At 71.8% G+C, this 57671-nt stretch carries 43 protein-coding genes and 3 rRNA genes (2 of these 46 cut by a window edge); 34 read left to right on the top strand and 12 right to left on the bottom strand.

All coding sequences use genetic code 11. The annotated features are described in order from the left end of the window. The 22 genes from argH to ABRQ22_RS10140 form a co-directional block, all read left to right on the top strand. Window positions 1-217 carry the 3' end of an argininosuccinate lyase gene (gene argH, locus ABRQ22_RS10245; protein ID WP_353709539.1) on the top strand. It extends 1211 nt beyond the left edge of the window, so the window shows 217 of its 1428 coding nt (coding positions 1212-1428); its start codon lies beyond the left edge, outside the window; the stop codon is at window positions 215-217. Window positions 218-242: 25 nt separating this feature from the next. Next, window positions 243-866, top strand: a complete 624-nt coding sequence (locus ABRQ22_RS10240; RefSeq protein WP_353709435.1) for an AAA family ATPase — start codon at window positions 243-245, stop codon at window positions 864-866. Then, window positions 863-1612 (top strand): hypothetical protein, encoded by a 750-nt coding sequence (locus ABRQ22_RS10235; protein WP_353709434.1) that lies wholly within the window; start codon window positions 863-865, stop codon window positions 1610-1612. Before ABRQ22_RS10240 ends, ABRQ22_RS10235 begins: the two co-directional genes overlap by 4 nt. A 40-nt stretch (window positions 1613-1652) precedes the next feature. After that, complete coding sequence (locus ABRQ22_RS10230) at window positions 1653-2333, top strand: DNA-3-methyladenine glycosylase (protein WP_353709538.1); 681 nt, start codon at window positions 1653-1655, stop codon at window positions 2331-2333. A 117-nt stretch (window positions 2334-2450) separates the two neighbouring features. Continuing rightward, the gene (gene tyrS / locus ABRQ22_RS10225; RefSeq protein ID WP_353709433.1) at window positions 2451-3722 is read left to right on the top strand and encodes a tyrosine--tRNA ligase; all 1272 of its coding nucleotides are present in this window, start codon (window positions 2451-2453) and stop codon (window positions 3720-3722) included. A 683-nt stretch (window positions 3723-4405) separates the two neighbouring features. Then, window positions 4406-5927, top strand: a 16S ribosomal RNA gene (locus ABRQ22_RS10220). A 485-nt stretch (window positions 5928-6412) separates the two neighbouring features. Further along, window positions 6413-9520 (top strand): 23S ribosomal RNA (locus ABRQ22_RS10215). A 95-nt stretch (window positions 9521-9615) separates the two neighbouring features. Next, a 5S ribosomal RNA gene (rrf, locus tag ABRQ22_RS10210) occupies window positions 9616-9732 on the top strand. Together the 16S, 23S and 5S rRNA genes form the textbook arrangement of a ribosomal RNA operon. Before the next feature lie 797 nt (window positions 9733-10529). Beyond that, a complete protein-coding gene (locus tag ABRQ22_RS10205; RefSeq protein ID WP_353709432.1) occupies window positions 10530-11255 on the top strand; it encodes a hypothetical protein in 726 nt (241 codons plus the stop codon). Next, window positions 11252-12274: an HAD-IIA family hydrolase gene (locus ABRQ22_RS10200; RefSeq protein ID WP_253048963.1), complete on the top strand. Its 1023-nt coding sequence runs from the start codon at window positions 11252-11254 to the stop codon at window positions 12272-12274. Before ABRQ22_RS10205 ends, ABRQ22_RS10200 begins: the two co-directional genes overlap by 4 nt. Window positions 12275-12417: 143 nt before the next feature. Beyond that, on the top strand, window positions 12418-12645 hold the full coding sequence (locus tag ABRQ22_RS10195; RefSeq protein ID WP_253048966.1) for a hypothetical protein: 228 nt from the start codon (window positions 12418-12420) through the stop codon (window positions 12643-12645). A 2-nt stretch (window positions 12646-12647) separates the two neighbouring features. Beyond that, entirely contained in the window at window positions 12648-13625 is a 978-nt protein-coding gene (locus tag ABRQ22_RS10190) for a TlyA family RNA methyltransferase (RefSeq protein ID WP_353709431.1), read from the top strand. Then, window positions 13622-14605, top strand: coding sequence for an NAD kinase (locus ABRQ22_RS10185; protein WP_353709430.1), 984 nt, complete (start codon window positions 13622-13624; stop codon window positions 14603-14605). Before ABRQ22_RS10190 ends, ABRQ22_RS10185 begins: the two co-directional genes overlap by 4 nt. 2 nt (window positions 14606-14607) lie before the next feature. After that, window positions 14608-16356: a DNA repair protein RecN gene (recN, locus tag ABRQ22_RS10180; protein ID WP_353709429.1), complete on the top strand. Its 1749-nt coding sequence runs from the start codon at window positions 14608-14610 to the stop codon at window positions 16354-16356. A gap of 6 nt (window positions 16357-16362) precedes the next feature. Continuing rightward, window positions 16363-17550 (top strand): putative cytokinetic ring protein SteA, encoded by a 1188-nt coding sequence (steA, locus tag ABRQ22_RS10175; protein ID WP_253048979.1) that lies wholly within the window; start codon window positions 16363-16365, stop codon window positions 17548-17550. Between the two features lie 120 nt (window positions 17551-17670). Continuing rightward, window positions 17671-18780: a copper transporter gene (locus ABRQ22_RS10170; protein WP_353709428.1), complete on the top strand. Its 1110-nt coding sequence runs from the start codon at window positions 17671-17673 to the stop codon at window positions 18778-18780. 1 nt (window position 18781) lies between these two features. Then, the gene (locus ABRQ22_RS10165) at window positions 18782-19621 is read left to right on the top strand and encodes a hypothetical protein (protein WP_353709427.1); all 840 of its coding nucleotides are present in this window, start codon (window positions 18782-18784) and stop codon (window positions 19619-19621) included. Then, window positions 19618-21267: a lipid II flippase MurJ gene (locus ABRQ22_RS10160; RefSeq protein ID WP_353709426.1), complete on the top strand. Its 1650-nt coding sequence runs from the start codon at window positions 19618-19620 to the stop codon at window positions 21265-21267. The genes ABRQ22_RS10165 and ABRQ22_RS10160 overlap by 4 nt, the downstream gene beginning before the upstream one ends. Window positions 21268-21349: 82 nt before the next feature. Continuing rightward, window positions 21350-23023, top strand: coding sequence for a CTP synthase (locus ABRQ22_RS10155; protein WP_353709537.1), 1674 nt, complete (start codon window positions 21350-21352; stop codon window positions 23021-23023). Between the two features lie 21 nt (window positions 23024-23044). Continuing rightward, on the top strand, window positions 23045-23692 hold the full coding sequence (locus ABRQ22_RS10150; protein ID WP_308202262.1) for an NUDIX hydrolase: 648 nt from the start codon (window positions 23045-23047) through the stop codon (window positions 23690-23692). 57 nt (window positions 23693-23749) lie between these two features. Next, window positions 23750-24628 (top strand): SUMF1/EgtB/PvdO family nonheme iron enzyme, encoded by an 879-nt coding sequence (locus ABRQ22_RS10145; RefSeq protein ID WP_353709425.1) that lies wholly within the window; start codon window positions 23750-23752, stop codon window positions 24626-24628. 11 nt (window positions 24629-24639) lie between these two features. Beyond that, window positions 24640-28032, top strand: coding sequence for a BTAD domain-containing putative transcriptional regulator (locus tag ABRQ22_RS10140; protein ID WP_353709424.1), 3393 nt, complete (start codon window positions 24640-24642; stop codon window positions 28030-28032). Window positions 28033-28101: 69 nt separating this feature from the next. On the opposite strand, the gene ABRQ22_RS10135 is transcribed toward ABRQ22_RS10140, so the two are convergent. Both ABRQ22_RS10135 and ABRQ22_RS10130 read right to left on the bottom strand, forming a co-directional pair. Next, entirely contained in the window at window positions 28102-28962 is an 861-nt protein-coding gene (locus ABRQ22_RS10135; RefSeq protein WP_353709423.1) for an ABC transporter permease, read from the bottom strand. After that, window positions 28959-30002: an ATP-binding cassette domain-containing protein gene (locus tag ABRQ22_RS10130; protein WP_353709422.1), complete on the bottom strand. Its 1044-nt coding sequence runs from the start codon at window positions 30000-30002 to the stop codon at window positions 28959-28961. The genes ABRQ22_RS10135 and ABRQ22_RS10130 overlap by 4 nt, the downstream gene beginning before the upstream one ends. A 741-nt stretch (window positions 30003-30743) precedes the next feature. Between ABRQ22_RS10130 and ABRQ22_RS10125 the strand changes: the two genes are divergently transcribed. After that, window positions 30744-31718: a patatin-like phospholipase family protein gene (locus ABRQ22_RS10125; RefSeq protein WP_353709421.1), complete on the top strand. Its 975-nt coding sequence runs from the start codon at window positions 30744-30746 to the stop codon at window positions 31716-31718. An 84-nt stretch (window positions 31719-31802) separates the two neighbouring features. On the opposite strand, the gene ABRQ22_RS10120 is transcribed toward ABRQ22_RS10125, so the two are convergent. The 3 genes from ABRQ22_RS10120 to ABRQ22_RS10110 form a co-directional block, all read right to left on the bottom strand. Further along, window positions 31803-32768: a COX15/CtaA family protein gene (locus ABRQ22_RS10120; RefSeq protein ID WP_353709420.1), complete on the bottom strand. Its 966-nt coding sequence runs from the start codon at window positions 32766-32768 to the stop codon at window positions 31803-31805. 65 nt (window positions 32769-32833) lie between these two features. Continuing rightward, window positions 32834-33523 carry an ABC transporter permease gene (locus ABRQ22_RS10115; protein ID WP_353709536.1) on the bottom strand — a complete coding sequence of 230 codons (690 nt, stop codon included), beginning with the start codon at window positions 33521-33523 and terminating at the stop codon, window positions 32834-32836. Window positions 33524-33636: 113 nt separating this feature from the next. Beyond that, window positions 33637-34602: an ABC transporter ATP-binding protein gene (locus tag ABRQ22_RS10110; RefSeq protein ID WP_353709419.1), complete on the bottom strand. Its 966-nt coding sequence runs from the start codon at window positions 34600-34602 to the stop codon at window positions 33637-33639. Between the two features lie 232 nt (window positions 34603-34834). Between ABRQ22_RS10110 and ABRQ22_RS10105 the strand changes: the two genes are divergently transcribed. From ABRQ22_RS10105 to ABRQ22_RS10070, 8 genes are all read left to right on the top strand, one after another. Next, a complete protein-coding gene (locus tag ABRQ22_RS10105) occupies window positions 34835-35581 on the top strand; it encodes a crosslink repair DNA glycosylase YcaQ family protein (RefSeq protein ID WP_353709418.1) in 747 nt (248 codons plus the stop codon). Between the two features lie 103 nt (window positions 35582-35684). Continuing rightward, window positions 35685-37145: a Fe-S cluster assembly protein SufB gene (sufB, locus tag ABRQ22_RS10100; RefSeq protein WP_047234318.1), complete on the top strand. Its 1461-nt coding sequence runs from the start codon at window positions 35685-35687 to the stop codon at window positions 37143-37145. A 1-nt stretch (window position 37146) separates the two neighbouring features. Further along, window positions 37147-38400 carry a Fe-S cluster assembly protein SufD gene (gene sufD, locus ABRQ22_RS10095; protein ID WP_253049013.1) on the top strand — a complete coding sequence of 418 codons (1254 nt, stop codon included), beginning with the start codon at window positions 37147-37149 and terminating at the stop codon, window positions 38398-38400. Continuing rightward, the gene (locus ABRQ22_RS10090) at window positions 38397-38741 is read left to right on the top strand and encodes a non-heme iron oxygenase ferredoxin subunit (protein ID WP_047234320.1); all 345 of its coding nucleotides are present in this window, start codon (window positions 38397-38399) and stop codon (window positions 38739-38741) included. Before sufD ends, ABRQ22_RS10090 begins: the two co-directional genes overlap by 4 nt. Window positions 38742-38808: 67 nt before the next feature. Then, the gene (gene sufC, locus ABRQ22_RS10085; RefSeq protein ID WP_047234341.1) at window positions 38809-39591 is read left to right on the top strand and encodes a Fe-S cluster assembly ATPase SufC; all 783 of its coding nucleotides are present in this window, start codon (window positions 38809-38811) and stop codon (window positions 39589-39591) included. 29 nt (window positions 39592-39620) lie between these two features. Beyond that, the gene (locus ABRQ22_RS10080) at window positions 39621-40952 is read left to right on the top strand and encodes a cysteine desulfurase (RefSeq protein WP_353709417.1); all 1332 of its coding nucleotides are present in this window, start codon (window positions 39621-39623) and stop codon (window positions 40950-40952) included. 11 nt (window positions 40953-40963) lie between these two features. Beyond that, complete coding sequence (sufU, locus tag ABRQ22_RS10075; protein ID WP_353709416.1) at window positions 40964-41500, top strand: Fe-S cluster assembly sulfur transfer protein SufU; 537 nt, start codon at window positions 40964-40966, stop codon at window positions 41498-41500. Further along, window positions 41497-41850: a metal-sulfur cluster assembly factor gene (locus ABRQ22_RS10070; protein WP_253049023.1), complete on the top strand. Its 354-nt coding sequence runs from the start codon at window positions 41497-41499 to the stop codon at window positions 41848-41850. The genes sufU and ABRQ22_RS10070 overlap by 4 nt, the downstream gene beginning before the upstream one ends. Before the next feature lie 265 nt (window positions 41851-42115). On the opposite strand, the gene ABRQ22_RS10065 is transcribed toward ABRQ22_RS10070, so the two are convergent. Then, entirely contained in the window at window positions 42116-42688 is a 573-nt protein-coding gene (locus tag ABRQ22_RS10065) for a KH domain-containing protein (RefSeq protein ID WP_353709415.1), read from the bottom strand. 29 nt (window positions 42689-42717) lie between these two features. Then, on the bottom strand, window positions 42718-43209 hold the full coding sequence (locus ABRQ22_RS10060; protein ID WP_353709414.1) for a hypothetical protein: 492 nt from the start codon (window positions 43207-43209) through the stop codon (window positions 42718-42720). 110 nt (window positions 43210-43319) lie between these two features. On the opposite strand from ABRQ22_RS10060, the gene ABRQ22_RS10055 reads away from it, so the two are divergent. Beyond that, on the top strand, window positions 43320-45596 hold the full coding sequence (locus ABRQ22_RS10055) for a hypothetical protein (protein ID WP_353709413.1): 2277 nt from the start codon (window positions 43320-43322) through the stop codon (window positions 45594-45596). A 129-nt stretch (window positions 45597-45725) separates the two neighbouring features. Here ABRQ22_RS10055 and ABRQ22_RS10050 read toward each other — a convergent pair whose 3' ends face one another. From ABRQ22_RS10050 to ABRQ22_RS10030, 5 genes are all read right to left on the bottom strand, one after another. After that, window positions 45726-47555 (bottom strand): Hsp70 family protein, encoded by a 1830-nt coding sequence (locus tag ABRQ22_RS10050; protein WP_353709412.1) that lies wholly within the window; start codon window positions 47553-47555, stop codon window positions 45726-45728. Continuing rightward, a complete protein-coding gene (locus ABRQ22_RS10045) occupies window positions 47552-48664 on the bottom strand; it encodes a hypothetical protein (protein WP_353709411.1) in 1113 nt (370 codons plus the stop codon). The genes ABRQ22_RS10050 and ABRQ22_RS10045 overlap by 4 nt, the downstream gene beginning before the upstream one ends. 5 nt (window positions 48665-48669) lie before the next feature. Further along, window positions 48670-49827, bottom strand: coding sequence for a hypothetical protein (locus ABRQ22_RS10040; RefSeq protein WP_353709410.1), 1158 nt, complete (start codon window positions 49825-49827; stop codon window positions 48670-48672). A gap of 46 nt (window positions 49828-49873) precedes the next feature. Then, window positions 49874-52813 carry a 3'-5' exonuclease gene (locus ABRQ22_RS10035; RefSeq protein ID WP_353709409.1) on the bottom strand — a complete coding sequence of 980 codons (2940 nt, stop codon included), beginning with the start codon at window positions 52811-52813 and terminating at the stop codon, window positions 49874-49876. A gap of 74 nt (window positions 52814-52887) precedes the next feature. After that, complete coding sequence (locus tag ABRQ22_RS10030; protein ID WP_353709408.1) at window positions 52888-53541, bottom strand: response regulator transcription factor; 654 nt, start codon at window positions 53539-53541, stop codon at window positions 52888-52890. Window positions 53542-53717: 176 nt separating this feature from the next. On the opposite strand from ABRQ22_RS10030, the gene ABRQ22_RS10025 reads away from it, so the two are divergent. Both ABRQ22_RS10025 and ABRQ22_RS10020 read left to right on the top strand, forming a co-directional pair. Next, on the top strand, window positions 53718-54725 hold the full coding sequence (locus tag ABRQ22_RS10025; RefSeq protein ID WP_353709407.1) for a DUF4190 domain-containing protein: 1008 nt from the start codon (window positions 53718-53720) through the stop codon (window positions 54723-54725). A 140-nt stretch (window positions 54726-54865) separates the two neighbouring features. Further along, window positions 54866-57671: the 5' portion of a DUF1156 domain-containing protein gene (locus ABRQ22_RS10020; protein WP_353709406.1), read on the top strand. 29 nt of this gene lie beyond the right edge of the window; only the first 2806 of its 2835 coding nucleotides appear in the window; its start codon is at window positions 54866-54868; its stop codon lies beyond the right edge, outside the window.

Here is a 57671-nt window from a genome sequence, read left to right as displayed (position 1 = left end):
GTGCGAGGAGCGCGGCATCGAGCTGTGGGACCTCTCGGACGACGACCTCGCGTCGATCTCCGAGCACCTCACGCCGGGCGTGCGCGACGTGCTGAGCGTCGAGGGCTCGCTCGCGTCGCGCGACGCCGTGGGCGGCACCGCCCCGGTGCGGGTCGCCGAGCAGCTCGAGGCCGCGAAGGAGCGCTCGGCCGAGTACCGCTTCTGGGCCCAGGACTGACGGCGCCCGTGCCGAGGGTGCGCGCGTGAGCGTCGACCAGGACGTCCTCGCGGACCTCGTGCGTCGCGTGCGCGACGCCGACCCGCGACTCGGCCCGTCGCACGGCCCGGGCAACGGGCCGGCCGGAGAACGCGCGTCGGGCACCCGGCTCGTGGTGATTGACGGGCCCGCCGGCTCGGGCAAGACCACGCTCGCCGCCCAGCTGGGCGAGGCACTGCCCGCACAGGTGCTCCACATGGACGACCTGTACGAGGGCTGGCGCGGGCTCGAGCCCGCGTGGAGCCGCCTGGACGAGTGGGTCCTCGCGCCTCTCGCCGCGGGTCGTCCGGGTCGGTACCGCCGGTTCGACTGGACGCTCGACCGCTTCGCCGAGTGGCACGACGTCGCCCCGGCGCCGTACCTGGTCGTCGAGGGGTGCGGGGCGGGTCGCCGCGAGGCGGACGGCGTGGCCGCGCTGCGCCTGTGGGTCGAGGCCCCGGACGACGTGCGCCTGCGCCGGGGGCTCGACCGGGACGGCGAGGACCAGCGCGCGCACTGGCTCGCGTGGATGCTCGACGAGCGTGAGCACTACGCCCGCAACGCCTCGCGCGAGCGCGCGGACGTCGTGCTCGACGGGTGGGGGAACGTCGTGCGCGCGGCGGACCGATGAGCGCCGGCCGCGACGGCGCGTCCGACGCGCAGGTCGAGGCCGCCCGGTCCGCCTGGGACCGCGCCGTCCGGGCGACCGACGGCCTCGCGGCCGGGGTGACGACGTTCGCCGTCGCGGGCTCGGCGACGGCCGTCGTCCTCGCCGCGACCGCCCGCTCGGCGACGCTCTCGACCTGGTTCCTGCTCCCGAGCCGGAGCAGCACCAGGTCGGGAACGTGGTGGGTGTGGGACGTCCCGACCGCCGACGTGTGGTGGATCACCGTGGCCGTCCTGCTGCCGCCCGCGGTCGCGGCGCTCGTCGGTGCGCGGCGGACGCGCCGTCGGCGTGCCGAGATCGAGACGGGGCTGGCCCGCGAGGGCGGACGTCCGCCCGTGGCGGGCTCGCCGGCGTCTCGACCACGACGCGGCGCGCGGAGCGCACCCAGCGCGGCGCAGCGCCGTGCTCGGGAGGCCGCGGCGGCCCGTCGGCGGGTCGTCCGGCAAGGGCGCTGGGTGGAGCGTCGGCGTGCCTACCCGGCACCGCTCGCGCTCGTGAGCGCCGTCGTGGCCGCGACCGCGGGGACGTGGTGGGTCCTCGCCCTCGTCGTCGCCTGGTCCGGCGACGCCGTCCCCGGCCGTCTGCGGAGCCTCGCGGCCGGCTGCTGGGTTCCTGCCACGTGGGTGAGCCTCGCCCTGGTCGCCGTGCTGGCCTGGTACGTGGGTCCCCGCCCGCCGCGGCGGAGCCCGCGCGAGCGCGACGGGGCGTAGATTGCCCACGACGGAAGGTGGTGCGAAGGTGACGGACGCCGTGGCGCAGACGACGGGGACCGGGGAGTCCCGCGCCGTCGGACCGTGGGACGTCCCTGCCCGGGGGTGGTACGCGCGCGACGTCCACGAGGTCGCGCGCGACCTGCTCGGGTCGTTCCTCACCCGCCGCAGCGACGCGGGCGACGTCACCCTGCGGATCACCGAGGTCGAGGCGTACGACGGCGAGCGCGACCCGGGGTCGCACGCCTTCCGTGGCCGCACCGAGCGCAACCGCGCGATGTTCGGCGAGCCCGGCCGGCTGTACGTGTACCGGCACCTCGGGCTGCACCACTGCGTCAACGTCGTGTGCGGGCCGGTCGGCAGTGCGTCCGCCGTCCTGCTGCGCGCGGGCGAGGTGACCGACGGCGTCGACCTCGCCCGGTCGCGGCGGCTCGTCGCCGGGAGGTGCGACTCCGACCGCCAGATCGCGCGGGGTCCTGCGCGCCTCGCCGTCGCGCTCGACCTCGACCTGCGCCAGTACGGCGCGGAGCTCACGGACCCCGACGGGGAGCTCGTGCTGCACCGCGCGTCCGGGGGGCCGCTGCGTCCCGCGATCGCGACCGGTCCGAGGGTCGGGGTCTCGGGCGACGGGGGAGACGGCGACCTCTACCCGTGGCGCTCCTGGCTCGCGGGCGACCCCACGGTCTCGGCCTACCGCCGCGTGAGCGCCCGCGCGCGGTGAGCGCCCGCCCGGTGGGCGGTGGACGTCGGACGCCGCGCGGCACGGCAGACTAGGACACGCTGCCGCACGGCAGCACCGGACGTGCCCGGTCCACGGGTACTCGACGAAGGAGCAGAAGTGAGCGACGTTCTCGACGAGCTGCAATGGCGGGGCCTGGTGGCGCAGTCCACCGACGAGGCCGCGCTGCGCGCCGCGCTGGCCGAGGGCCCGATCACGTACTACTGCGGCTTCGACCCGACGGCACCGAGCCTCCACCACGGCCACCTCGTGCAGCTCGTCGTGCTGCGTCACCTCCAGCTCGCGGGCCACCGCGCCGTGGCGCTCGTGGGCGGGGCGACGGGCATGATCGGCGACCCGCGCCAGTCGGGGGAGCGGGTGCTCAACACTAAGGAGACCGTCGCGGAGTGGACCGAGCGGCTGAAGTCGCAGGTGTCACGCTTCCTCGACTTCGAGGGGGATAACCCCGCCCTCCTCGTGAACAACCTCGACTGGATTTCCGAGCTGTCGGCGATCGACTTCCTGCGCGACGTGGGCAAGCACTACCGCCTCGGCACGATGCTCGCGAAGGACACCGTCGCGCGCCGCCTGCGCTCGGAGGAGGGGATCAGCTTCACCGAGTTCAGCTACCAGATCCTCCAGGGGATCGACTTCCTCGAGCTGTACCGCCGGCACGGCGTGTCCCTCCAGACGGGGGGCAACGACCAGTGGGGCAACCTGCTCTCGGGCGTCGAGCTCATCCGCAAGACCGAGGGGGCGGCCGTGCACGTCCTCACGACGCCGCTCATCACCAAGGCCGACGGGACCAAGTTCGGCAAGACGGAGGGCGGGGCGGTCTGGCTCGCGCCCGACATGATGAGCCCGTACGCCTTCTACCAGTACTGGCTCAACGCCGCGGACGAGGACGTGGTGGGCTGGCTGAAGATCTTCACGTTCCGCACGCGCGAGGAGATCGCCGAGCTCGAGACCGCGGTGCGCGAGCGGCCCGGGGCGCGCGAGGCACAGCGCGCGCTCGCGTCGGACGTGACGACGCTCGTGCACGGGGCGGAGGCGACGGCGTCGGTGATCGCCGCGAGCCAGGCCCTCTTCGGCCGGGGTGAGCTCGCCGGCCTGGACGCGGGAACCCTGGGCGCGGCCGTCGCCGAGCTGCCGCGCACGGCGGCGCAGGTGGGCGACGCGGTCGTCGACCTCTTCGCAGCGTCGGGCCTCGTCGCCTCCAAGGCGGCCGCGCGTCGAGCGGTGGCCGAGGGCGGGGCGTACGTCAACAACGTCAAGGTGACGAGCGAGGACGCCGTCCTCGCGGCGGAGGACCTGCTGCACGGGCAGTTCGCCCTCCTGCGCCGGGGGAAGAAGACGCTCGGTGTCGCCGTCGCGGACTGCGCCGCCGGCTGAGCAGCCGAGTCGGCGTGACGACGAAGGGGCCGGACCGCGTCGAGCGGGACCGGCCCCTTCGTCGTCCCGTCGTGGTGGGAGGACCGCGCGACCCGGCCGTCCCGCGCCGCGAGGGGGCGACCGCGAACCGAGCGTGGCGGGGGAGAAGGGAGCGCACCACACGGATTTGGCACCCGGTCGGAGCGCGTGTAGTGTTCTCGACGTTCGCCCGGCAGGGAGGAACGGACACCGGTTCTCGATCGCACGAGACGGTGGCTGGTCCCCCGGGCGGTCCCCCTCGAGAAGGACACGGAGCCTCGCGCGCCGTGACATGATCGGGGATGCCGGTTCCCCCGGCTCCCTCCGCTCGGATCACCGAGTTGGAGAGGGCGCTGAGGCTCTGGTAGATTAGAGAAGTTGCCCCAAGCGAGGTTCTGCCCGGTCGGGTGGTGCTGAGTTGGTGTGTGTCGGTTGTTTGAGAACTCAACAGTGTGCTTGTTAGTCAATGCCAATTTTTTGTCCCTGTGGCATGGCTGATCGTCTTCGCCCGTCGGGTGGGGTGGTTGGTTGTGTCTGGGATTCCTTTGGTTGATTTCGGAAGATGATGTCATCTTTCGTGTTGATGCCAGTTTTGTGAACCCTGGTGGGTTCGCTTCGTATGGATTGTTCACTGCTGGGTTTGTCCTGGTGGTGGGCGTTGTTCATTTACGGAGAGTTTGATCCTGGCTCAGGACGAACGCTGGCGGCGTGCTTAACACATGCAAGTCGAACGATGATGCCCAGCTTGCTGGGTGGATTAGTGGCGAACGGGTGAGTAACACGTGAGTAACCTGCCCTTGACTTCGGGATAACTCCGGGAAACCGGGGCTAATACCGGATATGAGCCGTCCTCGCATGGGGGTGGTTGGAAAGTTTTTCGGTCAGGGATGGGCTCGCGGCCTATCAGCTTGTTGGTGGGGTGATGGCCTACCAAGGCGACGACGGGTAGCCGGCCTGAGAGGGCGACCGGCCACACTGGGACTGAGACACGGCCCAGACTCCTACGGGAGGCAGCAGTGGGGAATATTGCACAATGGGCGCAAGCCTGATGCAGCGACGCCGCGTGAGGGATGAAGGCCTTCGGGTTGTAAACCTCTTTCAGCAGGGAAGAAGCGCAAGTGACGGTACCTGCAGAAGAAGCGCCGGCTAACTACGTGCCAGCAGCCGCGGTAATACGTAGGGCGCAAGCGTTGTCCGGAATTATTGGGCGTAAAGAGCTCGTAGGCGGTCTGTCGCGTCTGGTGTGAAAACTCGAGGCTCAACCTCGAGCTTGCATCGGGTACGGGCAGACTAGAGTGCGGTAGGGGAGACTGGAATTCCTGGTGTAGCGGTGGAATGCGCAGATATCAGGAGGAACACCGATGGCGAAGGCAGGTCTCTGGGCCGCAACTGACGCTGAGGAGCGAAAGCATGGGGAGCGAACAGGATTAGATACCCTGGTAGTCCATGCCGTAAACGTTGGGCACTAGGTGTGGGGCTCATTCCACGAGTTCCGTGCCGCAGCAAACGCATTAAGTGCCCCGCCTGGGGAGTACGGCCGCAAGGCTAAAACTCAAAGGAATTGACGGGGGCCCGCACAAGCGGCGGAGCATGCGGATTAATTCGATGCAACGCGAAGAACCTTACCAAGGCTTGACATGCACGGGAAGCCACCAGAGATGGTGGTCTCTTTGGACACTCGTGCACAGGTGGTGCATGGTTGTCGTCAGCTCGTGTCGTGAGATGTTGGGTTAAGTCCCGCAACGAGCGCAACCCTCGTCCCATGTTGCCAGCGGGTTATGCCGGGGACTCATGGGAGACTGCCGGGGTCAACTCGGAGGAAGGTGGGGATGACGTCAAATCATCATGCCCCTTATGTCTTGGGCTTCACGCATGCTACAATGGCCGGTACAAAGGGCTGCGATACCGTAAGGTGGAGCGAATCCCAAAAAGCCGGTCTCAGTTCGGATTGGGGTCTGCAACTCGACCCCATGAAGTCGGAGTCGCTAGTAATCGCAGATCAGCAACGCTGCGGTGAATACGTTCCCGGGCCTTGTACACACCGCCCGTCAAGTCACGAAAGTCGGTAACACCCGAAGCCCATGGCCCAACCGTTCGCGGGGGGAGTGGTCGAAGGTGGGACTGGCGATTGGGACTAAGTCGTAACAAGGTAGCCGTACCGGAAGGTGCGGCTGGATCACCTCCTTTCTAAGGAGCTACCAACGCTCGCCCGGCCGGCTTCGCTGGTGGGTGGGTTGAACAGGTGCCACGCCATCGCCGCACGTGTGGTGGGTGGTTGCTCATGGGTGGAACATTGACGAAAGAGCGTCCTGGTCTTCGCTGGTGTCAGTACCTGCCGGCCCGCCAGGCTCTGGTCGTCCCTTCGGGGGTGTCGGGGTCGGGTGTGGTGGTGGTGGAACATCGCTGGTGGGGGGTGGGGGCTTGTCGAGCACACTGTTGGGTCCTCAGGTCACCGGCCACCGGTTGGTGGGGTGCCTGGTACGGGCCGGTCCTCGGGCCACGAACCGCTGTCCTTGGTCCTCCTTCGTGGAGGGGTGGGGGTGGTAGGCGGGTCTGGTGGGGGTCGGGGTCGTTGGTTGTTTGAGAACTGCACAGTGGACGCGAGCATCTTTGTAAAGATCAAGACACGCCTTCGGGTGTGGTTCTTGGTTCTCTGCAGTTTTGTTGTTTTTGTTGAAGTTTTTAAGGGCACAGGGTGGATGCCTTGGCACTAGGAGCCGAAGAAGGACGTGGTAGCCTGCGATAAGCCTCGGGGAGCTGGCAAACGAGCTGTGATCCGAGGGTTTCCGAATGGGGGAACCCCGCACGAGTCATGTCGTGTGACCTGCACCTGAATATATAGGGTGTGTGGAGGGAACGTCGGGAAGTGAAACATCTCAGTACCGACAGGAAGAGATATTCCGTGAGTAGTGGCGAGCGAAAGCGGATGAGGCCAAACCGGGCGCGTGGTAAAGCTGTCAGGCGTTGCGTGTTCGGGGTTGTGGGACCCTTCTGGTGGATCTGACAGTCCGCCGGGGAGTGAGAAAGTCGTGTCATAGTCGAACCGCATTGAAAGGCGGACCATAGACGGTGCGAGTCCGGTAGACGAAATGGCGTGGCCTCCCGAAGGGGATCCCAAGTAGCACGGGGCCCGAGAAATCTCGTGTGAATCTGGCAAGACCACTTGCTAAGCCTAAATACTACCTAGTGACCGATAGCGGACCAGTACCGTGAGGGAAAGGTGAAAAGTACCCCGGGAGGGGAGTGAAATAGTACCTGAAACCGTGTGCCTACAATCCGTTGGAGCCTCCTTGGTTGGGGTGACAGCGTGCCTTTTGAAGAATGAGCCTGCGAGTTAGTGCTCAGTGGCGAGGTTAACCCGTGTGGGGAAGCCGTAGCGAAAGCGAGTCCGAACAGGGCGCCCATAGTCGCTGGGTCTAGACCCGAAGCGAAGTGATCTAGCCATGGGCAGGTTGAAGCGCGGGTAAGACCGCGTGGAGGACCGAACCCACCAGGGTTGAAAACCTGGGGGATGACCTGTGGTTAGGGGTGAAAGGCCAATCAAACTTCGTGATAGCTGGTTCTCCCCGAAATGCATTTAGGTGCAGCGTCACGTGTTTCTTGCCGGAGGTAGAGCTACTGGATGGCCGATGGGCCCTACAAGGTTACTGACGTCAGCCAAACTCCGAATGCCGGTAAGTGGAAGCGTGGCAGTGAGACTGCGGGGGATAAGCTCCGTAGTCGAGAGGGAAACAGCCCAGACCACCGGCTAAGGCCCCTAAGCGTGTGCTAAGTGGGAAAGGATGTGGAGTTGCACAGACAACCAGGAGGTTGGCTTAGAAGCAGCCACCCTTGAAAGAGTGCGTAATAGCTCACTGGTCAAGTGATTCCGCGCCGACAATGTAGCGGGGCTCAAGTACACCGCCGAAGCCGTGGCATCTGCGCTCAACTCAGGCCTTCGTGGTCCAGAGGCGCAGGTGGGTAGGGGAGCGTCGTGTGGGCAGTGAAGCCGCGGGGGAACCCAGTGGTGGAGCCCACACGAGTGAGAATGCAGGCATGAGTAGCGAAAGACGGGTGAGAAACCCGTCCGCCGAATGACCAAGGGTTCCAGGGCCAGGTTAATCCGCCCTGGGTAAGTCGGGACCTAAGGCGAGGCCGACAGGCGTAGTCGATGGACAAGGAGTTGATATTCTCCTACCGGCGAAGAACCGCCCATACCGAGCCCGGTGATGCTAACCGCCCAAACCTGTCCACCGGCCCTTCGGGGCCACCGGGCAGGGGCGCGCGGGACCCGAACCGGTAGTAGGTAAGCGTATTAACAGGGGTGACGCAGGAAGGTAGCCCGGCGTGGCGATGGTAGACCACGTCCAAGGCCGTAGGCCGTCTGGTAGGCAAATCCGCCAGACACACAGGCTGAGAGCTGACGGTGAGCGCACAAGCGCGAACTGGGTGATCCTATGCTGCCAAGAAAAGCCTCGGCGCGAGGTTCTAGCCGCCCGTACCCCAAACCGACTCAGGTGGTCAGGTAGAGAATACTAAGGCGATCGAGAGAATCGTGGTTAAGGAACTCGGCAAAATGCCCCCGTAACTTCGGGAGAAGGGGGGCCCGAAGCGTGAACACCCTCGCGGTGGGAGCGTGGACGGCCGCAGAGACCAGGGAGAAGCGACTGTTTACTAAAAACACAGGTCCGTGCGAAGTCGCAAGACGATGTATACGGACTGACGCCTGCCCGGTGCTGGAAGGTTAAGAGGACGGGTCAACCCTTCGGGGTGAAGCTCAGAATTTAAGCCCCAGTAAACGGCGGTGGTAACTATAACCATCCTAAGGTAGCGAAATTCCTTGTCGGGTAAGTTCCGACCTGCACGAATGGCGTAACGACTTCTCCGCTGTCTCAACCGCGAACTCGGCGAAATTGCACTACGAGTAAAGATGCTCGTTACGCGCAGCAGGACGGAAAGACCCCGGGACCTTTACTATAGCTTGGTATTGGTGTTCGGTGCGGCTTGTGTAGGATAGGTGGGAGACTGTGAAGCCCGTACGCCAGTGCGGGTGGAGTCAACGTTGAAATACCACTCTGGCCGCTTCGGATGTCTAACCTCGGTCCGTGATCCGGACCAGGGACAGTGCCTGGTGGGTAGTTTAACTGGGGCGGTTGCCTCCTAAAATGTAACGGAGGCGCTCAAAGGTTCCCTCAGCCTGGTTGGCAATCAGGTGTCGAGTGCAAGTGCACAAGGGAGCTTGACTGTGAGACTGACAGGTCGAGCAGGGACGAAAGTCGGAACTAGTGATCCGGCGGTGGCTTGTGGAAGCGCCGTCGCTCAACGGATAAAAGGTACCCCGGGGATAACAGGCTGATCTTGCCCAAGAGTCCATATCGACGGCATGGTTTGGCACCTCGATGTCGGCTCGTCGCATCCTGGGGCTGGAGTAGGTCCCAAGGGTTGGGCTGTTCGCCCATTAAAGCGGTACGCGAGCTGGGTTTAGAACGTCGTGAGACAGTTCGGTCCCTATCCGCTGCGCGCGCAGGAAACTTGAGAAGGGCTGTCCCTAGTACGAGAGGACCGGGACGGACGAACCTCTGGTGTGCCAGTTGTTCCGCCAGGAGCACCGCTGGTTGGCTACGTTCGGAAGGGATAACCGCTGAAAGCATCTAAGCGGGAAGCCTGCTTCAAGATGAGGTTTCCATACCCTACGGGGTGAGAGGCACCCAGCAGAACACTGGGTCGATAGGCCGGACGTGGAAGCGGGGACGAAAGACCCGTGCAGCTGACCGGTACTAATCAGCCGACAACTTCAACACCAACACACTTTGCTACGCGTCCACTGTGCGGTTCCCGAACCACCAACACCACACCCCCCAAGGGGTGCCCCAGCGTGTTGACAGGTTCACAGAGTTACGGCGGTCACAGCGAAGGGGAAACGCCCGGTCCCATACCGAACCCGGAAGCTAAGCCCTTCAGCGCCGATGGTACTGCCCTGGAGACGGGGTGGGAGAGTAGGACGCCGCCGGACAACCCTTCACCGAAGGCCCACCCCACACCGGGGTGGGCCTTCGGCATTTCCAGACCGTCACGCCGGACCGCCCTCGTCGGGGCCGGCCCGTGCGGACGTCGCGCCGCAGTGCTCCCCGCGCCCTCCGTCACGTGTCACGGCGGGGCCGACATGGGAAGATGGCCTGCGCAAACTCCAGAACGAGAGGTCACCCCGTGAACGACACCTCCCACGATCCCGAGTCGGACCGCCCGTCGTCGGGCGACGACCGTGGTGGTCGCCGCGACCGTGACGGGCGACAGGGTCACTCGCGCGACGCGCGCGGGGCGGGGCCCGGGCGGTCCGGTGGCGACACGAGCTCCGGCGACCGCGACCGTCGCCGTGGCGACGACGCCCGGCGCGGCGCAGGCGAGTCGCGCGGACGTCAGGACGGCGGCTACCGGGGCAAGCCCGACGGCACGCGCGGCCGGGGGGAAAGGGGCCGCCCCGAGCGCGGGTACGGGGGCGCGGACCGCGACCGTCGCGCCGGCGACCGTCCGGGTCGCCGTGACGACCGGGCACCCGCTCGTGACGGGCGTGCCACGTCCGGGGCGCGCGGCGACGGGTACCAGGGTCCCGCGCGAGCCGGCGAGGGGAACCGCGGGCGGTACGACCGGGACGCGACCGACCGCCGTCGGGGCGGCACGGGCCCGCGTGACGACCGCCGGGGCGGCGACCGCGGCGGGCACGCACCCCGCGCAGGGGCGGGCCGGGACCGCGAGGGCTTCGACCGTCGTCCCGAGCCGCGTCATCCCGCGGGGCCGGCGATCCCCGACGAGGTGCAGATCTCTCAGCTCGACCGCGCGGCTCGCGGGCGCCTACGGACCCTGAGCAAGGAGACGGCCGAGGTCGTCGGACGTCACCTGGTCATGGCCGGACGTCTCATCGACTCCGACCCGGAGCTCGCCTACGAGCACGCGCAGGCCGCCGTGCGTCGCGCCGGCCGTGTCGACGTCGCGCGCGAGGCGGCGGGCCTGACGGCCTACGCGACCGGCCGGTACGCCGAGGCGCTCCGCGAGCTGCGCACGGTGCGACGCCTCAACGGGTCGTCGGAGCACCTGCCGATCATGGCCGACTGCGAGCGCGGGCTCGGGCGGCCGGAGCGCGCGCTCGCCCTGGCGGCGTCGGAGGAGGCCGCGACCCTGGACGAGGTGGGGCGCACGGAGCTCGCGATCGTCGTGAGCGGCGCGCGCGTCGACCTCGGCGAGCTCGACGCGGCACTCGGGGCGCTCGAGCAGGTGCCCGCCGTCGGGACCCGCGGCGAGCTGGGCGCACGCGTCCTGCAGGCGCGCGCATCGGTGCTCGAGGTCGCGGGGCGGACCGAGGAGGCCGCGGAGATCCTCGCGGGCATCGACGCGAGCCTGCTCGCTGCGGCGCTGGGCGAGGAGGACGACGACGTCGTCGTCTACGACCTGACGGACGAGCTCGAGGAGTCCGAGCAGCTCGCGGACGAGGGTCCGGGCGCGACGGAGGATGCCGCGCCGTCCGACGGGGCGGACCGGTGAGCGCCGGGCTGCTCGGGAGCGACGTCGCGCTGGCCGACCGGTACGACCTCGCGCTCGTCGACCTCGACGGCGTCGCGTACCGCGGGCACGAGCCGATCGAGCACGCGTCCCAGGGCCTGACGACGGCGCGCGCCCGCGGCATGCGTCTCGTGTTCGTCACGAACAACGCGTCGCGCGAGCCCGGCTCGGTGGCCGAGCAGCTGACGGGCCTCGACATCCCCACCTCGGCGGACGAGGTCATGACCGCCGCGCAGGCGGCCGCCGCGCTGCTGCGGACCCGCCTCGAGCCGGGCGCGCGCGTCCTCGTGGTCGGTGGGGCGGGCCTGGTGACGGCGGTCCACGACGCCGGGTTCGTGCTCGTGGAGAGCGCGGACGACGAGCCCGACGCCGTGGCGCAGGGCTTCGCGCCGGAGCTCGGCTGGGCACAGCTCGCCGAGGCGGCGTACGCCGTCCAGCGGGGCGCGTGGCACGTCGCGAGCAACCTCGACCTCTCGTTGCCGACCGCGCGCGGGTTCGCGCCGGGCAACGGGTCGCTCGTCGGTGCGGTCCGCGCCGCGACGGGCGTGGAGCCCGACAGCGCGGGCAAGCCGTCGCCGACCATGTACCGGCTCGCGATCGAGCGTGCGGGCTCCGAGGCGCCGCTCGTCGTCGGGGACCGGCTCGACACGGACCTCGCGGGCGCCCGCGCGGGCGGCTATCCCGGTCTGCACGTCCTGACCGGGGTGAGCACGGCGCGGGACGCGATCCTGGCGGAGCCGCACCTGCGCCCGCACTACGTGGGCGCCGACCTGCGCAGCCTCCTCGAGCCGCACCCGGTGCCCGTGCGCACCGAGGCCGGCTGGTGGTCGTGCGGTGACAGCGCGGCGCGCGTCGACGACGGCGCGCTGCGCCTGGACGTGCGCGGCACCGCGACGGTCGACACCGTCCGGGCGGCCGCCGCCGCGGCGTGGGCCTCCGCCGACGCGGGGCTCCCCGTGGACCCGTCGACGGTCCCGGAGCTGCCCGTCGGGACGCACTGAGCCCGACGGTCGGGCGGCGCGACGCGCCGCCTGGCGCAGGCCGCCGGTCGTGCCCGTCCGTGGGACGCAACCGGTAGCGTGGTCCGGGATGCCCGGCGACGGCCGGGCGACGTTCGCGCAGCCCAGCAGACAGGAGGCAGGACATGACGGACGGTCCGCTGCGTCCGGTTCCCGGACCGCCTCCCGGCGGACGACCGGTGAGCCCGGCAGCCGGGCGGGACGGCGAGGCGCCGTCGCCGGTCGTCAGCCCGCTCGACGCCGCGCTCGGACGGCTCGACGAGCTGGACGGGCTCGCCACCGCGGACCACGTGGGGGTGCTGGAGGCCGTGCACGACGCGCTGGTCGCCGAGCTCGCCCGCACGGAGGACTGAGCGTGGCCGAGCGCTCCGGTGCGCGCCTCGACGGCGAGCTCGTCCGGCGCGGGCTCGCGCGCTCGCGCCGGCAGGCCGCCGAGCTCGTGGCCGCGGGCCGGGTGACGCGCAGCGGGACGGTCGTGACCAAGCCGTCGGCCGCCGTCGGGCCGGACGACCTGCTCGCGGTGGCTCCCGACCCGGAGGATCCGGGCTACGCCTCGCGCGCCGCGTTCAAGCTCGCCGGGGTGCTCGACGCGCTGGACGCGCTGGACCCTGCGGGCGCGCCGCTGCGACCGCCCGCCGTCGACGGCGCGCGGTGCCTCGACCTCGGGGCATCGACCGGGGGCTTCACCGACGTCCTGCTGCGCCGGGGCGCGCGCGAGGTCGTCGCCGTGGACGTCGGGCACGACCAGCTCGTGCCGGCCCTGCGCGCGGACCCGCGGGTGCAGGTGCACGAGGGGCTCAACGTCCGCGACCTGGTTCCCGAGCACGTCGGGGCGGTGCCCGACCTCGTCGTCGGCGACCTGTCGTTCATCTCGCTCGCGATGGTGCTGCCCGCCGTCGCGGGGGTGGTGGGCCCGGGCTCCGACCTGCTGCTGCTCGTCAAGCCGCAGTTCGAGGTCGGCCGGGAACGCCTGGGGAGCGGCGGCGTCGTGCGCGACCCCGCGCTCCACGTCGAGGTCGTCGCCGCGGTCGCGCGGCACGCGGCGGTCGTCGGGCTGCGCCCGCTCGCCGTCGTGCCGAGCCCGCTGCCCGGACCGAGCGGCAACCGCGAGTACTTCTGGTGGCTGCGGGCGGGCGATCCCGGCCGTGCCGACGGCACCGGGCTCGAGGACTCCGCGCTGGAGGACGCCGCCGCCGCGGCGGTGGCGTGGCGACCCGCGCCCGACGGAGGCCTGCCGCCCGTCGTCCTCGTCGCCCGGGCGGCCGCGGACGGACCGGCTCCGACGCGCGACGCCACGACGCCCGACCGACCCCTGACAGGAGGAGCACCGTGACGCGACGCGTGCTGATCGTGACCCACGGCGGCCGCCCCGAGGCGGTCGTGGCGCTGCACGAGGCGGTGACCGAGCTCGAGCGCGCCGGGTTCACCGTGACGCTGCACGACGACGACCTCGCGGAGAAGTTCGGCGACCACATGGCGCACACTCGGGCGCGCGAGGGCGTCGCGGAGTCCGAGGTCGTCATGGTCCTCGGGGGCGACGGCACGATCCTGCGCGCCGCCGAGCTCACGCACGGGACCGGGGTGCCGCTGCTCGGCGTCAACCTCGGGCACGTGGGGTTCCTCGCCGAGAGCGAGCGCGAGGACCTGCGCGCCGCCGTCGGGCGGCTCGCGGCGTACGACTACACGGTCGAGGAGCGCACGATCGTCGAGGTGCGCGCCTTCCTCCCGGGCGAGCCGGAGCCGCTCGTGGGGTGGGCGCTCAACGAGGCGACGGTCGAGAAGGCGCAGCGCGAGCGCATGATCGAGGTCGTCCTCGGCGTCGACGGCCGGCCGCTGTCGTCGTTCGGGTGCGACGGCGTCGTGACGGCGACCGCGACCGGCTCGACGGCGCACGCGTTCTCCGCGGGCGGTCCGGTGATGTGGCCGGACGTCGACGCGGTGCTCGTCGTGCCGCTCGCGGCCCACGCGCTCTTCGCGCGGCCGCTCGTGGTCGGTCCGCGCTCGACGATCACGGTGGACGTGCTGCCGGACTCGGCGTCGTCGGGCGTGCTCACGTGCGACGGCCGTCGGCGCATCGACCTGCCCAACGGCTCGCGGGTCGAGGTGCGGCGCTCGGACACGCCCCTGCGCCTCGCGCGCCTCAGCACGGCCCCGTTCACGGACCGGCTGGTGTCCAAGTTCTCGCTCCCCGTGGTCGGGTGGCGCGAGCGCGCGGCGAGCGTCGCCGCGACGGCAGGGACGACGGCGGAGCGCGCGGCCGCGACCGCGGGCAGGGAACCGGGGGAGCCGGACGTCACGGACGAGGAGGAGTGAGCGTGCTCGAGGAGATCGCGATCGAGAACCTCGGCGTGATCCGGTCGGCCCGCGTCCCGGTCGGGGCGGGCCTGACCGTGATCACGGGCGAGACGGGCGCGGGCAAGACCATGGTGCTCACCGGGCTCGGCCTGCTCATGGGCGGCAAGGCGGACCCGGCGACGGTGCGCCCGGGCGCGGCGAGCGCCGTGGTCGAGGGGCGCGTGCGCGTCACCGACCGTCCGGCGGTCGCGCAGCGGGTCGACGACGCGGGCGGCCAGGTGGACGACGACGGCACGGTCGTCATCCTGCGCACGGTCGCGGCGGAGGGCCGGTCGCGCGCGCACCTCGGCGGGCGCAGCGTCCCGCAGGGCGTGCTCGCGGAGATCGCCGACGACCTCGTGACGGTCCACGGACAGTCCGACCAGCTCCGGCTGCGGACCGCGAGCCGGCAGCGCAGCGCGCTGGACGCGTTCGCCGGTCCACCGCACGCCGAGCTGCTGACCGCGTACCGCGACGCGTGGACCGAGCGGTCCGCGCTGCAGGCGGAGATCGACGACATCGAGGCGCGCGCGGGCGAGCGTGCCCGGGAGGCCGAGCTGCTGCGCCTCGGCCTCGCCGAGGTCGAGCGGGTGGCGCCGCAGCCGGGCGAGGACGTCGAGCTCACGGCTCTGGTCGCGCGGCTCGGCAACGTCGAGGAGCTGCGGGTCGCGGCCCAGCTCGCGCACGACGCCGTGGCCGGCGACGAGGCCGTGGAGCCGCAGGAGAACGCGGTCGTGTCGGTCGACCGAGCGCGGCGCGCGCTCGAGGCGGTGGCGGGCACGGACCCCGTGCTCGCCCGGCTCGCGGAGCGGCTCGCGGAGGTGGGCTACGTGCTCGCCGACGTCGCGACGGAGATCTCCGGCTACGTCGAGGACCTCGCCGCCGATCCCGCGGGTCTCGAGACCGCGCACGCGCGCCTCGCCGAGCTCGGCACGCTGACCCGCAGCTACGGCGAGACGGTCGACGACGTGCTCGCCTGGGCGAGCGACGCCGGGCTGCGGCTCCTGGACCTGGACGACGGCGGCGAGCGGCTCCATGCCGCGACCGCGCGCCGCGACGAGCTCGACGCGGAGCTGGAGCGCCTCGGGACCGCGATCACGGCCTCGCGCGAGCGCGCCGCGGCCGAGCTCGCGACGGCGGTGACCGACGAGCTGCGCGGGCTGGCGATGGGTGGCGCGAGCCTCGTCGTCGACGTCGAGCGCGCCGAGGAGCCCGGACCGTGGGGCGTCGACGTGGTGACGTTCTCGCTCGTCGCGCACGCCGGCGCGCCGGCCCGGCCGCTGGGCAAGGGCGCGTCGGGCGGCGAGCTCTCCCGCGTGATGCTCGCGATCGAGGTGGCGCTCGCGACGGCGGCGGTCGACGGCACCGGACAGGTGCTGCCGACGTTCGTCTTCGACGAGGTCGACGCCGGTGTCGGGGGCAAGGCGGCCGTCGAGGTCGGGCGCCGGCTCGCGTCCCTCGCGACCCGCGCGCAGGTGGTCGTCGTGACGCACCTCGCGCAGGTCGCGGCGTTCGCGGACGTCCAGCTCGTGGTGACGAAGTCCTCGGACTCGTCGTCGGGCACGGACGACGGGGACCCGGCCGCGGCCGTCACGGTCACCGGTGTGCGCGAGGTCACGGGGGACGAGCGCGTCCGCGAGCTCGCGCGGATGCTCTCCGGGCAGGAGGACTCGGACGCGGCCCGCCGCCACGCGGTGGAGCTTCTGGAGTCCTCGGTCGTGGGACGATAGGGCACGATGAGACTCACTCTGCGCAAAGCCTCCCTGCCGGAGGCCGGGTCCGGCACGCTCGGCCCGGCCAAGGTCGACGCGCGCACCAAGGCGCTCACGAAGCGGCTCCAGCCGGGCGACGTCGCGGTGATCGACCACGTGGACATCGACCGCGTCGCCGCCGACGCCCTCGTCGCGGCCAAGCCGTCCGCCGTCCTCAACGCCGCCAAGTCGGTCTCGGGGCGCTACCCGAACCTGGGGCCCGACGTCCTCGTCGAGGCGGGGATCGTGCTCGTCGACGACCTGGGCCCGGCGATCATGGCCGTCCCGGAGGGCCGTGAGCTGCGGCTCGACGGCGGCAAGGTCTACCTCGGCGACGACCTGGTGGCCGAGGGCGTCCTGCAGAGCGAGGAGACGGTCGCGCGCAGCCTCGAGGAGGCGCGCGCCAACCTCTCGGTCGAGATCGAGTCGTTCGCCGAGAACACGATGAACTACCTGCGGCGCGAGCGGGACCTGCTGCTCGACGGCGTCGGCGTCCCGGACATCCGCACCCCGATCGACGGGCGGCAGGTGCTCATCGTGGTGCGTGGCTACCACTACCGCGAGGACCTCGCGACGCTGCGCCCCTACATCACGGAGTACCGGCCCGTCCTCATCGGCGTGGACGGCGGCGCGGACGCGATCCTCGACGCCGGCTGGAAGCCGGACATGATCGTCGGCGACATGGACTCGGTCTCCGACCGCGCGCTGAGCAGCGGCGCCGAGGTCGTGGTCCACGCGTACCGCGACGGCAAGGCGCCGGGGCTGGAGCGCGTCCAGGAGCTCGGCGTCGAGCCGGTCGTTTTCCCGGCGACGGGCACGAGCGAGGACATCGCGATGCTCCTCGCCGACGACAAGGGCGCCGAGGTCATCGTCGCCGTCGGGACGCACGCGACCCTGGTCGAGTTCCTCGACAAGGGCCGCGCGGGCATGGCGAGCACGTTCCTCACCCGGCTGCGCGTCGGTGGCAAGCTCGTCGACGCCAAGGGCGTCTCGCGCCTGTACCGGCACCGGATCTCCAACCTCCAGCTCTGGCTCCTGTCGATCGCGGGGCTCCTCGCCGTCGTCGCGGCGCTGTGGTCGACGGCAGCGGGCCAGACGTTCTTCGGGATCGTCGGCGCCCGGTTCGACGACCTCTGGTCGTGGGTCGGGTCGCTCTTCACGGGCGGCGGCTGACCCGACCGGGCCGCCGTCGTCGGCCCGCGCGCGTCGTTCCCGACCGCGCCCGACCCGCGCTCCCGCGCACCCTGACCTTGCCAGCACGCAGCAGCCCGAACCGAAGGACACCACCGCACAGTGATCGACTTCAGGTACCACATCGTCTCGTTGATCTCGGTCTTCCTGGCCCTGGCCGTCGGGATCATCCTCGGCGCCGGCCCGCTCCAGGGAGCCATCGGCGACCAGCTCACCGGGCAGGTGGAGCAGCTGCGCACCGAGCGCAACGAGCTGCGCGACCAGCTCGACGAGGCGAACGTGACGCTCGGCAACGACTCGCGGTACATCGAGGCGGCGGGTCCGCAGCTCGTCGCGGGGTCGCTCCAGGACCGTCGCGTCGCGGTCGTCGACCTGGACGGGGCGGACAAGGAGCGCGACGACGCGATCGCGGAGCAGCTCGAGCTGGCGGGCGCCTCCGTGGTCGGCCACGTCCGGCTGACGGACTCGTGGACGGACCAGGACGAGGAGAGCGCGCGCCAGACCGTGGCCGAGGGCCTCGGGGAGAAGCTGGGGGAGGTCCCGCAGGACGCCACCCCCGAGCAGCGGCTCGCCCGTGCCCTCGCCCTCGCGCTCACGGGGTCGACGCCCGCGAGCTCCGAGGAGCGCAGCCCGGAGGCCACCGAGCTCGAGGCGCTCCTGGAGCGCTTCGCGCTCGTGGACGTGGTGTCCGAGCAGACGCTCCCCGCGGACGTCGTCCTGCTGCTGAGCGGCCCGGCGCCCGAGCAGGCCGCCCCGACGGGGGAGGGCGGGGAGGCCCCCGCACCGGACACGTACGTCGTCGACATCGAGGTCCAGGTGGCCGTCGCCGCCCAGGAGGTCGCCGAGGCGGCCCTCGTCGCGGGCCCGACGGCGGTGAGCGGCGACGTCGTCTCCAGCATCCGCGCGAACGACGACCTCGCCGCGACGCTGTCCACGGTGAGCGGCATCGAGGCCGAGCCCGGCCGGATCAACGTCCCGCTCGCCCTCGCCGCACGCGTCGCCGACCAGGTCGGGCAGTTCGGGTTCGAGGAGAGCGCGACGGCGGTCCTCCCGCCCGCCGTCGAGCTCCCGCCGGTGACGCGCACGACGTCGTCCGACGCGGGCGCTCAGGACGCGGCGGCGGGCGACACCTCGGGCGGCACCTCCGGCGGCACGGAGGACGGCGGTTCCGCGGACGTCGAGCAGACCACCGCCGGCGCGGGGGAGGGCTGACGTGGCGCGCGCGCTGCGCACCCTCGCCGCGGCCGGGGTCGCCGCCGTCGTGACCGCGACGGCGCGCCGCGCGGCCGGTTCGCGCCCGCCGGGCGGCACGGAGCGCTGGACGCGGACCAACCACCGTGGCGAGCCGATCAGCCTGCTCGAGGGCCCGGCGGTCGCCGCCGGCCTCGTCGCCGGGACGTTCGCGACGGGCGGCGCCGCCCGCACGCGCGGCGCGGTCGCCCTCGCGACGGCGAGCGCGGGCGCGTTCGGCCTGGTCGACGATCTCGCGGAGGACACGTCCACCCGGACGAAGGGCCTGCGCGGCCACCTCGGCGCGCTCGCCGAGGGCCGCGTGACCACGGGCGCGCTGAAGGTCCTCGGGATCAGCGGCGTCTCGCTCGTCGCGGCGGCGGTCGGGACGCGGCGCACGGGCGGGGCGTTCGGCCACCTCGTGGACGTCGGCGTGAACGGCGCGCTCATCGCCGGGACGGCCAACCTGCTCAACCTCCTGGACCTCCGCCCGGGCCGTGCGCTCAAGGCGGCGGGGGTGGCGACGGTGCCGTACCTCGGCACCGCGGCGGCTCCGACGACGGGCGCCGTCCTCGGGGCGGCCGTCGCCGCGGCGCCGGGTGACCTGGGCGAGCGCGACATGCTCGGAGACTGCGGCGCGAACGCGCTCGGCGCGGCGCTCGGCTCGCAGGTCGCGTTCGCGGCGCCCCGCTCGGTGCGCTGGCTCGCGCTCACCGGCGTGGTGGGCCTGACCCTGGCGAGCGAGAAGGTGAGCTTCTCGAAGGTCATCGAGGGCAACGACGTGCTGCGGCGCGTGGACGCGTGGGGCCGGCGCCCGGCGTGAGCGCGCGGGCGGGGCGGCTGCGCGCCGCCACGGGCACCCTGGCGGGCGCCGCCGCGATGATCACGCTCGTGACGATCGCGAGCCGCCTCGTCGGCTTCGCCCGGTCGCTCGTGCAGTCGGCGGCGGTCGGCACCGAGGGCGTCGGGTCGGCGTACACGGCGGCGAACCTCCTGCCGAACGTCCTCTTCGAGGTCGCGGCAGGTGGCGCGCTCGCGGGCGCGGTCGTGCCGCTCCTCGCCGGGCCCATCGCGCGCCGGGCGGGCACCGACGTCTCGCGCATCGCCTCGGCCATGCTCGGGTGGACGCTCGTCGTGCTCGTCCCGCTCGGGGCGCTCCTCGCGCTCCTCGCGCAGCCGATCGCGTCCCTCCTCATGCTGGCGAAGCACCCCGAGCTCGTCGACGTGACGGCGACCTTCGTGCGCGTGTTCGCGCTCCAGGTCCCGCTGTACGGGCTGGCGGTCGTGCTCGGGAGCATCCTCCAGGCGCACAAGCGCTTCTTCTGGCAGGCGTTCTCGCCGCTGCTGTCGAGCCTCGCCGTCATCGTGGTCTTCCTCGTGTTCGCGCGGCTGGCGGACGGGGACCAGGCGGACGTCGCGGCGCTGTCGGGCGACGCCATCGCCTGGCTGGGCTGGGGAACGACGGCGGGCGTGGCGGTCCTCGCGCTGCCGCTCGTGCTGCCGGTGCACCGGCTGGGCGTCCGGCTGCGGCCCACCCTGCGGTTCCCGGGCGGCGAGGCCGTCCGGGCGCGCAACCTGGCGTTCGCGGGGATCGGGGCGCTCGTCGCGCAGCAGCTCTCCGTGCTGGCCATCATGGGTGCCGCCTACCGGTACGGGCCGGAGCAGACCTTCCCGACGTACTGGTTCGCCCAGCAGGTGTACCTGCTGCCCTACGCGGTGCTGGCGTTCCCGCTCGCGACGAGCGCGTTCCCACGGCTCGCCGAGCACGTCGCCCACGCGCGCCACGACGCCTACCGACGCCTCCTCGCGACGACGACGCGGACGCTGATCGTCGTCGCGGGCCTCGGCGCGGCGGCCCTGATCGCCGCCTCGGCGGCCGTCGAGGCGGTGTTCGCGCACATCGCGACGGGATCGGTCGCCGGACTCGGGGGCGCGGTCGCGGGCATGGCCGTCGGCATCGTCGGCTTCTCGCTCATCCTGCACCTCTCGCGTGCGCTGTACGCCATCGACCGGCAGCGCGTGGCGGTCGTCGTGACCGCCGCGGGGTGGCTCGTGGTCGCGGCGACCGCCTACGTCCTGCCCGCCGTGACCGGCGTCCGCGACCAGGCGGGAGTGCTGCTCCAGCTCGGGCTCGCGACCGCGGTCGGGATGTCGGTCGCGGGCGCCGGGCTGCTCCTCGCGACGCGCCGCCACGCGGGGCCCGAGGCGACGCACGGGGTCCCGCGGACCCTCCTGGTCGTCGCCGTGGGCGTGGCCCTCGGCGCGCTCGGCGGCTCGGCCGTCTCGGGCGCGCTGCTGCCCGACGACGCGGGCTGGCTGCCCGCCGTCGGCGTCGGCGCCCTCGCCGCGCTCGTGGCGGGCGCGGTCGTGGTCGGGGTGTCGCTCGTCGGCGACCGTCCCGCGCTGCTGGGCGTCCTGCGCCGAGGACCGGGGGAGGGCACCCCGACGACGGGGGCGTCCTCGGGGTGACCACGGACGTGGCGCGTCGCACTCGCCGGCCAGCGTGCCGTCGTCGGGGGCGCTGTTAGGATGGAGTTCCGTGGCAGATCACCTGAACCGGCCCTCCTCCCGCCTCAACGCCTCGGGCGCTCGCACCGAGCACCGCACCGCGCACGTCTTCGTCACCGGCGGCGTCGCCTCCTCGCTCGGCAAGGGCCTCACGGCATCCAGCCTCGGTCGTCTGCTCCGCTCGCGCGGCCTGCGCGTCACCATGCAGAAGCTCGATCCGTACCTCAACGTCGATCCCGGGACGATGAACCCGTTCCAGCACGGCGAGGTGTTCGTCACCGAGGACGGCGCCGAGACGGACCTCGACATCGGCCACTACGAGCGCTTCCTCGACGTCGACCTCGAGGCCTCCGCGAACGTCACGACCGGCCAGGTGTACTCCCAGGTCATCGCCCGCGAGCGGCGCGGCGAGTACCTCGGCGACACGGTCCAGGTCATCCCGCACATCACCGACGAGATCAAGGCGCGCATGCGCGCCCAGGCCGGTGAGGACGTCGACGTCATCATCACCGAGATCGGCGGCACCGTCGGCGACATCGAGTCGCAGCCGTTCCTCGAGGCCGCGCGCCAGGTGCGCCACGAGCTCGGCCGGGACGACGTCTTCTTCCTCCACGTGTCGCTCGTGCCGTACATCGGCCCGTCGGGCGAGCTCAAGACGAAGCCGACGCAGCACTCGGTCGCCGCGCTGCGCTCGATCGGCATCCAGCCCGACGCGATCGTGCTGCGCGCGGACCGCGTGGTGCCCGAGTCCGTGAAGCGCAAGATCGCCCTCATGTGCGACGTGGACAACGAGGCGGTCGTCAACGCGATCGACGCGCCGAGCATCTACGACATCCCGCGCGTGCTGCACGCGGAGGGCCTCGACGCCTACGTCGTGCGCCGCCTCGGCCTGCCGTTCCACGACGTCGACTGGGACGGCTGGAGCCAGCTCCTCGAGCGCGTGCACCAGCCCGCCCACCGCGTCGAGGTCGCGCTCGTCGGCAAGTACATCGACCTCCCGGACGCGTACCTCTCGGTCACCGAGGCGCTGCGCGCGGGCGGGTTCGCGAACGACGCGAAGGTCACGATCCGCTGGGTCGCGTCCGACGAGTGCCAGACCCCGGCCGGCGCGGACGACGCGCTGCACGGCGTCGACGCCGTCCTCGTGCCGGGCGGCTTCGGCGTGCGGGGCATCGAGGGCAAGCTCGGCGCGCTGCGCTGGGCGCGCGAGAACAAGGTCCCGACGCTCGGCATCTGCCTCGGCCTGCAGTCGATGGTCATCGAGTACGCGCGCAACGTGCTCGGCATCGACGACGCGTCGTCGACCGAGTTCGACCCGGGCACGTCCCACCCCGTCATCGCGACGATGGAGGAGCAGCTCGCGATCGTCGGCGGCGACGGCGACCTGGGCGGCACGATGCGCCTCGGGTCGTACGAGGCCGCGCTCGCGCCGGGATCGGTGGTCGCCAAGACCTATGGGTCGGAGCGCGTCACGGAGCGCCACCGCCACCGCTACGAGGTGAACAACACCTACCGCAAGCAGCTCGAGGAGGCGGGCCTCGTCATCAGCGGGACGTCGCCCGACTCGTCGCTCGTCGAGTTCGTCGAGCTGCCCGCGGACGTGCACCCCTACTACGTGAGCACGCAGGCCCACCCGGAGTTCAAGTCGCGCCCGACGCGCTCCCACCCGCTGTTCGCCGGCCTCGTCGGCGCCGCGCTCGAGAACCAGGCCGACTGAGTGGCCGCCGAGCCGGGCCCGGTGCCGGCCGAGGCGACGGGCGGCGCGCCCGTCGTCGACGCCCTCGCCCCGCGCCCCGTCGTCGAGACGACGGTCGTGCACGCGGGTCGCGTGTTCGACCTGCGGTCCGACGTGGTCGACCTGGGGGACGGGGGCCGCGTCACGCGCGAGTACCTCGACCACCCCGGGGCGGTCGCGATCGTCGCCCTCGACGAGCAGGAGCGCGTCCTGCTGCTGCGGCAGTACCGCCACCCCGTGCGGCGCGAGCTGTGGGAGGTGCCCGCGGGCCTGCTCGACGTCGTGGGGGAGGACGGGCGGCTCGCGGCGGCCCGCGAGCTCGCGGAGGAGTCCGACCTGCAGGCCGCGCGCTGGGACGTCCTCGTCGACTACTTCACGACGCCGGGCGGCTCGAACGAGGCGCTGCGCGTCTTCCTCGCGCGGGACCTGTCGCCCGTCCCCGACGACGAGCGGTTCGAGCGCGAGGCCGAGGAGCTCGACATGGAGCTGCGGTGGGTGCCGCTCGACGAGGCGCTGCGCGGCGTCCTCGCGGGCGAGCTGCACAACCCGTCCGCCGTCGTCGGGATCCTCGCCGCCGCCGCGTCGCGCGCGGGCGGCTGGGCGTCGCTGCGCCCGGCCGACGCGCCGTGGCCGGAGCGCCGCGGGGGCTAACGCGCCCGGCGGCGCCCGCCGCCGGCCCCCGCACCGGTTCCGGTAGCGTCCTGGAGCGTGGGCTCTCCTCTTCCCGACCTCGTCCCGGTCCCGGGCGGCCGGATCGACGTCGTCGACGCGCGCACCCGGGAGTCACGACCCGTCGTCCTGGAACCGTTCCACGTCGCTCGCACCCCCGTGACCGTCGGCCAGCACCGAGCCGTGCTCGCCGCCGACCCGCTCCGGCCTCGACGCGGGCCGTCGGCCGACGGGCGCCCACGCTCCACGGCGGAGGAGCAGGACCGCACGTCCGGGGAGCCGGACGACGTCCCCGTGCACGGGGTGACGTGGTTCGAGGCGGTGCTCTGGTGCAACGCGGCCTCCCGGGTGGCGGGCCTGGACCCCGCGTACCGGGTCGAGGGTCGGGACGTGCGCTGGGACGTGCGGTCGGCGGGCTACCGGCTCCCGACCGAGGCCGAGTGGGAGCACGCGTCCCGCGGCGGGACGTCCGGTCCGCGCTACGGTCCGATCGGTGACGTCGCCTGGACAGCGGACGACGACGCCGACGGTCCACGGCCCGTCGCCACGCGGCTCCCGAACGCGTTCGGTCTGCACGACGTGCTCGGCAACGTCTGGGAGTGGTGCTGGGACTACGCCGACACGGCGCGCTACGGCGAGTACCGGAGCCTGCGCGGCGGTGGCTGGGCGGACCGGCCGTGGAGCGTGCGCGCGGGGGTGCGCCGCGGCAGCGCGCCCGACGCGCGGATCGAGGACGTCGGGCTGCGGGTCGCGCGGGGCGCCGTGGGCGAGCCGGGCGTCCCCGCCGCCCAGGGCTGGTCGGACGCGGCGGACCGCGCCCGGGCGCAGGTCCCCGGCCTCCTGCCGCTCGGATGGACGCCGTTGACGTTCCCGCCCGCCGCCGGGGACGCCGCCGCCGTCGTCGGTGCCGAGGACTAGGCTCTGACGACGTGCCCGCACCCGACGCCCCGACCCCACCGGGGGACGCGCGCGTCCGCGTCCTCGGACCGGTACGGGTCCCGGGAGCGGACGGCGCGCCCGTCGTCCCGCGCGGGTCGCGGGCGGCCGCGCTCGTCGCCGCGCTCGCGCTCGCGGGTGGTCGGGCGCTGGGCGTGACGACGCTCGTCGAGGACCTGTGGGGGTCCGACGCGCCGCAGGACCCGCGCGCCGCGCTCCAGAGCCTCGTCTCCCGGCTCCGGCGGGACGCCGCACCCGGGACCGTCCTCTCGCGCGCGGGCGGCTACGCCCTCGGTGTGCCGAGCGACCTGGACCACGCTCGTCGCGCGCTCGCGGACGCCCGGACCGGGACGCGTCCCGGCACCGCGCGCCGGGCCGCGGGGGACGCGGGGGACGCGGCGACCGTCGCCGACCTGCGGGCCGCGCTCGCGCTGTGGCACGACGAGGAGCCGGGCGCCGACGTGCCCGGACCCGTCGGGCACGCGCTGCGCGTGGAGGCGGCGCGGCTGCACGACGGGCTGACGGCCGCGCTGCGGTCGGCCGCGGCCGCCGCCGGGGACCAGGAGACCGTCGTCGCGCTCGCGACGGCGGCGCTCGACCGCGACGAGACCGACGAGGACGCCGCGCGCGACCTCATGACGGTCCTCGCGGCGTCGGGCCGGGAGCGCGAGGCGCTCGCCGCGTACGCGCGCGTCCGCCACGCGCTCGTCCGCGAGCTCGGCACGGACCCGGCCCCGGACCTCCAGCGGCTCGCCGCCGCCCTGCTCGACCCTCCGTCCGGTGCGGGCGCCCCGGCGCCGTCGTCTGCCGCGGCACCGTCCGGCGGCCCTGGCGCCGCGGCCCCGGTGCCCGGCAGGGCCCCGGGCGCCCGCGTCGCGCAGGTGCGTGGCGTGCGCGTGGCGCCCGACGCGCTCGTCGGCCGGGACGAGGACGTCGACCGCGTGCGGGACACGCTCGCCCGGTCGCGGCTCGTCACGGTGCTCGGTCCGGGCGGGCTCGGCAAGACGCGCCTCGCGCAGGAGGTCGCGCGCCGCGCCGCCGCGACCGGGTCCGCCGACCTCGTGGTCGTCGTCGAGCTCGCGGGCGTGCGGTCCGACGAGGACGTCGTCGTGGCTCTCGCGGACGGGCTGGGGATCTCGCCACCCGCGCGCACGGGGCGGCTCGCCGACCGCCTGGCGGCGCCGGAGCTGCGCGAGCAGGTGCTCGAGCGCGTGCGGGGGCGCGACGTCCTGCTCGTCCTGGACAACTGCGAGCACGTGCTCGACGGCGCGGCGCGCTGGACCGCCGACCTGCTCGGCGCCGCACCGCACCTGACCGTCCTCACGACGAGCCGGTCGCCCCTGCGGCTCCCGGCCGAGCACGTGTACCCCCTCGACGCCCTGGAAGCGGACGGTGGGGCCGGACCTGCCGTGCGTCTCTTCGTCGAGCGTGCGCGCGCCGTCCGGCCCGGCGCGAGCCTGCCCCCTGACGTCGTCGCCCGGCTGTGCGACCGGCTCGACGGTCTCCCGCTCGCGATCGAGCTCGCCGCGGCCCGCGTGCGCACCATGAGCGTCGAGGACGTCGAGCGGCACCTCGACGAGCGCTTCGCGCTGCTGCGTTCCGGCGACCGGCTCGCCCCCGACCGGCACCGCACGCTCGAGGCCGTGATCGAGTGGAGCTGGAACCTGCTCGGGGAGACGGAGCAGGACCTGCTGTGCCGTGCGGCCGTGTTCCCCGACGGGTTCTCGGCCGAGGCGGCACAGGCCGTGGCCGATGGCCCGTCCTCGGGAGCGGTGCTCGGCGCGCCCGTGTGGGGGATCCTGGACGCGCTCGACGGGCTCGTCGCCCAGTCGCTCCTGCGGGTCACCGAGGACGACGGGGTCGTGCGCTACCGGATGCTCGAGACCGTGCGGGAGTTCGGCGCCCTGCGGCTCCAGGACGCGGGCACCACGGCCGCGGCGCACGAGGCCGTGCAGCGCTGGGCCGCCGCGCTCGCGGACCGCTGCGCGGACGCGCTCGTCGGGGGCGACCAGGCCGCCGCCGCGACCGACCTGCGGCGCGAGCAGGAGAACCTCCTCTTCGCGCTCCGCGAGGCGGTCCAGGACGGCCGACCCGACGTCGTCGTGCGGGTGTTCACGGCGCTCATGGGGTCCTGGCTCCTGCTCGGCATCGAGGACCAGGCGGCCGGGCTCGTGGAGGTCGTGCTCGACTCCGTCGTCGGCTGGGCCGTCCCGGCCGAGGACGTCCAGCCCGCGGCGCTCGCGCTCGCCGCGGTCGCCGGCGCCGGGGCGTTCGCGCGCCCCGAGCTCACCGCCCGGGCGCTGGGGAGGCTGCGCCGCCTCCTGCGCTGGCCCGACGTCGGGCGACGCACCCGGGCGTTCGCGCGGCTCCTGACGGTGCGCAGCACCGAGGAGATGGAGGCGACGCTCGCGAGCCTGCGGGCGGACGACGACGCGTTCGTCGCGATGCTGGCCGAGTTCACGACGGCCCAGATGGCGGAGAACGAGGGGCGCCTCGCCGAGGCGCGCTCGTGGGGCGCGCTCGCGCACGAGCGCGCGGTCGCCCGAGGCGACGTCGCGGCGCGCGCGACGACGGCGATGTTCCTCGCCTCGTGCGCGAGCGAGGCGGGCGACGCGGAGGACGTCGGACGCTGGGCCGAGGCGGCGCGCGACCACCTGCGCGCGCTGGGCGCGACGGCGACGTTGCAGCAGCTCGACTGGGTGGAGATGTCGGCCGCGGTGACGCTCGGCGAGACGGAGCGCGCCGAGCGGATGCTCGCGGCGCTCGACGGCACGGTGGGCGGCACGGACGTCCCGCCCGACGTGCGGTCCGTCGTCGCCATGGGCCGGGCGGAGGTCGCGGCGATGCACGGTGACGACGACGCGGCCCTCGCGCTCTACGGCGAGGCCGCCGCCTCGTTCGACGACGAGGCGCGCTGGTCGCCCTGGTACGTCCTGCTCGTCTCGTCGTGGCTCGTGCGCCTCGCGGCGGCCAGGTCCGCGCTGGTCCCGACCGTCGCCCACGAGCTCCGGTCGCTCGTGCTCGGGATGCACCGGGCGCGGCCGCACTTCGTGGACTACCCGGTCGTCGGGACGTCGTTCCTCGCGCTCGGCGTCGCCTCCGTACCCGGTGCGGAGGGCACGCCGGACGCGGGCGCGGCGCGCGGGGCCCTCCTCGTCGCGCTCGCGGAACGGATGGGCTCGCGCCAGGACCAACCGTCGCTGCGGCACGAGAACGCCTGGGCGCGGGTGACCGACGTCGCCGGTGCCGCGGTCGCGGAGCGCGCACGGGCCGAGGCTCGTGACCTGGACCGGGGCGAGCTCGCGCGCCGGGGCTTCGCGCTCCTCGACGAGGCCGAGGCCGAGCTCGAGGGCGACGCCGGCGGGGACCGCTCCCACGACGCCTGACGGCGAGGGGCCGGCACCCGCTCGGGTGCCGGCCCCGCCTGCGGGGAACCGTCGTCGGGCGGGGGCCCGTCAGGCCTTGCGCATGTACGCGCGCACGGTGAGCGGTGCGAAGACCGCGACGATGACCGCGGCGCCGACGAGCGAGATCGCCGCGTCGGAGCCGAGCGTGCCGGTGTTCGCCAGCTCGCGGACCGCGGTGACGAGGTGCGACACCGGGTTGACGGTGACGAAGCCCTGGAGCCAGCCCGGCATCGTCTCCGGCTGGACGAACGCGTTCGAGAGGAACGTCAGCGGGAAGAGCACGATCATCGAGATGCCCTGCACGCTCGACGCCGTCCGCGCGACGACGCCGAAGAACGCGAAGATCCAGCTCACGGCCCACGAGCACACGATGACCAGCAGGCCCGCGAGCACGACGGCGCCGAGCCCGCCGCCCGGCCGGTAGCCCATGAGGTAGCCCATCGCGAACGTGAGGGTGGTCGCGATGAGGTAGCGGACCGTGTCCGCGAGGAGCGCGCCCGACAGGGGCGCGATCCGCGCGATGGGCAGCGACCGGAAGCGGTCGAACACGCCCTTGTCCATGTCCTCGCGCAGCTGCGTGCCCGTGACGACCGACGTGGTGATGACCGTCTGCACGAGGATGCCCGGGATGATGATCGGCAGGTAGCTCGTGACGTCGCCCGCGATCGCCCCGCCGAAGATGTACGTGAACATCAGCGTGAAGAGGATCGGCTGCAGCGTCACGTCGAAGAGCTGCTCGGGCGTGCGCTTGATCTTCAGCAGACCGCGGTACGCCATGGTCAGCGTGTGGTCGGCGGTGGCGCGCAGCGACGTGCGGTCGGACAGCGCGCGGTCGGCACCGGCCTGGATGCGGGGCCGGGGCGCGACCGCCGCGCCGGTCGGGCCGGGGGTCGTGGTCGTGGTGGTCATCGCAGCGCCGCCTCTCGCGTCACGGCCGCGCGGTCCTCGCGCGCGCCCGGGGTGTCGTCCGTGGATCTGGGCGCGCCGTCGCCGGCGGCCGCGTCGGGCTGCTCGGCGCCGTGCCCCGTGAGGGTGAGGAACACCTCGTCGAGGCTCGGCTTGTCCATGCTCAGCGAGCCGACCTCGATGCGGGCCTCGCGCAGGCGCACGAGGAGGTCCGTCACGACGTCCGGCCCGGAGACGGGCACGGTGAGCCGGCGCGCCTCGGGGGAGACCGTCGCGGCGAGGCCCAGCGCGCGCTCGACGATCTCGAGCGCGGGAGCGACGTCGGCGGCGTGGACCAGGGCGAGCTGCAGCGACTGGTCGCCGACGGCGTCCTTGAGGTCGTCCGCGGTGCCCTCGGCCACCACACGCCCACGGTCGATCACCGCGATCCGGTCCGCGAGCTGGTCCGCCTCGTCCAGGTACTGCGTCGTGAGCAGCACGGTCGACCCGCTCGCGACGAGATCGCGGATCGTCGACCACATCTGGGCCCGCGTGCGCGGGTCCAGACCCGTCGTCGGCTCGTCGAGGAAGATGAGCGGCGGCTGCGCGATGAGGCTCGCCGCGAGGTCCAGACGGCGGCGCATGCCGCCCGAGAAGCTCTTCAGCGGGCGGGACGCCGCCTCCGTGAGGCCGAACGCCTCCAGCAGCTCGACCGCCTTGCGCCGGGCCTGCGTGCGCGACAGCCCGAGGAGCCGCGCGAAGATCACGAGGTTCTCCGTCGCGCTGAGCGTCTCGTCGACCGAGGCGTACTGGCCCGTCACGCCGATGAGCTGGCGCACCTTGTGCGGGTGTGCGACGACGTCGTGCCCGAACACCCGGGCGGTGCCCGCGTCAGGGCGCAGGAGCGTCGCGAGCATGCTGATGGTCGTGGTCTTCCCGGCACCGTTGGGTCCGAGGACCCCGTAGACGGTGCCGGTGCGCACGGTGAGGTCCACGCCGTCGACGGCGCGGTTCTCGCCGAAGACCTTCACGAGGCCGTGGGCCTCGATCGCGGGGGTGGTCATGTGTCCTCCTGGTCGGTGGGTTCACCACCCACGCTCGACGCGCGCCCTCGCAGCGCGCTGTCAGCGGAGCACCACCCGCTGTCACGCCGCTGTCACGCTCGCACCTGCCGAAGTAGAGCCGTGGTCGGCCGAGGTAGAGGCGTGGTCACCGTGCCCGACGGCGTGTGGTTGCCCTGGGTGGTCGGGGTGGGTGGTGGTGCCGCGTCTACCATCCGCCGCTCGTTCCTCGCGGCTCCCGCCAGGCCCGCCACGACGCGGCACCACCACCCACCCCGACCGGCGTCGTCTCGCCCTGGTCTCCGCTCACCTCGGGCGACTGCCCGCGGTGTCGGCCAGCCTGTGCCGTGCTGGCCCACGGGTGGGTCCGACCGTCGGGGCGACCGACTCGTCGGGCACGGCCTGGGCTTCTTCCTCGGCAGACCACGGCCCTCCATCTGCAGACACGGCTCTACCCCGGTCCACCACGGCTCTACCCAGTGCGACGACGGCTCTCTTTCGGCAGGTGCGGTTCGTGCCGCGCGGGCCTGAGACCCGCCCGGTGAACGTCCTCCCGACGGCGGCAAAGGCCGTGGGTCGGGGCGGGCCGGCGTGCTAGCGTCGGGGCCGATCGTGAACCGAGCCGAGGGGGTGAGTCCCGTGAACGCTGTGTCCGTACCGGGCGCTCCCTCGCTGCCCACGATCGCGCGACGGCCGTAGTCGTCGTCGGGAGCGCTCGCCGCATCATCGCGAGAGGCGACTCCCATGAACACCACCACACCTTCTTCTGCACCGGGCATCTCGGCCGTAGGCCTTCCGGTACCTGACCTCCAGCCGTCCGATCCGGTCCCGACGACGGGTGAGCGCGCCCTCGTGCTCGGGGGCGGCGGGTCCACCGGCAACGCGTGGCTGATCGGCGTCGTCGCCGGTCTGGCCGACGCCGGGCTGGACGTGTCCACGACGGCCGACCTGACCGTCGGGACGTCGGCCGGTTCGACGACGGCGGCGCAGCTCGCCGGCGCGACGCCCACGGAGCTGTACGCCGCCGCGCTGGTCGCTCCGACGCGCCCGCCCGCGGGGCCGGGCGGCCCGGACGCGGGCGGGGACCGCACGCGGCAGGCGGCGGACCAGATGGCGCGGACGGCCGCGATCATCGCCGGTGCCCAGGACGCGGCCGACATGCGCCGCAGGCTCGGGGCGGCAGCGCTCGCGCTGCCCGGGGCGTCGGACGAGGCGGTCCGGTCGCGGTGGCGGGCGACCGTCGGTGCGCGCCTGCCCGACCCGTCCTGGCCCGGCCGGTCGCTGCTGCTCACGGCCGTCGACGCGCGGACCGGCGAGCCCGCCGTCTTCGACCGGCACAGCGGCGTCGACCTCGTCGATGCCGTCGCGGCGAGCTGCGCGAGCGGGTTCGCCTACCGGATCGGGGAGCGGCAGTACCTCGACGGCGGCTACCGCCGCAACGAGAACGCGGACCTGGCGGTCGGGCACCGGCGGGTGCTCGTGCTGTCGCCGTTCGGGGGCAGGACGCGCGCGCCACTGGACTGGGGCCTGCAGCTCGCCGTGCAGGTCGACGAGCTGCGCGCACGGGGGAGCGAGGTCGAGGTGATCGTCCCGGGCCCCGCGGCCGACCACCTGTTCGGCCCGCAGGCCATGGACCTGTCGCTCCGGCCGGCCGCGGCCGAGGCCGGGTACGAGCGGGGCACCGCGCTCGCGGAGCGCGTCGCAGCGCTCTGGCGCTGATGGGCACTGACCGGAACTGACCGGCACCTGACGTGCGCTGACGCAGCGGTGGCCCGGATCGCTCAGGCCCGGGCCACCGTCCGCTCAGGCGCGGGTGCGGGTCGTGAGGACGACGCGCGTCGAGCCGGCGACGAGGAGCGCCGAGCCGAGCATGTGCAGGCCGACGAGGAGCGCCGGCAGGCCCGTGAAGTACTGCACGTACCCGATCAGGCCCTGCCCCAGCGTGATGGCGAGCAGGATCCAGGCCGCGCGGCGCACCTGCTCGGGGCCGCGACGGACGCTCACGAGGTAGGCGACGAGGACGGCGACGAACACCCACACGGCCCACGCGTGGATCTTGCTCATGAGCGCCGGGTCGACGGCGAGGCGGTACCCGACCTCCTCGTCGCCGCTGTGCGGGCCCGCCCCCGTGACGACGACGCCGAGGACGACGATCAGCGCCGTCAGCCCGTACAGGGTCCAGGCGAGCGTGCGCGAGCGCGGGGCGACCGTCGGGACGGGCGGCCCGTCGCCCTCCCCGGACCGGTGCAGGAGGAGCAGCGAGACGGAGACGAGCGCGGCCGAGACGACGAAGTGCAGCGACACCCACCCTGGGTGCAGGTGCAGCAGGACGATCACGCCGCCGATGACCGCCTGCGCGGCGACGCCGAGCAGGGGGACGGCGCCGAGGAGCCGGTAGGACAGGACGCGGGACCGGTCCGTCCACACGAGCACCAGCGCGGCGATCGCGATGACGCTCAGCACCCCGGTGAGCGTGCGGTTCCCGTACTCCACGAACTGGTGGTACGTCGTCTCGGGGTGGAACTTCGCGGCGAACTGGCCCGGCTCACACTGCGGCCAGGTCGAGCACCCGAGCCCCGAACCCGTGAGCCGCACGGCGCCGCCCGTGACGATGATGCCGATCTGCGCCACGAGGTTCGCGACGAGCACCGGCCGGGTCCAGCGGCGCAGCGGCGCGAGCCGGTCCGGTCGTGCGGCGCCGCCACCGGCGGCGGCGCCTGCGGGGCTGTCGGCGGGAGCGGGGTCGAGCGCGGGGGGCGGGGTGCTCACGGTCCCACGGTATCGGGACGACCGTGCAGCCCCGGAACCCAGCGCGTGTGAGATGCGCCTGGACCTCAGGTCCAGCGGAAGAGCTTGCCCGCGCCCCAGCCGAGCGCCGCGGTCCAGCCGAGCAGCACGACGACGGAGAAGGGCGGCACGGCGCCGTCGAGCAGCGCGCCGCGCATCGCCTCGCCCAGCGCCCCGGACGGCAGCAGGAGCGCGACGTGCTCGAGCGGGCCGGGGAGCTGGTCGGCCGGGACGAGGACGCCACCGCCGACGGTGAGCAGCACGAGCACGAGGTTCGCGACGGCGAGCACGCCCTCGGCGCGCAGCGTCCCGGCGAGCAGCATCGCGAGCGACGTGAACGCCGCCGTCCCGAGCAGCACGGCGAGCAGGGCCGCGGGGATCCCGGCGGGGTCGGGCTGCCAGCCGAGCGCGAGCGCGACGGCCGTGATGACGACGACCTGTACGACCTCGACGGCGAGGACGCCGAGCACCTTCCCGGCGAGCAGGCCGCCGCGGCCCAGGGGCGTGGTCGACATGAGGCGCAGCACGCCGTTGCGGCGGTCGAACGCGGTCGCGATGGCCTGCGACGTGAACGCCGTCGACATCACGGCGAGCGCGAGGACGCCGGGCGTCACGAAGTCGACGCGCGTCGCGCCGCCCGTGTCGAGGTCGACGAACGACGTGAGCACCAGCCCGAGCAGGAGCATGACGGGCAGGATGATCGTGACGAGGAGCTGCTCGCCGTTGCGCAGGATCATGCGCGTCTCGAACGCCGTCTGGGCGACGACGCGGCGCCACGCGGGAGCGGCGAGCTCCGTGCTCGGGGTCTGGCTCGGGTCCTGGGTCTCCGACGTGGTCGTCGAGGTCGCGCTCATCGCAGGTGCCGTCCCGTGAGGTCGAGGAACACGTCCTCGAGCGTGCGGCGGCCCACCGTGACGCGCGAGGCGAGGACGCCGCGCGCGGCGAGCCACGTCGTCAGCGCCACGAGCGTCGCGGGGTCGGCAGGCCCGGTGAGGGTGTACGAGCCGGGCTGCGGCTCGGCGACGCTCCACGCGGCGGGTGCGCCCGCGCCGTCGGGCAGGCCCGCCCCGGCGAGGGCCTGGCTCAGGCCGTCGAGGCCGAGCCCGGGGGTGGCCTCGAAGCGCACGGTGCGGTCCGCCTCGCCGTCGGCCCCGGTCTCGAGCAGGTCGCGCGTCGCGCCCGCGGCGATGACCTTGCCGTGGTCGACGACGTACACGTGGTCGGCCAGGTCCTCCGCCTCGTCCATGAGGTGCGTCGTGAGGACGATGCCGACGCCCTCCGCGCGCAGCTCGCGCACGAGCTCCCACACGGCGTGCCGGCTCTGCGGGTCCATGCCCGCGCTCGGCTCGTCGAGGAAGACGACCTCCGGGCGCCCGACGATCGCCGCGGCGAGCGCGAGGCGCTGCCGCTGCCCGCCGGACAGCCGTCGCACGGTCGTGCGCGCGAAGCTCTCCAGCCCCAGGCGCTCGGTGAGCTCGCCGACGTCGCGCGGCCGCGCGTACATGGAGGCGACGTGCCGCAGCATCTCCAGGGCGCGCACGCCCGTCGGGAGCCCGCCGTCCTGGAGCATGACGCCGACGCGCGGGCGCAGGTCGCGCGCGTCGGTCAGGGGGTCGAGGCCGAGGACCTCGACGCGCCCGGCGTCGGGGGAGCGCAGGCCCTCGCAGCACTCGACGGTCGTGGTCTTGCCGGCGCCGTTGGGGCCGAGCACCGCGGTGATCGCGCCGCGCTCGGCGGTGAGGGACACGCCGTCGACGACGGCACGACCGTCGTAGCGCTTGACGAGGTCGTGCACGAGCACGGCGGGGGCGGGCACCCGGCCGATTGTAGGGGGCGGGTCTGCCGCTCAGGACCCGGGCCCGGCCCAGACCGCACGGGTGTCGCGTACGCCACATCTCGGCACCCAGGGGGCGGTCTGAGGGTCGCCTTGCTTGCGTTCGGGCAATTAGGGAACAACCATGTTGTCTATATCGGTTCCAGATCTGTCGCCCCGTGTCACGCCGCGCCACGCGCACGCGCGCCCACGGGACGCACCACGGGAGGTGAGCATGGCCGCAGGACCCGTCCGACCGGACGCGCTGCGCGCTGCCACCCCCGCGGTCGGGCAGGCGCCCGGCACCGTCCCGGCCACCGACGCCGACCGTCGCACGCGCGAGCGCGTGCTCGAGCTCGTCGCGAGCGCCGGTCCCGTGAGCGCTGCCGACCTCGCCGCGACGCTCGGGCTGACGCCCGCCGCCGTCCGGCGCCACCTCGCCCTCCTCGAGGAGGACGACCTCGTCGCCGTGCACGACGCCGGGCACCCCACCGGGATGCGCGGCCGCCCCGCGCGGCGGTACGTGACGACGTCGGCCGGGCAGGGCGAGCTCAGCGGCACCTACGCCGACCTCGCGACGCAGGCGCTGCGGTACCTGCGCGACGTCGCCGGGCCGGACGCCGTCGAGCGGTTCGCCCACGACCGGCTCGCCGAGCTCGCCGACCGCTACGAGGGTCGGCTCGACGCGGACGACGTCGAGGGCCGGGCCGCCCAGCTCGCGGCGGCGCTCGCGGACGACGGGTACGCGGCGAGCGTGCGCCCCGTCCCCGGCACGTCCGCGGTGCAGCTCTGCCAGGGGCACTGCCCGGTGCAGCACGTCGCGGAGGAGTTCCCGCAGCTCTGCGAGGCGGAGGCGCAGGTCTTCGCCAGGCTCCTCGGCTCGCACGTGCAGCGACTCTCGACGCTCGCGACGGGCGCGCACGCGTGCACGACGAACGTCCCCGTCCGGGCGCGCGGCCGCCCGACGTCGGGCGAGACCTGACCCGAGGGGCGCGCCGCCGCCCCGAGGCCACGAACGACATCCCCCGCAAGAACCCTTGTACCGACTGCCCCCGCCCGCAACGACGGACAGTGGAAGGACGACCATGAGCGCTCCCACCCAGGACGCCACCGGCACGGCCCAGCCGACCGGTGAGAAGCAGACCGACGACGAGATCATCGCCTCGATCGGTGCCTACGGCTACGGCTGGCACGACAGCGACGCCGCCGGCGAGGCCGCGCAGCGCGGCCTGTCCGAGGACGTCGTGCGCAACATCTCGGCGCTGAAGAACGAGCCCGAGTGGATGCTCAAGACGCGGCTCAAGGCCCTGCGCCTCTTCGACAAGAAGCCCATGCCGAGCTGGGGCTCCGACCTCACGGGCATCGACTTCGACAACATCAAGTACTTCGTGCGCTCCACGGAGAAGCAGGCCGCCTCGTGGGACGACCTGCCGGAGGACATCAAGGAGACGTACGACAAGCTCGGCATCCCCGAGGCGGAGAAGCAGCGCCTCGTCGCGGGCGTCGCCGCGCAGTACGAGTCCGAGGTGGTCTACCACCAGATCAACGAGGAGCTGGAGCGCCAGGGCGTCATCTTCCTCGACACGGACACCGCGCTGCGCGAGCACCCGGAGCTCTTCCAGGAGTACTTCGGCACCGTCATCCCGTCGGGCGACAACAAGTTCGCGGCGCTCAACTCGGCCGTGTGGTCGGGCGGGTCGTTTGTCTACGTGCCGCCGGGCGTGCACGTCGAGATCCCGCTGCAGGCCTACTTCCGCATCAACACGGAGAACATGGGCCAGTTCGAGCGGACGCTGATCATCGCGGACGAGGGCTCGTACGTGCACTACGTCGAGGGCTGCACTGCGCCGATCTACTCGTCCGACTCGCTGCACTCGGCGGTCGTCGAGATCATCGTCAAGAAGAACGCCCGCGTCCGGTACACGACCATCCAGAACTGGTCGAACAACGTGTACAACCTCGTGACCAAGCGGGCGACCGCGGCCGAGGGCGCGACGATGGAGTGGGTCGACGGCAACATCGGCTCCAAGGTCACCATGAAGTACCCGGCGATCTACCTGCTCGGCGAGCACGCGCGCGGCGAGACGCTCTCGATCGCGTTCGCGGGCGAGGGTCAGCACCAGGACGCCGGGGCCAAGATGGTCCACGCGGCGCCGCACACGTCGTCGTCCATCGTGTCGAAGTCGGTGGCGCGCGGCGGTGGCCGCACGTCCTACCGCGGCCTCGTCCAGGTCCTCGAGGGCGCCTCGCACTCGGCCTCGACCGTGCTGTGCGACGCGCTGCTCGTCGACCAGATCTCCCGGTCCGACACCTACCCGTACGTCGATGTCCGCGAGGACGACGTGTCCATGGGGCACGAGGCGACGGTCTCGCGGGTGAGCGAGGACCAGCTGTTCTACCTCATGTCCCGAGGCATGGAGGAGACCGAGGCGATGGCCATGATCGTGCGCGGGTTCGTCGAGCCCATCGCGCGCGAGCTGCCCATGGAGTACGCGCTCGAGCTCAACCGCCTCATCGAGCTGCAGATGGAAGGGTCCGTCGGCTGATATGACCACCACCACCATTCCCGAAGAGGCCGGCCTGACCACCGACCACTCGCGCGCGCAGGCCGACGGGGCGCACTCCCACGGCGTCGTGCCGCAGGGCTCGCGCGCCGAGCGGCTGACGTCGTTCGACCTCGCCGACATCCCCGTGCCCTCCGGGCGCGAGGAGGAGTGGCGCTTCTCGCCCGTCGCGCGCCTCGCGCCGCTGTTCGACGACAAGCTCGTCGGGCAGAGCGGCGGCGGTGACGTGCGCGTCACGGTCGTCGAGGCCCCCGAGGTCGAGGTCGCGATCGTCGGTCGCGACGACGAGCGGCTCGGCACCGCCGGCAAGCCCGGCGACCGCACCGCCGTGACGTCGTGGAACGCGTTCGAGCAGTCGACGGTCGTCACCGTGCCGAAGGAGGCCGTCGCCTCCGACGTCACGTCCGTGCGCGTCGAGGGCCACGGCTCCACGCCGACCGCGAGCCACGTGCTCGTTCGCGCCGAGCGCCACTCGGAGGCCGTCGTCGTGCTCGACCACGTCGGGACCGCGACGCTCAACGAGACGGTCGAGATCGTGGTCGAGGACGGTGCGCACCTCACCGTCGTCTCGGTCCAGGACTGGGCCGACGGCGCCGTGCACGCGTCGTCGCACCGTGCCCGCATCGGGCGCGACGCGCGGCTCAAGCACGTGGTCGTGACGCTCGGCGGCGACGTCGTGCGCATCACCCCGGACGCGACGTTCACGGCCGAGGGCGGCGACGTCGAGATGGTCGGCCTCTACTTCGCGGACGCGGACCAGCACCAGGAGCACCGCCTGTTCGTCGACCACGCCGTGCCGCGCTGCAAGTCGCGCGTGACGTACAAGGGCGCGCTGCAGGGCGAGGGCGCGCACGCGGTGTGGGTCGGGGACGTGCTGATCCAGGCCGAGGCCGAGGGCACCGACACGTACGAGCTCAACCGCAACCTCGTCCTCACGGACGGCGCGCGCGCGGACTCGGTGCCGAACCTCGAGATCGAGACGGGCGAGATCGAGGGCGCGGGTCACGCGTCCGCGACCGGCCGGTTCGACGACGAGCAGCTCTTCTACCTGCAGGCCCGCGGCATCCCGGAGGTCGAGGCGCGCCGCCTCGTCGTCCGCGGCTTCTTCGCGGAGCTCATCCAGGAGATCGGCGTCGCGTCGGTCGAGGAGCGCCTGCTCGAGGCGATCGAGCGCGAGCTGAGCAAGTCCATGTCGATCATCGACGGGAGCGCCGAGCTCGCCGAGGCGACGGCGTGACCGCACAGCCCGCCTGCACGACGTCCGACCTCGGCCCGGAGGAGGCGCTCCGCGTCGAGCTCCCGGCCGAGGACGGGCGCGTCGTCGAGGTCGCGGTCATCCGTGACGGCGACGGCGACTGGCACGCGATCTCGGACATCTGCTCCCACGGGGCGGTGTCCCTGTCGGACGGCGAGGTCGAGGGCTGCTTCGTCGAGTGCTGGCTGCACGGCTCGCAGTTCGACGTGCGGACCGGCATGCCGACCGCGCTGCCCGCGATGCGGCCCGTGCCCGTGTACCCGGTGACGGTCGACGGCGAGCAGGTGCTCGTCGACGTCGACCGCGTCGTCGCTCCCACCTGACCCACATCCTGAACTGGCGCGCCGAGCGCGCCCCACGGCTCACCAGAACCTCTTGGAGAAGAACCACATGTCCACTCTCGAGATCCGCGACCTGCACGTCAGCGTCGAGACCAAGGAAGGGCCGAAGCCGATCCTGCGCGGCGTCGACCTGACGATCGCCAGCGGCGAGGTCCACGCCATCATGGGCCCGAACGGCTCGGGCAAGTCCACGCTCGCCTACTCGATCGCCGGCCACCCCAAGTACCAGGTCACCGGCGGCACGGTGACGCTCGACGGCGAGGACGTCCTCGCGATGAGCGTCGACGAGCGCGCCCGCGCGGGCCTGTTCCTCGCCATGCAGTACCCGGTCGAGGTCCCCGGCGTCTCCGTGTCGAACTTCCTGCGCACCGCGAAGACGGCCATCGACGGCGAGGCGCCCGCGCTGCGCCACTGGGTCAAGGACGTCAAGGGCGCCATGGAGCGCCTGCGCATGGACGACTCCTTCGCCGAGCGCTCGGTCAACGAGGGCTTCTCGGGTGGCGAGAAGAAGCGCCACGAGATCCTCCAGATGGAGCTCCTCAAGCCGAAGTTCGCCGTCCTCGACGAGACCGACTCGGGCCTCGACGTCGACGCGCTGCGCATCGTGTCCGAGGGCGTGAACCGCGTCCACGGCGCGACCGACGCGGGCATCCTGCTCATCACGCACTACACGCGCATCCTGCGGTACATCAAGCCGGACTTCGTCCACGTCTTCGTCGACGGCAAGGTCGCCGAGGAGGGTGGCCCGGAGCTGGCCGACCGCCTGGAGGAGGAGGGCTACGACCGCTACCTCTCCGGCGCCGTCGAGTCCGCCTCGGCCGCCTCGGCCTGAGCGGTCGCACCACGTTCGAGGAGACGACCATGACGACCACCGCGCACCCCGCGGAGCATCCAGCGGGGCAGCAGGCCGGTCCGCCGGCGCGCCTGACCGACGTCGAGCTCGCCGCCGTGCGGGCCGACTTCCCGCTGCTCGAGCGCACCGTGCGCGGTGGTCGTCCGCTCGTCTACCTCGACTCCGCGGCGACGTCGCAGAAGCCGCAGGTCGTCCTCGACACCGAGGTCGACTTCTACGAGGAGCGCAACGCGGCCGTGCACCGCGGCGCGCACCAGCTCGCCGAGGAGGCGACCGAGGCGTTCGAGGACGCCCGCGCGGACGTCGCGGCGTTCGTCGGCGCGCGCCCGGGCGAGATCGTCTGGACGTCCGGCGCGACGGCCGCGATCAACCTCGTCGCATACGGGATCTCGAACGCGACGCTCGGCCGCGGGGGAGAGGCGGCCCGCCGCTTCGCGCTCGCGCCCGGCGACGAGATCGTCCTCACCGAGGCCGAGCACCACGCGAACATCGTGCCGTGGCAGGAGCTCGCGGCCCGCACGGGCGCCGTCCTGCGCTGGTTCGAGGTGGACGACGACGGGCGCGTGCGCGTCGAGGACGCCGCGACGGTCATCACGGAGCGCACGCGGATCGTCGCGTTCGCGCACGTGTCGAACGTGACGGGCGCGGTCACGCCCGTCGAGCCGATCGTGGCCCGGGCGCGCGAGGTCGGCGCTCTCACCGTGCTCGACGCGTGCCAGTCCGTGCCGCACCTGCCGGTCGACCTGCCCGCGCTCGGCGTCGACTTCGCCGCGTTCTCGGCGCACAAGATGCTCGGGCCCACGGGGGTGGGCGTGCTGTACGGGCGGCGCGAGCTGCTCGAGGCGCTGCCGCCCGTGACGACCGGCGGGTCGATGATCGAGGTCGTCACGATGACCGAGTCGTCGTACATGGCGCCGCCGCAGCGGTTCGAGGCGGGCACGCAGCCCGTCGCGCAGGTCGTGGGGTTCGGCGCCGCGGCGAAGTACCTGCACGAGCTCGGCATGGACGGCGTCGCCGCGCACGAGCACGAGCTCGCCGCGGAGCTGCTGCGCATCGGGGAGATCCCCGGGGTGCGCATCATCGGCCCGCGCGAGCCCGAGGACCGGCTCGCCGTCGTGTCGTTCGTCGTGGACGGCGTGCACGCGCACGACGTCGGCCAGGTGCTCGACGACGCGGGCATCGCCGTGCGCGTCGGTCACCACTGCGCCCAGCCCCTGCACCGCCGGTTCGGGGTCGCCGCGACCGCGCGCGCGTCCGCGTCGGTGTACACCACGCGCGAGGACGTCGACGCGTTCCGGGAAGCACTGGCCGGGGTCCGGGCGTTCTTCTCGGTGGACTGAGAGAGGACCCGATGAGCTCGATCGAGCAGATGTACCAGCAGGTCATCCTCGACCACGCCAAGACCCCGCACGGCCGGGGCCTGGTCGAGGTGGCGGACGGCGCGGCGAGCGGCCAGTCGCACCAGGTGAACCCCACGTGCGGCGACGAGGTGACGCTGCGCGTCGAGCTCGCCGGCGACACGATCGACCGCGTGAGCTGGGAGGGGCAGGGCTGCAGCATCTCGCAGGCGTCCCTGTCCGTGCTCACCGACCTCGTGTCCGGCCGGCCCGTGACCGAGGCCGAGCACCTCGGCGAGGTCTTCCGCGAGCTCATGGGCTCGCGTGGCAAGGGCCTCGACGAGGCCGCGGAGGACGAGCTCGGCGACGCCACGGTGTTCACCGGCGTCTCGCAGTACCCTGCTCGCATCAAGTGCGCCCTGCTCGGCTGGGCCGCGCTGCGCGACTCGCTCGTCACCTCGGGCGCCCTGAGCGCCGTGGGCGACCCATCAACGGCAGCAGCTTCCGACGCGGCGCTCGCCGCGCGGGGAACGACGGAGGAGAACCGATGACCACCGAGACCGGCGCGCCCGCCGAGGGCGTCACGCCCAGCCCGCCGAACGTCGCCGACGTCGAGGAGGCCATGCGCGACGTCATCGACCCCGAGCTCGGCATCAACGTCGTCGACCTCGGCCTCGTCTACGGCATCCAGATCGACCAGAACAACCACGCCGTCATCGACATGACGCTCACGTCCGCGGCCTGCCCGCTGACCGACGTCATCGAGGACCAGTCCGCGCAGGCTCTCGAGGGCCTCGTCGACGGGTTCCGCGTCAACTGGGTCTGGATGCCGCCGTGGGGCCCGGAGAAGATCACGGCCGACGGCAAGGAGCAGCTCCGCGCGCTGGGGTTCAACGTCTGAGACTGCGCAGTGGCGGTGCCTCACTAAGGTATCCACTCTGTGAGGCACCGCTCGTGTTGGCTTTTTCCGGTGTTGCGCATGGTGAAGGTCCCGCCGTCGCGGGCGATCTTCGTGTAGCCGCCGAAGGAGTGCTGAGTTCCGGACTGCTGGTGCAGTGGGGCGCTGCTGACGCGGCCCGTCGAGCGGTTCGAGCTGCTCGCTGACGAGCTGCTGGACCGGCCGTAACTCCGGGTGCCTTCTGAGGAGCGGTTTGTGGTCATGTGTTTCACCTCCTCTCAAGGTTGTTATCGGTCGCGTGAGGCGCGGCAGGGAACGCGAGGGCGCAGACTCGCTGGCGTGCATGCTCGACGGTGCCACTGTCGTCGGCACTGACGCTGACGGTGCCGTCGGACCTCACGCCGATGTAGGCCCCCGTCTCTGCGCGAAGCTGTCGAATGGTCGCTCCGCCGCGGCCGATGACTCGGCCGACCGTGTTGCTGGGAATGGCGAAGCTCGTGGCGTGGTGCCAGGCCGTCGTCTTCACGACGATCTCTCGGTGGGTGGGCCATGGCTCCGCGACCCAGACCTTGAGAGTTCGGCCCTGCTCGTCGCGTTCGAGTCGGACGCTGTTGTTGATGGTGTCGCGCGTGAATCGGTCCGGGTTTGCGAGGACGTGCATGACCTGCTCAGAGGAGACTCGACGCAGTTCCATCCGCTCCCTAGCGTGTGTCGTGAAGCGAACTGCCGTGTTCGCCGGAAGGCGCTCTTGCCGGGGCTTCCTTGTCCGCGCGCGGTAGAGAAGGTACGCGAGCAGGGATGCCGCAGCGAGTGCGGCGAGCCAGAGTGGGCCGTTCATCATGGTTTCCGTTCTGCGTCGACTGGTAGGGGTCAGGCCGCGAGTGCGTGGCGGGCGGCGAGGTCGGTGGGTGTGGTGACGTACGTGATGCAGGAGGGGCCGGCGGCCAGGCGGACCTGCCGGGCGACATGGCCGACCGGTCCGATGACGAGTACATCGATGCCGGCGGCCTTGAGCGCGGTGATCGTTGGTGCGAAGGCGTGGTCTCCGGAGGCGATGACGACGCGGTTGTAGCGGGTGGCGAGGAACTCGACGTTCTCGAGCTCGGCGAGCAGTGCGAGGTCAGCGCCGTCGTGACCGGGGCGCAGCAGAAACTGGGCGGATCCGTTCCAGCCGAGGAAGGCCGCGGGAGCGTTGCGCTCGTGTGACACGGCGAGGACCTCGTGGTCGCCGACACACCGCGGGGAGACCTGGTCGATGAAGACCTGCGTGACTCGGACGGCGTCCTCGCAGAGGCAACCCGTGCCGGTCAGGTTCTCGATGTCGATGAAGCGGATCGTGCGCGGGGCGTCGCTGGCGTTCACGAGTTCTCCTTTTCGGTGCCGTGCTTTCCGGCGGGATAGTGCATCTCATGATGCACCCGATTCGGGCGTCGTGCAACACCCGAATAGCGCGATGATGTATAACTGACTACGTGACTCCTTACTCGCTCGCTGCTGACCCTGACCGCTCTGTCGCCTTCCTGCGGGACGTCGTGGGGTACGGCCGACTACCCGGGGAGTCGTCCCGACTCGAGGGCGCGGCTGGGCTCGCGCGGGAGGACCGGGCGACGCTTCTCGCCTGGTACTGGCCTGAGCTCTCGTACGACCAAGAGTTCGACCCGTTCTCGCAGTTCGACGTCGTTGCTCGAGAGTCGGGCGAGCGGAAGGCTCAGCGGCGCTTGCGGGAGGTAGCGGCCAGCAGGCTCGACCTCGCGCTCGTTGCGGCGTACGGGGCGGCAGACAGGACGCCTGAGGAGATCGTGGGTTCCGTATGCTGGGCGGCGACATGCTCCGGGGCCCGTCTGGGTGGCGTGCTCGACGCCACGCAGGGTCTGGCATTTGAGCAGTTCCTCGCGATGTGCCGCTTCCTGGATCTGCGGTACATCGACCCCTCTGACGAGGCATCGACAGTCTCGACCTGGACGTCGTTCGTTGCTGAGCGGGCCCGTGAGGCGACTGATCAGGTCGGACGGATAGTCGAAGGGCTGATGACGGAAGTCAGGCTGGCGCTGGCACGTCGTCTCGATGCCGAGCTTCAGGCGGGCGACGTTCCCACGGTGGGGCCGATGTACGACCAGGTGAAGCGGCTCTCTTCTCGGACTCCCGTCAGCCTCGACGCGGCCCGCGCCGCACTGAAGGACCGCCGGCGGCTTGGCGACCCGTCCCAGTTCGGAGCCGTCCTGGCCGACATGCTCGCCACCGCTGGAACCCCAGACCACGACCTCGCGGTCGAGTTCCTGACCGAACTCCTGCCTCTGGCCGGTGAGGAGCACGGACCGATGACCCGGTTCATGAGCATGACCGCGGAGACGCTCGATACGGTCCCGCCCGTGTTCGAGGAAGTCGCCCGTCACGAGCAGGGCTACGGCTGGCTGCTGCTGAACACCGCTTCGTTGGGTGCGCGGATCGACGACGCCTTGGCTGATCTCGCGAGTGTCGATGACCTCCGAGCGGCGTTGCGCAAGCGGTACAACCCCGACGGAGACCGCAACGCCACGGTGTACCGCCCCGGCGACACCTTCACGGCTCCCGCCTCTGGATCCCGCTACCGGGGCCTCTACGAGGCTTTGGCAACGACCAGCGAGGATCACCCGACGCTCGAGATCGACCCGGCGCGGACGCGAATCAAGACCAACCGTGGGTGGTTCGACCTTCCTCCCAGCGCGGTCCGTGACAAGGCGTGGTGGTCCGGGACCGGACGAAGCTCGACAGGCAGGCCGCAGGTGCGCGCCTGGTGGGCAGCCGGTTACTACCTGCCACAACTCGCGATCGACGACGATGGGCGGATCACTGGGGTGCAGTTCCACGCACTCCCCGGTCGCTCCGAGTGGCTCGACGACGACGCCGACGAGAGGCTTGCCCGGAGCCGCTACACAGTGCCCGCCAAACCCGACATCCCGTACCGCGCGGACATCGCGTTCCCGGGTATCTCGTCCGTCTGGCGCGCCGACGACGAGCAGCTCGCGGACCTTCGCACCGCGGTCTTCGCTCCTCCCGCGCCGACGGTCACACCCACCGTCGGGTCCGAGCCAGGTCAGCCGGCCACCGCCAGGCCCTCTGAAGCCGCTCCAGAACTCTCAGACGCCGAGCAGATCGAACTACTTACGGGCTACCTGCGACAAAACGGCGAGGCATCCCGCCGCGCCGTCGAGAGACTTCTCGCACCGCGGAACGCGAGCCTCAGCGATGACGTCGAGTTCACGTCGAAGAGGCTTCCCAACCTCCTGGCGAAAGCACGCAGGCAGGGCCGAATCGCGAACATCGGCACGCGCAAACAGCCCCGGTGGGTCGCCACGGGAACCCCCGCACATCTCGTGGCGAGGCTCGCGAGCATCCTCGGAGAGGATGAATATGGCAACCAGGCCGACAGAATCACCGCGCCACAGCTCGCGCCAGGGGACTCGGTCCCCGCGGAGCTGTATCGGCGAGTGATCCGCCACGTGTATCCGCACGTGGAGCCCGCGTCAGCCACCGCTGGTTCCGCCATACGAGACGCGTACAACGGAGAGCCCTTCCTTACCGAGGTGGGCATGGCGGCAGTCTTGGCAGGTCGTCACCTAACCATCGCGGGCATCAAGGCGCTGCTCTCCGCAGTCCGTTTGGAACGCGAACAGGCATGGGAGGCGGCCGCGTCGAGGGCTCTGGACGCGCTCCCTGACTACGCACCCGCCGAGTTCGATGAGGACGTATTTCTCTCCTCTGACGACTGATCGTCGGCAGAGCGTCGCCGTTGAGGGGCTCCGATCTGATCTGGCCGCAGTGGGCCACTGCCCTTGCATCCTGCCGAGTGACCCTGTGCTTACTCATCCGACGCGTGCGCGCGCCGCTTCAGGTTCGTCTCACCTGCGGGTGGTTCCCGATCGGCTCGTGACTTCCCCTCCACACCGGCACCCGGGATCGCCCCAGGGCCTACGGCAGACGGCGCACGGCTGGTAGTAGAGGTGCTCGATCAGCTGCTCCTCGGTCGCCCGGTCTTGGGGGAACGCGAGCCGGTCGAAGGCTCCCCGCCGATGCCGGTAGAGCACGTCGCCGGGAATGGCGGACTGGTCACGCCGGTCGACAACGTTGGCGTTCAGGACGAGGCCTTTCGCGCGGCGGCGTCTGTTCCGCCCGGACGCGAGAGCGCTCTGAGCAGTGGCCTCACCGAGACCGGGGAACCCGATCCCGAACTCCAGGTCGTGGAAACGTTCGACGGTGTGGTCGGCGCTGCTATGCGGCGTTCCGTGCGAGGACGCCGTGGCGGTGAGCACGAGATCGTCATCGACGATCACGTCGATAGTCAGCCGCTCGACGAGCGGCGGCGCCGTCCGGTCGACCCCCACGGAGAGCACGCCGAGAGTCGACCGTGGGTCGCTCGCCTGCGGGTGGTCTGTGAGGGCGACCATCTGGACGATCGGTAGCTTTGCGGTGCCGTTGGTCGGGTCGGAACAATACAACGACTCGTCACGATGGAGCTCCTCACCGGCGGTGGGCATCGGCGTGCCGGCCCGCAGGATCGTCATCCTCGAACCGCGGGCCATCTCCAGCTCGACGCGCTTGGCAAGGGTGAGCCGTTGGCCATCGTGGGCGATCCAGGCCGAACCTCGAGAGATGAGCGTTCCCGCACTGGAGGGGACCACGACCCTCGCGGGCCCGAAGAGCTCATAGAGACGCCCACGGATCACCGGCATCGCGGCCATGCCGCCGACGACGAGGCAGAGCGGAATCTCTGCGGGCACTACCCCGACACTTTCGAGAAGCGACTCGACGAGCCGGACTCCGTGATCGACGAGTGGCTTGGTGATCAGGTCGAGCTCTTCGCGGGACAGGCGGTAGTGGAGGCTCTTGCCTGAGGCGGGGAATGTCCGCGGTGCGAAGATGCTCACCTCGTTCCGTTCGGAGAGGGCGATCTTGGCGTGCTCGACTCGGCTGAGCAGGCTGGGGCGAGCAGCCGACGGGGGATCGTCGTCGGCGCCGAGCCCCTCGCGGAGCATGGTCCGGGCAACGACCTCGTCGAGGATCGCACGATCGAAGCGGTCGCCGCCGATCTCGTCGGTGCCCCCGTTGCGGAGCTGGACGATCTGGTGCTCGTCGACCCGGCACAAGGTCAGGTCTAGGGTGCCACCGCCCCAGTCGACCACCAGGACGTACCGTCCCCGCAGTTCTCGGAGCGTCGCGGCGGGATCGTCCTGCTCGCGCAGGTATCCGTACAGAGCGGCGAGCGGTTCGTGCACGAACTGCTCCACGGTGACCCCCGCACGGCCGAAGGCCTCGCGCAGTGCGGCGCGTCGAGGACCGTTCATCGTCACGGGGATCGTGACGACGGCACGCTCGGCCCCGTCAAGCGCCCCGCGGTGGGAGCTGTGCAGTGCCTCTTGCCGGACGAAGCGCACCACGTCGGCGACGATGTCGATCGGGTCCCGCTCGATGCCGCCCACCTCGACGGCGCGCCGTCCGAGGAGGAACTTCGGCGAGCGTACGACGTTCCCGTGCACGCCGACGCTCTGGTCGTCGAGCAGCTCGCGTGCCTGCCGCCCGACGAGCATCTCCTCGCCCTCGTACCGCACGACGGACGGGTACGGCAGTCCATCGTCGGCGACGACGTCGACCACCCGATCCGTGCCGTCGGCGGTCACGACCACCGACACGAGACTGTTCGTCGTCCCGAAGTCGAAGCCGACTGTCGTCACCGTCCCGCCTTCCCCAGCTCAGCGAGCCGGTCCGCTTCGTTGCGAATCGCGTCCAGCGCGCGCTCCATGTACTCGTCCGCCACGTCGTGGACCCCTTCGCGCAGGGCCGCGAGGCCGTCTGAGAGCAGCTGCACCTGGACCGTGAGGTTGCGGAACGTTCGGGTTCGCAGCTGCTCGTAGTCGTCGGTGTGGATGCTCGTGTCCGCGACCCGGTTCCTCCGCTCGACGGCGACCTCCGCCTCCAGCTCCGCGACACGTGCGCGGAGCGCTGCCGAGGTTTCCTCCGAACGCGCGACATCGGCCCGCAGATCCCGTTCCAGCTGCTCTGCCCGTGCCGCGCGGCGTGCCTGCTGGGCGGCGGAGGCGCGCGACTCCCGGACCGCCTCCTCAGCCTCGTTGTGGCGCGTGGCGACGTAGTCGACGAGGACGCCGTTCGAGGCACCTCGGGCCGAGAGGAGCACCGCAGTGGCGGAACCGGGCGACATCTTGGGGTCCCTGCGCCACAGGCGTGCGTCGATCGCCTCGTCCACGACCTGGTCGAGAGTCCATCTGTGACCGAGAACCCGGTAGAGCAGGAAGCAGGACACAGCCGCCGTCCTGAGCTTCTCTCGGTCTCGTGGGGTGAGGCTGCGGGGCTTCAGGCCGAGATCTTCCGCACGCACGTCGTTCGCGGCGGTCTTGACGTCGACGGCCGTGACGGGCCTCCCCGGCGACGGTGTCTCGAGTCGTCCCGCGAGCCCGGCAAACACCGGGCTCGTGAGGAGCGCCTCCGCGGAGAGGCCAAGAACTTGGCGGTACATGGGGCCGGTCTCCGACAGGGACGAGCGCGCCAGGGACAGGAGCAGCCGCCACGGTCCCTGCAGGAACGTGTCCGAGCGGGCGAGGCGACGCACCAACGCCCGATCGTCGTCCAGCGTCGCGTCCGAGGTGTCGTGGACGATCGATCGAAGGTCCAGCGGGGCGTGCACGGGCTTGGCCGACGAGTCGAACGCGAGCCGCACGAGCTGCTCGATCGTCGTCGCGGCGGTATCCGATGCCCGGCCGGTCGAGGTCGCCGGGGGCGGGTCTGCCTGGAGAGCGGCGGACGTGGGGGAGGCGGTTGGTTCCATGGGTGTCATTCTGCGAGACGGGGGCGGACGGCTGTCCGCCACTCCCGTGTGGACGATTCGTGGTCGAGGGCGGAGGCGTGCCGCCGCGCGGCGGTTACGTCTCCGGAAGCAAGGTAGTGCTCGGCGGCGACGAGATGTGCCTTGACCTGGTCGTAGACGTCGAGGATCGGCAGGTCCCGCTCCAGCGTCGCGACGGCATCGGCGGCCGTACCGTCGAAGGGGACGGCGGACAGGCCGAGCACGTTCTCGACCGCGACATCGGAGAACGCCGCGTCGAAGCTGACGTGTTCCAGGGTGCGCTGATCGCTCGACACCCACCGCCGTCCCGAGGCGAGGGCGCCGAGCCGCAGGCTGACCCCGGCGACTCTGGGGCTGCGCGTCCTCCCGGCAGCTCGCGCGAACTGGTTCAGGTGGAACGCGACGAGCCCGCACACCGCCTCGGCCGGCGGTCTGTCGAACTCCCCGAGCAGATGCGCGGCCTTGCGGAACCCACTTCGGAACCGATCTCCACCCGTCCCACCGAGCACCGCCTCCTCGTGGGCGAGCGCGGCGAAGAGATACGCGGACAAGCCCTCCACGTACCGCCGTGCCGTCGGGAACGCCCTGGTCTTGACGATGAAGTCGTCGATCGAGCGCGTTTTCAGCTCACGACCGTCGATCAACGTCACGATGTGCACATCGACGCCCAGGAGATCCTCCTCGAGCGCGAGCTGGAAGTCGAACTCATAGACGATGGGCCGGCCAGCACCGAAGAGCTCCACGGTATGGACGCCCGAGCGCAGACTCGCCAGCTCGCCGGGTACGTCGTCGGCGGGCAGCTCGCGTCCGTCGATCGAGATCACGTCCGCGTCGAGCACCGCCCAGTCCTCCGGCGCGCTCGGCCGGGTGACGAGCAGGCGTTGCCGTCCGCACTCGCGCCCCTGGAACACCAATCCAGGTCGACGTCGGGTGTGCCCCAGCCGCCGGTGCACGTCGAGTGCAAGGGGCGACTCGAAGGCGATCCCGCAGGTAGCACACCGCGGCTGTACAGGCTCCACCTTCGGCAGCGGCTCTGGGACCCGGTAGTCGAAGTGCTTCGACACGATCCAGCGGTGCGACAGCACGTTCCGGGGGTCCGTGGAGTCCCAGGCGTGGTCCATGTAGCCCGTGTGCCAGAAACCCATGGCGGGAATCTATCGCGCGTTCACACTGGTCAGGTGCGCGTTCGAGTCAGCGAGCGTGATCGCCGACGGAGGTCCACGGAAGCCGGGCATCGACGACAAAGCGACCGGCGACCACGCCCGCAGAGAGAGTCCCGCCAGCGAGCGCGGCTCGGTCGGCCATCCCGGCGATGCCGGAGCGTGGCCGAGGAGCGAGCGACGCGCCGGCGCCGTCGAGCAACGGGTTCTGGACGACGAGCGTGACTCCCGTCTCTGGTGCGCCACGCAGGGTGATGTCGATGGGCATCTGCGGGGCGTGCTTGAGGGCGTTGGTGACCGACTCCTGCACGATGCGGTAGCAGGTGCGAGTCACCGTGCTGTGTGCCGTATCACCGTCGGCGATGGCCACGTTACTGACGATGCGTGCGCCCCGGTCCTTGAGGTCGCTCAGGAGGACGGTGAGGTCGTCGAAGGACACGGCTGCGAGCCCGTCGGCCCCGGTGCGCAGCGTGGTGAGGACGCCGCGGAGCTCGGCGCCAGCACGCGCGGCCGCGGCTCGGATGAAGGCGAAGGCCTCGCGGACCGTGGGGTCGTTCCCCGCCACGGTCTCCAGGACGGATGCCTGCATGGCGATCTGCGCGAGCGAGTATCCGACGGTGTCGTGCACTTCCCGGGCGAGGGCATCGCGGGCGAGCGCCTCGCGCTCGTCGATGCCGGTGACCTGGCCTGCGGCGCGGACGGCGCCCTCGGTGGTGACCGGGTGTTCTTGGAGTTCTCCGGCGTGCGTGTCGCGGGAGCGCGGCTCGGGCAGCAGCCCGTTCGCGGCGCCGTCCCACACGACGGCGACGCGGTCCCGCGCCCGGGTGGTCGCGACGTAGAGGAGCGACCGCTCCCGTTGGAGGACGTCGGGCCGGTCTCCCTCCGGCGACCGGTCGACGGCCTTCAGAGACTCGGCGGTGGCGCCAAACACGAGGACGTTGCGGAACTCCATGCCCTTGGAGCGGTGCATGGTCATGATGGCGACCCGGCCGGCGCCCGGCGTGTCGTTGGCGCCGTAGTACTGGTTGGGCACGTCGTGCTGGGTCAGGTTCCTGGAGAGTGTGGTGCCGTCGTTGCCGGTGCGGACGAGGACGGCGATCGTCTCGGGTGCGGTCCCGTCGGCCAGCCAGTCGCGGACCGTTCGGACGATGGTCTCGTGAGCCTCGTCCAGCGTGTCGTAGCCCTCGACCACCGGGGGCGGTCCAGACCGGGCAGAGCGGGAGCCGGCGCCGTCGACGAGGCCGTCCTCCATGTCCAGGGTCTCATGGCCGGCGAGGATGCTGGTGGCGTAGTCGAGATTCTGGGCCGTGGTGCGGTAGTTCAGCCGCAGTCGACGGGACCGACCTACCACGTGGATGCCGTGCCGGGACAGGACGGTCCGGGGCGCGTAGATGCGCTGCTGGGAGTCCTCCGCGAGGAACAGGTCGTCCGGTCCCGCGGCGACGAGCGCCCGCAGCAGGACGAGCCGCGCCGGGGTGAGGTCCTGCGCCTCGTCGACGAGGACGTGGTCCGCGACCCGTCGAGCGGTGGCCGCCGCCGACACGTCGAGCGCGGCCGCGGCGATCATCGCCTTCTCGTCGTAGTCGGTGGTGCCCGCGCCGGCGGCAGCCGCCCGGTACGCCTCGATCACGTCCCACACAGCGAGGCGTTGTGCCCGCGCGAGGGCAACGCCGCGGCCCTGCCTGCGCACCTGCAAGTACTGGTCTTCGGTCGCGATCCGCCCGGGCACGACGACGGTCCCGTACTCCGCAGCCAGGAAGTCCGCCGTGCGCACCGAGGGTGCGAGCGCCCCGCCGGCTCCCCACAGCGCGGCGTCCCACGCCCCGTGCGCGGTGGCCTGCACCACCTGCGTCCGCGGACGGCCGAGAAGCTCCGTGGCAGCGTGCTGGACGTCGAGCCCGTACTCCGCCGCGCGCGAGACCAGGCGCCAGGAGATGGCGTCGACGGTGCCGATGTAGACCCCCGGCTCGCCGAGCTGCTTCGCGATCCGCACGGTCTTGTCCAGCAGCAGCAGGTGGGCCCGGAGCGAGGCGGCGAGGGTCTTGTTGTACGTGGTGAGCACGATCCGCGCAGTCGGGTCCTGCGCGTGCAGGTGGCGCGCACGGTGCAGCAGTACGACAGTCTTGCCGGTACCCGCGCCGCCGGAGAGCCGGAAGGCGCCCCGCGTGGAAGCGGTGGCGTGCTCGCGTTGCTCGGGGTGAAGGAAGACCCGCCAGTGGGCGAAGTTCTCGTCCTCGATCGCGGCCCGCAGGTCGTCGTCGTCCTCGAGGTAGGCGAAGAGCATGCGCGACGCCGGGTGGTCGAGGGCACCGATGAGGTCGTCGTCGGTGTCGTGTCCGGTGTCGACCGCCACGGTGTCGGCCTGATACCCGGCGCGGACCTGATCGACGCTCGTGCCGTCACCGAGCAGCAGGAGCGCGTCCGTCTGGACCGCGGACGGCGCGGCCAGTGCGACGTCCAGCAACCGGTCCTGGTCGGCCGCGAGGATCGCCTCGTGCGCGGTCAGGCTGGCGATGCCGAGGTCGAGAAGGTCCTCGAACGTGATGCCGAGCACCTGGAGAACGGGCACGCCGGGCGCGTCGACGTCTCCATCCGCGCTCGCGGCAGGGGCGGGGTGCTCCGCGGCCGCGACGCCTGCCGGATCGACGCGGATCACCTCGGGAAGGCTCGTGTGCGGGTTGCGCTGGAAGACGACGCTCCGGGCGTAGGCGATCGCCTCGTCGTGCGGGAACGTGCCCAGGTAGATGTAGCGCGGCTCGTCGTCGGAGCCCGTGAGCTTGATGAGCACGGCGCGCCAGTACCGGTTGACGCGACCCGTCCGGGCCCGCTTGTCGGCGGCCTGCTCCATCGGCTCGATGTGCAGGCCCGGGGTGGTGTCGTCCTTGCGGAGCTTGTCGATGAACGCGTAGGCCTGCGACCGGACGCTGCCGTCGAGCGACGGGATGTCGGCGGGGATGATCACCTGGGGCACGGGGCGAGGCTATCCGCAGGTCAGGGGCGGATGCAGCGGCCTCTCGGCCTGGGCCCCGCGGCGGCGGGTGAATCTCAGGCGTCGGGGCCCGCCAGAGCGGCGATGACGGCGAGCTCGGCTCGGGTGCTGAGGCCGAGCGTGGTCAGCGCGTGCGCGACGTGCGCCTTGACGGTGTTCTCGGACAGGCGTAGCCGCGTCGCGATCTGGCGGTTGGTCAGGCCGGCCACGAGGTGCGCGACGGCGCGCTCCCGGTCGGTGAGTGTGGCGATCCGGGCCCGGGCGTCGGCCGCGCGGTCCACGGGCACGCCGCCCGGTGTCGTCATGCGTCGGATGACCGCGGCTGCCGCGTCAGGACCGAGTGCGCCGCGGCCGTCGGCGACGGCGCGCACGTGACCGGCGAGGGTGTCGGGCGCGTCGTCCTTGGACAGGAACCCGGCCGCCCCGGCGTCGAGCGCCTGGACGACCGCGTCCTCGCTCCCGTACCCGGTCAGCGCGACGCAGCGGGGTGGGTCGCGCATTGCCGCGACCAGTCGGATTGCCTCGACCCCGCCGACGCGGCGCATCTGGAGGTCGATGAGCACGACGTCGGGCCGGTGCTCGGCGACCGCGGCCAGGACCTGGTCCCCGTCGTCGGCCTCGCCGACTACGTCCAGCCCGTGGGCGGCGAGGATCGTGCGGATCATGGTCCGCGTGTAGGCGTCGTCGTCCACGATGAGCACTCGGGTCACGAGCCACAGAGTAGGGCGCGGGCATGCCCCGAGGCACCCGATCGGGTATCGCGGCCACCCGTTCGGTGGACGTGCCCGCACCCGATCGGCCGATGTGCGCCGCCTGGGCGCAGGGTGAGGGTGGACGTGTCGCGGGGCGCTCGCCTGGCGCCGCCAATCTCACCTGGAGAGCCAACATGTCCGAGTACCCGCCCACCCAGCCTTATCCGCCTGCACCCGGCCCCCAGTTCCCGCCCGCACAGCAGCCCTACGGCGCCCCGCCGGTGAAGAACAGCCTGGCGACCGCGAGCCTCGTACTCGGGATCGTCTCGCTCTTCGCGAGCCTGCTCTTCGTCCCCGCGGTCGTCGGCGTCGTGCTGGGGATCGTCGGCCTCCAGCGGGCCGGACGCACCACACCGCCGGTCGGCAAGGGCAAGGCGATCACGGGGATCGTGCTCTCCGGGGTCGGCCTGCTCGTCGGGATCGGGTTGGTCAACGCGATCGCCGGCGGCGGCGACGCGGGGCCCGACGACGCGGCCACCTCGATCACGCAGGACGCCGACGCGGGGGAGGAGCAGCCGGCCGATGACGCAGGCGCGCCCGCGGAGGAGCCCGCCGCGGAGCCCGTCGAGGAGGAGACCCCGCCGCCCCCGCCCGCGGACCCGTTCGTCGAGGCGTACGGGACGTTCGAGCCGGTCACGACGTCGGGCGCGGGCAAGTCCGTCGTCACGCTGCCTGCGGGCGTGACCGCGGCCATGGTCACCGCCCAGCACACCGGGCAGTCCAACTTCGCACTGAACGTCCTGGACGCGGCCAACCAGCCCACCGGGGACCTGCTGGTCAACACGATCGGGAACTACTCCGGCACCACCGCCTACGGCATGCACGCGCTCGGCGGCGACCCCGTCAGCCTCCAGGTCGAAGCCGACGGGAAGTGGACGATCACCATCGCTCCGCTGGCGACGGCGCCCGAACTCGCGGCCCCGTACCAGGGCGCGGGAGATGGCGTGTTCCGCTACCTTGGCGGCGCCGCGCAGTGGACGTTCACCCACGCCGGATCGAGCAACTTCGCGGTGTTCCAGCACGGCGGGATCATTCCGGGGCTGCTCGTCAACGAGATCGGGCAGTTCCAGGGGACCGTGCCCGTCTCCGCCGGCCCGTCGATCGTCACGGTAACCGCCGACGGCGCCTGGACCGTCTCGTAGCCGGGCGGGGGCCCGGGCGTCGCCCGGGCCGCTACCGCTACCACAGAATCCGCCGCCACGCCCCAGAAAGCGGTACGACCGTGCGAATTTCACCTCCTCCGACCACGTCGAACGGCACCCCTGGACCTATATTGGGCCAGGTGACGACACCCGTTCCCCACCGCAAGCTCATCGAGGTCTCGCTTCCGCTGGAGGAGATCAATGCGGAGTCCGCAGCGGAGAAGGCGGTGCCGCGTAAGGGTCATCCTGCGACGATGCATCTCTGGTGGGCTCCTCGGCCGCTGGCGGCCGCGCGGGCCGTACTGTTCGCCCAACTGGTCGACGACCCGTCGTCACACCCGGACCGCTTCCCACCGGGTGAGGCGGAGAAGGCCGAGCGTGAACGGCTACACGGGATCATCCGAGAACTGGTCAAGTGGGACGAGATCAACAACGAGGGCCTCTACGCCCGGGCCCGCGCCGAGATCCTGGCGTCGACTGGCGGAAACCCGCCGGCGATTCTCGATCCGTTCGCGGGCGGAGGCACGATCCCCCTCGAAGCCCAGCGTCTAGGCCTGGAGGCACACGCCAGCGACCTCAATCCAGTGCCCACGCTCAAGACGAAGGCGCTCATCGAGATCCCTCCGACGTTCGCTGGGCAGCCACCAGTCTTCCCTGGTGCCGCCGACTCTCGGCTTGGCGATTGGCCTCGCGGAACGGGGATGGCCGAGGACGTCCGGCGCTACGGCGCCCTGATGCGCATCCGCGCCGAAGATCGCATCGGCCACCTATACCCGCAAGCGACGCTGCCCTCCGGTGAGAAGGCGACAGTCGTCGCCTGGATCTGGGCTAGGACGGTCACATGTCCCAACCCTGCTTGTCGCATCCAGATGCCCCTTGTCCGGTCGTGGTGGCTCGCTAAGAAGAAGGGCAAGGAGACCTACGTCTCTCCTGAGGTTGTCGAGAATGCCTCGGCTTCGGAAAGTGGAGGTGTTCGATTCCATATCAGGCATGACGTGGCCCACGCGCCCAGTGGCGTGAACGAAGGGACCGTCGGTCGGCAAGGTGCGCGCTGCTTTGCGTGCCAGACTGCGGTCGACTTGAAGTATGTTCGCGCAGAGAGCCGAGCGAAGCGAATGGGCGCTCAGTTGATGGCGACGGTGGCCGAGGGGAAGCGCCAGCGCGTTTACCTCGAGCCGACAGTCGAGCACGTCCGAGCCGCCCATGCCGCTTCACCCGACCTGGCACCTCTTGGTTCGCTTCCGAGCGCTGCACTCGGTTTTCGCGTTCAGGGATATGGTATGACCGAGTGGTCAGACTTGTTCTCGGACCGACAGCTCGTTGCATTGTCGACGTTTAGTGACTTGGTCTCCGAAATGCGCGCCCAGGTCCGAGAGGACGCGATGGCCGCCGGCTTCTCGAGCGCCCCCTCCAAGTCCGATGATGGCGTGACCGCGGAGGCCTACGCTGATGCGATCGCAACGTACCTGGCGATGGCAGTATCGAAGCAGGTCGACTGGTCATCATCGCTCTGTAGTTGGATCAACGGCCACGAGAAGGTGCGTAATACATTTCCGCGCCATGCAATGGCCATGACTTGGGATTATGTTGAGATTAATGTGTTCTCCACGTCGGTCGGCAACTTCGGCGCGCATCTCGAATGGGTGTCCGCGGGGATTGACGCGCTCCCAGCGGGGCCCCGCACAGGGCGAGTCACTCAAAGCGACGCGTCGACGCGAGATTATCGAGGCCTGCTGATCGCCACAGATCCACCATACTATGACAATATTGGCTATTCCGACCTTAGTGACTTCTTCTACGTCTGGCTTCGACGCTCATTGCGCTCGATTCATCCGGACCTCTTCGGAACGATGCTCGTGCCAAAGGCCGAAGAGCTTGTTGCCAACCCCTACCGTCACGGTGGCAAGCAGCAGGCCGAGAAGTTCTTCGAAGACGGCTTCGAGCGTGTTTTCGGCCGCGCTCGCGACTCCGCTAGTCCTGACTATCCGATCACCGTCTTTTACGCATTCAAGCAGGCGGAGTTGGAGAAGGAGGGCGTCGCCAGCACGGGCTGGTCGACGTTCCTGGAAGGCATGATTCGTGAAGGTTGGACCATCACCGCGACATGGCCCGTGCGGTCGGAGCGCGGTGGACGGATGACTTCCGTGGGCACGAACGCCCTCGCATCCTCCATCGTCCTCGCCCTGCGCCCGCGGCCAGAGACCGCCGCCGCGACGGACCGCACGGGCTTCCTCGCGGCACTCCACACCGAGCTTGCGGACGCCCTTCCGAAGATCCGCGAGGGCGCGATCGCGCCCGCCGACCTGCGGCAGACGGTCCTCGGCCCTGGCATGGCGGTCTACTCGCGCTACTCGCGCGTCCTGGAGGCCGACGGTTCGCGCATGTCGGTCAAGACCGCCCTCGCGCTCATCAACGCGACGTTCGACGAGATCGAGACCGAGCAGGACGCCGACGTCGACGCCGACACGCGGTTCTGCCTCGACTGGTTCAAGTCGTACGGCTGGGCGACGCGCCCCTACGGTGACGCGGAATCGCTCGCGGTCCCGCTCGGCGTGAGCGTCGACGGCGTGGCGCGCGGCGGGATCATCACTTCCGGTGGTGGCAAGGTCGCGCTCATCAAGCCGCTCGATCTCGACCCCCGCTGGGACCCGACCCGCGACGACCGCACCTCCGTCTGGGAGGCCACGTGCCACCTCGCCCGCGCGTACGCGACCGAGGGGCGCGAGGCCGCCGCCCGCCTCATGGCGGGCCTGACGGGCGAAGGCCCCGGGACGTCGTCGGGCAGCAAGGTCTCCCTCGACGACGTGCAGCGCCTCGCGCTGCGCCTGTACGAGCTCATGGAGACCAAGGACGCCGCGACCGCGGGCCTGTTCAACGGGCTGGGCGGCGCCTGGGCCGACGTCGCGGCCACCGCGCAGAGCCTGCCGAAGGTCTCCGTCCAGGAGG

Source organism: Cellulosimicrobium sp. ES-005 (genome assembly GCF_040448685.1).
GTDB lineage: Bacteria > Actinomycetota > Actinomycetes > Actinomycetales > Cellulomonadaceae > Cellulosimicrobium > Cellulosimicrobium cellulans_G.
The sequence above is the reverse complement of the archived record's forward strand: the minus strand, read 5'-3'. Positions and strand labels throughout refer to the sequence as shown.

Excerpts from the sequence above, each read along its gene's own strand:
- ABRQ22_RS10045 (WP_353709411.1), bottom strand. The coding sequence starts at position 48,664 with ATGGAACCAACCGCCTCCCCCACGTCCGCCGCTCTCCAGGCAGACCCG.
- ABRQ22_RS10130 (WP_353709422.1), bottom strand. The coding sequence starts at position 30,002 with ATGACCACCCCCGCGATCGAGGCCCACGGCCTCGTGAAGGTCTTCGGC.
- ABRQ22_RS10115 (WP_353709536.1), bottom strand. The coding sequence starts at position 33,523 with ATGATCCTGCGCAACGGCGAGCAGCTCCTCGTCACGATCATCCTGCCC.
- ABRQ22_RS10065 (WP_353709415.1), bottom strand. The coding sequence starts at position 42,688 with ATGATGAACGGCCCACTCTGGCTCGCCGCACTCGCTGCGGCATCCCTG.
- ABRQ22_RS10195 (WP_253048966.1), top strand. The coding sequence starts at position 12,418 with ATGACGGACGGTCCGCTGCGTCCGGTTCCCGGACCGCCTCCCGGCGGA.
- ABRQ22_RS10125 (WP_353709421.1), top strand. The coding sequence starts at position 30,744 with ATGAACACCACCACACCTTCTTCTGCACCGGGCATCTCGGCCGTAGGC.
- ABRQ22_RS10235 (WP_353709434.1), top strand. The coding sequence starts at position 863 with ATGAGCGCCGGCCGCGACGGCGCGTCCGACGCGCAGGTCGAGGCCGCC.
- steA (WP_253048979.1), top strand. The coding sequence starts at position 16,363 with ATGAGACTCACTCTGCGCAAAGCCTCCCTGCCGGAGGCCGGGTCCGGC.
- ABRQ22_RS10070 (WP_253049023.1), top strand. The coding sequence starts at position 41,497 with ATGACCACCGAGACCGGCGCGCCCGCCGAGGGCGTCACGCCCAGCCCG.
- sufD (WP_253049013.1), top strand. The coding sequence starts at position 37,147 with ATGACCACCACCACCATTCCCGAAGAGGCCGGCCTGACCACCGACCAC.
- ABRQ22_RS10105 (WP_353709418.1), top strand. The coding sequence starts at position 34,835 with ATGGCCGCAGGACCCGTCCGACCGGACGCGCTGCGCGCTGCCACCCCC.
- ABRQ22_RS10135 (WP_353709423.1), bottom strand. The coding sequence starts at position 28,962 with ATGACCACCACGACCACGACCCCCGGCCCGACCGGCGCGGCGGTCGCG.
- ABRQ22_RS10080 (WP_353709417.1), top strand. The coding sequence starts at position 39,621 with ATGACGACCACCGCGCACCCCGCGGAGCATCCAGCGGGGCAGCAGGCC.
- ABRQ22_RS10040 (WP_353709410.1), bottom strand. The coding sequence starts at position 49,827 with ATGGGTTTCTGGCACACGGGCTACATGGACCACGCCTGGGACTCCACG.
- ABRQ22_RS10025 (WP_353709407.1), top strand. The coding sequence starts at position 53,718 with ATGTCCGAGTACCCGCCCACCCAGCCTTATCCGCCTGCACCCGGCCCC.
- sufU (WP_353709416.1), top strand. The coding sequence starts at position 40,964 with ATGAGCTCGATCGAGCAGATGTACCAGCAGGTCATCCTCGACCACGCC.
- sufB (WP_047234318.1), top strand. The coding sequence starts at position 35,685 with ATGAGCGCTCCCACCCAGGACGCCACCGGCACGGCCCAGCCGACCGGT.
- sufC (WP_047234341.1), top strand. The coding sequence starts at position 38,809 with ATGTCCACTCTCGAGATCCGCGACCTGCACGTCAGCGTCGAGACCAAG.